This window comes from Parafrankia discariae, assembly GCF_000373365.1.
GTDB lineage: Bacteria > Actinomycetota > Actinomycetes > Frankiales > Frankiaceae > Parafrankia > Parafrankia discariae.
The window spans coordinates 57,672-115,173 of the sequence record NZ_KB891241.1 but is presented as its reverse complement, the minus strand read 5'-3'; the positions used below and the strand labels follow the sequence as shown (position 1 = coordinate 115,173).

Genomic DNA, 57,502 nt, shown 5'->3' with positions numbered 1-57,502 from the left:
GTTCACCGCCGGGTTCGGGCCGATGAAGCCGGCGTCGAGCGCGCCGGAGAGGATCGCCTCCGCCTCCGTCGTACCCGAGTTGAAGGTCGACGGCTCCAGCTTCACGCCGGAACCGAGCTCCTTGGCGAAGATGCCCTTCTCCACGCCGACGAGCGCCGGGGCGTGTGTGAGGTTCGGGAAGTACCCGAGCCGCAGGGTCCCGGTCACCTCCCCGGACGACGACACGGACTCTGTTCCCCCGTCGTCGCCCGAGCAGGCGGTGACCGCCAGCGCCAACGCACCGGCAGCAACCAGTGGCACGAACCGCCGCCACAGCCTCTTGGGCCTCATCACGTTTCCCTTTCCCACACGCACGGCGCCTTGCACAAAGTCGATCGAGCGCATCAAGTCGATTGGACACATCGGGAAAGCAAGGATGCCAGACCGGGGGTCTTCCCGTCACTGGAATTGACCCTCAGAGCACGGCTTCCCACCACGCGTGAACGCCCGGTCGCGCAGGGCGCTCGCGATTGGCGGGCGCCGGACGAAACCGGGCGGAAAAACACGCGGAACGTGGCCGCTGGAGTGCACGTCGGTCAACAGCGCGCCCCGGCCGGAACAGAGCTCTGATCAGAACGGGTCAGAACAGGATCGAGGCGAAGGTTCCCACCGGCTCGAACCCCACGCGCTCGTAGGCGCGCCGGGCGGGATGGTTGAAGTCGTTCACGTACAGGCTGACCACCGGGGCGAACGCCGCCTGGGCGAGGGCCACGACGCTGGCCGTCCCGGCGGCGCCGAGGCCGCGGCCACGCAGCGCCGGATCGACCCAGACGCCCTGGATCTGGCAGACGTCGCCGGCGACCGCGCCGATCTCGGCCTTGAACAGCACCCGGCCGTCCTCGATGTGCGCGAACGAGCGGCGCTGGCCGACGAACTCGGCGACCCGCGAACGGTAGAGCGCCCCGCCGTCCGCGCCGACCGGGGAGACGCCGATCTCCTCGGTGAACATGGCGATGCAGGCGGGGAGCAGCACGTCCAGCTCGTCCGGCCGGACCAGGCGAACCGCCGGGTCCGGGGCGATGAGCGGTGGGGCCTCGATCGCGAGTAACGGCTGGTCGGCGCGGATCTCCCGGGCCGGGCCCCACACCGGTTCCAGGTGCCGCCACATGGCGGTGACGGCCGAGCCGACGCCCACGATCGACGAGCAGCGGCGGCCCTGCCGGCGGGCCCGCTCGGCGAACAGCTTCGCCGAGGCCGGGCCCGCCGCCACGGGCCACAGGTTCGCGCCGGAATAACACACGGCCGTCAGGGTGCCGTCGACCGTGTGGCCCCATACCTCGGCGCCAAGGCGCCAGGGATCCAGACCACACGCCGCCACCCGCGACGCGACGAAGACATCGGCTACCGGGTTGCGGCCCAGCAGCTCGGTGACCGCGGAAAGATCCCGATCGTCGAGCAGCCGGGTCGGAGCGGAGCGAAGCGGCAGACCCATCCAGCCCTTCCAGGTACTAGGCCACGGACACCGACGGCGAGCCGGAGGCCGCGCCGTCGGCCTCCATCTGCTCGGCCAGCCGCATGGCCTCCTCGATGAGAGTTTCCACGATCTGCGCCTCGGGCACCGTCTTGATGACCTTTCCGCGCACGAAGATCTGACCCTTGCCGTTGCCGGAGGCAACGCCGAGGTCGGCTTCGCGGGCCTCACCCGGGCCGTTGACGACGCAGCCCATGACGGCCACCCGCAGCGGCACCTCCATGCCCTCCAGGCCGGCGCTGACCTCGTTGGCCAGGGTGTAGACGTCCACCTGGGCACGACCGCAGGACGGGCAGGAGACGATCTCCAGCTTGCGCTCACGCAGGCCGAGCGACTCCAGGATGGCCGAGGCGACCTTGACCTCCTCGATCGGCGGCGCCGACAGCGAGACCCGGATCGTGTCGCCGATGCCCTCGGACAGCAGCGCCCCGAAGGCCACCGCGGACTTCACGGTGCCCTGGAACGCCGGGCCCGCCTCGGTGACACCGAGGTGCAGCGGGTAGTCACAGGCCTGGGCCAGCAGCCGGTAGGCCTGAATCATGATCACGGGGTCGTTGTGCTTCACCGAGATCTTGATGTCTCGGAAGTCGTGCTCCTCGAACAGCGAGGCCTCCCACAGCGCCGACTCGACCAGCGCCTCCGGAGTGGCCTTCCCGTACTTCTCCAGCAGGCGCTTGTCGAGCGACCCGGCGTTGACCCCGATCCGAATCGGGGTGCCGGCCGCCTTGGCGGCGCGGGCGATCTCGCCGACCTTGTCGTCGAACTGCTTGATGTTGCCCGGGTTCACCCGCACCGCGGCGCAGCCCGCGTCGATCGCGGCGAACACGTACTTCGGCTGGAAGTGGATGTCTGCGATCACCGGGATCGGCGACTTACGGGCGATCGCCGCGAGCGCGTCGGCGTCGTCCTGGCTGGGCACCGCCACCCGCACGATCTGACATCCGGCGGCGGTGAGCTGGGCGATCTGCTGAAGGGTCGCGTTGACGTCCGAGGTCAGCGTGGTGCACATCGACTGGATGGAGACCGGGGCGTCACCTCCGACCGGGACGTTGCCCACGTGGATCTGCCGGCTGAGCCGCCGCGTTCCGACCGGACGAGGCGGAGCGGCGGGCATGCCCAGAGTTACGGTCACGATGTCCTCACTGGCGTGTCGGATGCTTGATCGTCAGATGGCGACCCGGCCAGGCCCGTCACGGACGGGATCGTCCGGGTCAGTCGGCGTTGCCCGGGCCGGTCAGCGTTGCCCGGGTCAGTCGGCGTCGTGCGGGGGCGGCGCACTCACGACGGCCAGACGCGACGCCCGCGCCGGAGTTACCGGCGACCGGAACGTCCGCGGACCACCACCGCGTGCCACCGCGGATACACCGCAGCTCACTGATTGATGCGGATGGGGTTGACGATGTCGGCGGACAGAATGATCAGACTGAACCCGACCAGAACGACGACCGTGGCGTACGTGGCTGGTAACAGCTTGGCGAAGTCCACCGGCTGCACCGGGCCTCGGTAGCCACGCAGCCGACGCAGGCCGTGTCGGGCCTGCTCGAAGCCGAGCACCGCGATGTGCCCACCGTCGAGCGGGAGCAGCGGCAACAGGTTGAAGATCCCGATGGCGAGGTTGATCGCGGCGACGAGGATCAGGAAACCGCGGATCCGGTCGGCCCAGCCGTCGTCCGCGGCGGCCACCTCACCACCGAGGCGGGCCGCGCCGACCACACTGATGAAACCGCTCTCGTCGCGGTTGTCACCGAAGATGCGGCCAATGTCATCGATCCGTTGGGTGAACGTCTCGTACATCCCGGTGAAACCGGAGCCGATGACCTTGAAGGTCTCGGGAACCGCCGAGAGCGGGCCGTAGTCGACGGTCTCCTGACCGGGGCTCACCCCCAGCGCGCCGACCGGGTCCTTGCCGGCCAGGCCGGTCGCGCGGTCGCGCAGCACCTGGACCAGGTCCGGCCGCAGCGTGACGTCCGCGCCGTCGCGGGACACCACGAGCACCGCCGGGCCCGACCCGTGATCGCGCACGAGCCGGGTGAACCTGTCCCAGGTGGTGACGGCCACACCGTCGAAGCTCACCACCCGGTCGCCGACCCGCAGCCCGGCTGCCGCCGCCGGCCCCGGGCCGGTGCAGGCGGACGTCGTCGCCACACAGCTCGTGTGCCCGATCTTCGTCTCGCTCGTCTGGGTGGTGCCGAGAGTGACCAGCACACCGTAGATCAGCACGATCGCGATGACGAAGTGCACGAACGACCCGGCCGACATCACCACCAGCCGGGCGTGCGCCCGCGCCTTGTAGAAGGCACGGGGCTCGTCCGCCGGGTCGATCTCCTCGAGGGAGGTCATTCCCTCGATCTTGACGAACCCACCGGCGGGGATGGCCTTGATGCCGTACTCGGTCTCCCCGCGCTGCTTCGACCACAGGGTGGGGCCGAAGCCGACGAAGAACCGGGACGCCTTCATCCCGAAGTAGCGGGCGGTGACGAAGTGCCCCGCCTCGTGCAGGACGACCGAGACGAACAGGGCCAGGACGAAGGCGACGATGCCCAGAGTTGCCATCAACCATGTCCTCCGGCCGCCACGGGATGCCCACCGGCCCGCTCGATCAGGCGGTTCGCGGCGGCGCGGGCCTCACGCTCGACGGCGAACACCTCGTCCAGCGTCGGACGGGCGATCACCTCGTGTGCCTGCACCACCTCGGCCACCAGGTCGACGATACGGACGAACGGCAGCTGCCCGGCGAGGAAGGCCGCGACGGCCTCCTCGTTCGCCGCGTTGAACACGGCCGGCGCGGTGCCGCCGAGGCGGCCCGCCGTCCGGGCGAGGTCGACCGCGGGGAAGGCGACGGTGTCCAGCGGCTCGAAGGTCAGCGACTGGGGCCGGGTCCAGTCCATCGGCGGCTGGGCCAGCGGCACCCGGTCCGGCCAGCCCAGGGCCAGCGCGATCGGGAGCCGCATGTCCGGCGGCGACACCTGGGCGATGGTCGACCCGTCGTTGAACTCGACCATCGAGTGGACCAGCGACTGCGGATGGACGACGACGTCGATGTCGTCGTACGGCACACCGAAGAACAGGTGGGCCTCGATCAGCTCCAGGCCCTTGTTCATCAGTGTCGCCGAGTTGATCGTGACCAGCGGCCCCATCGCCCAGGTCGGATGGGCCAGTGCCTGCTCCCGGGTGACCCCGGCCAGTTCGTCCCTGCTCCGGCCACGGAAGGGCCCGCCGCTGGCGGTCAGCACCAGCTTGTGGACTTCCTCACGCCGGCCCCCGCGCAGGCACTGCGCGAGCGCCGAGTGCTCGGAATCCACCGGGACGAGCCGGTCCGGGTTGCCGCCGAGCGCGTCGAGCACCAGCGGACCACCCGCGACCAGCGACTCCTTGTTCGCCAGCCCCACCGTCGCGCCGGCCTTGAGAGCCGCCAGCGTCGGCGCGAGCCCGACCGAGCCGGACACCCCGTTGAGGACGATGTCCGCCGGCCAGGACGCGATCTCGACGGCCGCGTCCGGCCCCGCGAGGATCTTCGGGACGGCGAACTCGCCACGGCGGTAGCCGCGCTTGGACGCCTCCGCGAAGAACGCGAGCTGAAGGTCCTGCGCCGACGAGGCCGCGGCCACACCGACCGCCTCGACCCCCAGGTCGAGCGCCTGCGCCGCCAGCAGGTCGACCCGCGACCCGCCTCCCATCAGCGCCACCACCCGGAACCTGTCCGGGTTGCGGCGTACGACATCTATCGCCTGAGTCCCGATCGAGCCGGTGGACCCGAGCAGAACAACCTCACGTTGGACCGAAGCCTCCGCCACGCCGCCTATTCTCGCAGGCCCTTCGGCGCTTCGACCGAGGCCTGTTCGGTTCCTGACAGGTGAGGCCCGAAGGTGCGCAATGGGTGTAGCCGTGCCTACGAATGGTCAACATCCGGAGCACCCCGGTGTGACCTGTCCGTCCCTGTCCGCGCCCATCGCCGGCTACTCGTTCACCGGGTGTGACCTGTGGGTTCATTCCCCGGCCCGGTCTCAGCGGAACCATCACCGGGTGCGATGTGCCCGTCGGTGCCCTCGTCCACCGCCCGCGGAACCATCACCGGGCGTGTCGCGCCCGTCGGTGCCCACGCCCGCCGCCCACGGCGCCAGTGCCGGGGGCGGGGGGCCGCCGGACCCCCGCCCGCTACCCACGGGCGGGGGCTATCCGCCGCCCGCGGGCGCCTCGCCGGTCGGTGTCGCGCTCGCGGTCGGGCCGGGCGGCACCGACGGTGCCGGGGCGGGATCGTCACTCGCCCCGGTCGGCGTGGGCTCGGGCTGGTCACCGGGCGCCGCCGAGGCGGACGGGGTGGCCGAGGGAGCCCCCGCCGGCGGCTGGGTCGTCGCCGTGGCGCCGCCCGCGCCCGCGCCGCCCGCCGCGGGCGCGCCGCCGCCCGAGGTCCCGCCGGTCACCGTCCGGCCGTCCGCCGGGTGGCCGCTGAAGAAGGCCAGTGCCACGACGGTCGCGCTCAGGTTCGTCACCGTGCCGCCCAGCTCGGGTCGCGGCGCCGCGCCCGGCCAGGTGTGCCCGCCGCCCTGCATCGCCAGGGCGCCGACGTCCTTGCCCGCCGGGCAGGTCGTCCAGGCGGTCCGTGCGACATGGGTGAAGTCCTGCGCCGTCGAGTGCTCGCCGCCGCAGCCGAGGGCGCGGGCGTACCGGTCGGTACGGGCCTCCACCGGCTGGGCGACCAGCCCGTCGTAGGGCGCGGTACGGGCCTGGCCCCCACCGTTCCACGGCGCGATCCGGTCCTCGGTGCCGTGCAGCTCCAGCAGGCTGGCCCGCGGCGCGGCACAGCCGTCCGGCAGCCGGCTCGACGCGACCGTGACCACCGCGGCGAAGCGGTCGGGCAGCGCGCAGGCCAGCGCGAGAACCATGTCGGCACCGTCGGAGAAGCCGCTGGCGAAGACCCGTTTCGGGTCCAGGCACATCCGGCCGGTCAGGTCGTTGAGCAGCGCGCCGACGAAGAGGACGTCATCGGGGCCCACCTTCGCCAAGCGGGTGAAGTTCCACCGGTTCGACGCCCCGACCGGGGTGGCGACGGCGTAGCCGGCCCGGGTACCGCTGTCCGCCATCTGGGTGTACTGCTCGAGTTCCTGGGCGGGCTGCCCGTAGCCGTGCAGGTTCAGCACCAGCGGCAGCGCGGCACCCGCCCCGCCGCCCTGCGGCACGGCCAGCAGGAACTGGCGGTCGACGTCGCCGACGTGCACGGTCTCGGTGGTGACGCCCGCTGGCAGGCTGCTGCCGGTCTCGCAGCCGCTGCGCGGAGGCGGCGGGACGGTCGGTGCCGCCACGGCGGCGGGCCCGCCGGAGGCCCCGCCCACTCCGCCCAGCGCGGACGCGACCGGCGACGAGGAGCCGGTCTCCTCCCCGGGATCCTGCGACATCGCGTACCACACTAGGAGCAGGAGCACCCCCGCCGCCGCGGTCAGCGGCAGCCACAGCGTGTTCGCCGGGCGCGACCCGTACCGCAGCGCGCTGGACCGGGCCAGCCCCTGCCGGGCGGTACCGCCCCCGGCCCGCCCGTGGCTGCGCCGGCGCCCGGCGGAGTTCCCCGTCGCCACGACTACCGACCTGCCCGCGAACGCACCGGGGGCTCCGCGGCGAGCTGCCCGCAGGCGGCGGCGATCTCCCGGCCCCGGGTGTCCCGGACGGTGGCCGCCACCCCGCGGGCCCGCAGGCGGTCCACGAAGACGCGCTGGCCGCGCGGGGCGCTCGCCTGCCAGGACGAGCCGCCCGTCGGGTTGAGCGGGATGAGGTTCACGTGCGCGAGCTGGCCGACCAGCAGGGCGGCCAGCGCGTCCGCGCGCTCGGGCGAGTCGTTGACCCCGTCGATCAGGGCGTACTCGATGCTCACCCGCCGGCCCGTCACCCGGGCGTACTCCCAGGCGGCGGCGAGCACCTCGGCCACCGGCCAGCGGGTGTTGATCGGGACGAGCTGGTCGCGCAGCTCGTCGTCCGGCGCGTGCAGGGACACGGCGAGGGTCACCGGCAGCCCCTCACCGGCGAGCCGGCGGATCGCCGGGACCAGGCCCACCGTGCTGACCGTGAGCCCACGGGCGGACAGGCCGAGCCCGTCGGGCGCCGGATCGATGAGACGGTGCAGGGCGGCGAGGAGGGCGGCGTAGTTCGCCAGCGGCTCCCCCATGCCCATGAACACCACGTTCGACAGCCTGCCGGGGCCACCGGGCAGGCCACCCTCGGCCGTCGTGCGGGCCGCCATCGTTCGAGCCGCGTCCACCACCTGTTCGACGATCTCGGCGGTCGAGAGGTTGCGGGTCAGCCCACCCTGGCCCGTCGCGCAGAACGGGCATCCCATGCCGCAGCCCGCCTGGCTCGAGACGCAGACCGTCGCCCGCTGCGGGTAACGCATCAGCACCGACTCGATCTTGGCGCCGTCGACGGTGCGCCAGACGGTCTTGCGGGTCTGGCCGTCGTCGCAGTCGAGGGCGGTGGCCGGCGTGAGCAGCCGCGGCAGCATCGCCTCGACGAGCGCCGGCCGGACCGTGGCCGGCAGGTCCGTCATCAGGTCGGCGTCGTCGGCGCGAAGGTGGCGGGTGAAGTAGTGGCGGGCCAGCTGGTCGGCGCGGAACGCCGGCAGGCCCAGTGACACGGCCACGGCCCGCCGCTCGTCCCGGGAGAGGTCCGCGAGGTGGCGCGGCGGCCTGGACCGCCCTGACACCAGTGGCAGGAGGTTTCCGGATTCGGCGGTCGTGGCTGTCATGGCCAGTCCAGTCTGCCAGGAGCCCCGGGCACGCGACGAACCGGTGATCGGTCAGCCGAGGAACGCGGTGATGAGCAGCCAGGCGACGGGCGCCGTGCACAGCAGTGAATCCAGCCGGTCCATGAGGCCGCCGTGGCCGGGCAGCAGGTTGCCCATGTCCTTGATGCCGATGTCCCGTTTGAGCAACGACTCGCCGAGGTCGCCCACGGTCGCCGTGCAGGCGACGGCGACGCCGAGCAGCGCGCCCTGCCAGATCTCGGCGCCCAGCGGCCAGGCCATCAGCACGCTGGCGACGACGACGCAGCCCACCACCGATCCGGCGAAACCCTCCCAGGACTTCCCGGGCGACACACTGGGCGCGAGCTTGTGCCGGCCGCCCGAGAGCACACCCGCGGTGTAGCCGCCGATGTCGCTGGCCACGACGGTCCCGAGGAACGCGATGGTGCGCCAGTGGCCGTCCGGGGCGGAGGTGAGCAGGGTGGCGAACCCGGCAGGGAAGCCGACGTACGCGGAGGTGAACGCGCAGGCCGCGGCATCTCGCAGCCGTGCCTGACGCCCGCTGCCGGGCCGCCCGCCGCCGGCCGGGTCACGCACCGCGCGGACGGCGAGGGCGGCCAGGGTCGTGCCCGCGAGCGCGAGCACGAGGCCGTTGGTGCCGGCCGTGTACGCGGCCACGGGCATCGCGATCGCCCCGGCGGCCAGCGGGACGAGCGGCACGCTCATCCCCGCGACGTGCAGCGCGCGCACTACCTCGTAGGTGCCGACCGCCACGGCGGCGCTGACCACGGCGACCCAGATCGGATACAGCGTGAACAGCGGGACGAGGATGACCGCGCCCAGCACGACCCCGACGGCGATCGCCGCGGGCAGATCGCGCCCGGCCCGGATCACCCGCCGCCCGTTCCCGGGCGCGCGGCCGGCGGACGGGCCGGGGTCGACCGGTACCGGGTCAGCCGCGGCCGGGTCGACCGGAGTCGAGTCCGTCGGGACCGGGCCGGCCGGGGCCAGGTCGACCGGGGTGGGGTGCACCGGCGGGTCGTCGGCATCTCCCCGCCCGTCGGGTGGGTCCGCGCGGTCAGTCACGGAGCTGTCCTCGGGAGGGACTCCCAGGGCCGAGACGCTCACGGCGCCGTGCGGTCCGCCGTCCACCGACCGTCCGGCGGCTCGCCGACGGGACGGAGACGGAGACGGGGAACCGGGCGCGGGGGCCGGGACAGCGGATGGGCACGGCGTCGCACGCGGACGGGCGCTGGTCGGGAGTCAGACCGACAACAGGTCCGACTCCTTGATGCGGAGCAGCTCGTCAACCTGGTTGACGTAACGGTGGGTGGCCTCATCGAGGTCCTTCTCCCCGCGGCGGCCCTCGTCCTCGCCGGCCTCGCCGTCGCGGACGATCCGGTCGATCGCGTCCTTGGCGTGCCGGCGGACGTTGCGGATACTGACCCGGGCCTCCTCGGCCTTGGTGCGGGCCACCTTCACCAGGTCACGACGGCGCTGCTCGGACAGCTCCGGGAAGACGCACCGGATGATCGTCCCGTCGTTGCTCGGGTTGACCCCGAGGTCCGAGTCACGGACGGCCTTCTCCACCGCACCCAGCGACGACTTGTCGTACGGGGTGATGATGACCATGCGCGGCTCGGGGATGTGGAACGAGGCGAGCTGCTGCACCGGCGTCGGCGCGCCGTAGTAGTCCACCAGGACCTTTCCGAACACCGCCGGCGTGATCCGCCCCGTGCGGATGTTGGCGAAGTCGTCCTTGGCGACCGAGACGGCCTTGTCCATCTTCTCCTCGGCCTCGAGGAGCGTGTCGTCGATCACCGCGTACCTTCCGTTCCGTACGTCTCGACTCCGACCAGCGTGCCGATCTTCTCACCCCGGACGGCGCGGGAGATGTTCCCCTCGGTCAGGAGGTCGAAAACGACAATGGGCAGGTCGTTGTCCATGCACAGGCTGATCGCGGTCGCGTCCATGACCTTCAGGCCGCGCGCGAGGACCTCGCTGTAGCTGAGGCTGTCGAACCGGACGGCGCCGGCGTTCGTCGCCGGGTCGGAGTCGTAGACCCCGTCGACCTTCGTCGCCTTGAGCACCGCCTGCGCCTTGATCTCCAGCGCCCGCTGGGCGGCGGTGGTGTCCGTCGAGAAGAACGGTGCCCCCAGGCCGGCGCCGAAGATGACCACCCGGCCCTTCTCCAGATGCCGGATCGCCCGCAGCGGCAGGTAGGGCTCGGCGACCTGGCCCATGGCGATCGCCGTCTGCACGCGGGTGACGATCCCCTCGCGCTCCAGGACGTCCTGCAGGGCCAGGCAGTTGATGACCGTGCCCAGCATGCCCATGTAGTCGGCGCGGGCCCGGTCCATGCCCCGCTCGGCCAGCGCCTGGCCGCGGAACATGTTGCCGGCCCCCACGACTATGGCGACCTCGATCCCCGAGCGGCTCACCTGGGCGATCTGGCGCGCGATCGTCGCCAGCGTCACCGGGTCGATCCCGAGCGGCTCACCGCCGGCGAAGGCCTCGCCGGAGAGTTTCAGCAGAAGGCGGGTCCACCGCGGCCCGGGCTCGGCGCGGGCGGCGGGATCCACCCTTCCAACGGCACTGTCGGCGTCATCGGTCACGGGCGGCTCCTTCGCCGGCGGCCGGGATCAGCGGCCAAGGATGTTCATGCTGACAGCAGTCTGCCGCACGCCTCCGGCACGGCTGCCCGTGGCCCCGCGTGGCGCGTCGACCAGCTCGAACCGTGGTGCGGCTCGAACCGTGACAGGCCCGGCCGCCGCACCCGGACCGAACGGACCCGCGGCGCCACGGACCGGCGACGCCAGGAACCGACGGTACTAAGAACCGACGGCCGAACGGACCACCGGCCGGACGCCCGCGGAGATTCTCCCCCGCCGGGTGCCCGGCCGTGTCACGTCACCTGACGCCGTGCGCTCGCGCTCAGGCCTGCTTGATGTTGAACCGGGCGAACCGGCCCACTTCGATCTTCTCACCCAGCGCGGACCCGGCCTGCTCCAGCAGCGCGCGGATCGTCAGCTTGCCGTCCTTGACCCAGGGCTGGTCCAGCAGGACGACGCTCTTGACGTACCCGTTGACCCGGCCCTCGACGATCTTCGGGATGGCCTTGTCGTTCTTGCCCTCTTCGCGGGCGGCCGCCTCGTAGATCTTCCGCTCCTGCTCGATCACCTCGTTCGGGATCTGCTCGGCGGTCACGTACAGCGGGTCCGCCGCGGCGATGTGCTGGGCGAGGTCCCGCGCGAGCTGCTTGAAGTCGTCGGTCTTGGCGACGAAGTCGGTCTCGCAGCGCAGCTCGATGAGCACGCCGAGCGTCGGCGGGAGCTGCGGGTCGGTGCGGTGCAGGTACGACTCGACCAGCCCGTTCGCCGTGCTGCGGCCCGCCCGCTTGGCGACCTGCGCGAGGCCCTTCTCGCGCAGCCAGGACTTGGCCTTCTCGAAGTCACCGTCGTGGTCGACGAGCGCCTTCTTGACGTCGCTCATCCCCGCGCCGGTCAGTTCCCGGAGCTTACGGATGTCGGCGGCTGTGATGTCTGCCATGGTGCTCTTCTCGTCAGTTCCGATTGCTGGCGATGGTGGGCGTGCTGCCTCGGCGCCGAAACACACGCGACGCCGCCGCGCGGAAGCGCCCCCGGGACCGCCGTCGCCCGCCCGCGGCGGTCGGCGGCCGTCCTCCGGAGGTCGCCCCCGCCCCGACAGTCACCCGGACGGCCCTGTCGGGGCTGGAACGGGTTCTCCGGGGGGCGTGACAACGCCCCCCGGAGAACCCGTGTGAGACCAGGGTGTGTCAGATCAGACGGCGGTGCCGACCGCGTCCGGCTGGGGCTGCTCCTGGGCGGCCGGCTCGACAGCGGCCGGCTCGACGGCGGCCGGCTCGACAGCGGCCGGCTCGACAGCGGCGACCGCCTCGGTCGGCTCGGCGGTCTCGGTCGGCTCGGCGGTCTCGGTCGCCACCGGGGCGGCGGGCGCCTCGGCCGTGGTGTCCCCGCGCAGCAGGGCCTGCTCCCACTCGGCGAGCGGCTCCTCGCCGGTGGACGGCTCCGGCTTGGCCTCGGCGTTGCTCGACGCGCCGGCCCGCGACATCAGGCCCTCGGCCACCGCGTCGGCGACGACACGGGTCAGCAGCGCGGCGCTGCGGATGGCGTCGTCGTTGCCCGGGATCGGGTAGTCGACCTCGTCGGGGTCGCAGTTGGTGTCGAGGATCGCCACGACCGGGATGCCCAGCTTGCGGGCCTCGCCAACGGCGATGTGCTCCTTCTTCGTGTCCACGACCCACACCGCGCTCGGCACGCGGGCCATGTCGCGGATACCACCGAGGGTGCGCTCGAGCTTCGCCTTCTCCCGGGTCAGGACGAGCTGCTCCTTCTTGGTCCGCACCTCCGTGCCACCGGTCAGCTCGATCTCCTCGAGCTCCTTGAGCCGCTGGAGCCGCTTGTAGACCGTGGAGAAGTTGGTCAGCATCCCGCCGAGCCAACGCTCCTTGACGAAGGGCATGCCGACCCGCTGGGCCTGCTCCTCGATCGCCTCCTGTGCCTGCTTCTTCGTCCCGATGAAGAGGACGGTGCCGCCGTGGGCGACCGTCTCCTTGACGAAGTCGTAGGCGCGGTCGATGTACGACAGCGTCTGCTGGAGGTCGATGATGTAGATGCCATTGCGCTCGGTGAAGATGTAGCGCTTCATCTTCGGGTTCCAGCGCTTGGTCTGGTGCCCGAAGTGCACGCCGCTCTCAAGGAGCTGCTTCATGGTGACGACGGCCATGATCCGTCGCTCCCTTCCCGCCCGGCCCGCCGGCCGGGACGCCTCGGTTGTGACGGCCCCGACGGAAAGCCGGAGCCCCTGACGCCCGGATGGCCATGGCCGCCGCGAGGCGACGGACCGAGGAGGCCCTCCCGGTCAGTGCCGGGAGTGGGCGTGCGAACTGAGCCCGTGAACGGTGAGAGGTCGACCGAACGACCGCCACCCGACCGCCACCGGATACGCACCTGACACCTATGACGCTGAGGCAAACCGCCAAAACCCCACAGCGCCGGGAACGCACCGACCAACGGACTCCGTGACGATGATACCCGGCCGCGGTGGCCACTCCTCGGACCGGCGACGCCGGCCCCCACCCGCCCCTCGGCCCAGCTCAGCGCGGGACGCGCCCGCACGGTGGAGCCCGCCTCCCCGCCTACCGCCCTCGGTGGCCGCGACGCCCGGCCCTGGGTCTCAGGAGACACCCTGAGACACCGTCTTCGGTCTTTCATTTCTGGTTATCCACATTTGCCATTGGCTGGCTGTATTTGCCGCCGCCTGCTCGCATCCTGGAGTTGCTGGCGAACCGAGCCCCCGCGAGCCAGCAGGCGGCGGCCGGACCCACCCCGATCGGGTCCGGCCGCCGTCCTCCGCACCGTCCACGGAGCCCTGCTCCCCCAACCCCGCCCGCGGCGGCACTCAGGGCCGCTCACGGCCACTCATGGCCGCTGTGTCGGGCCGCCCCGCGGTCGGCCGCCGAACCCGGAGGCGAATCGCCGTGCCCCACCCGCCACGCTTCGACCCGCGCTGGCTCGTGATCCCCGCGCTCGCACTGATGATCGCCCTGGGCTGCCCCGGGCGGCTACCGGTCCGCGGGTCGTTCGGCGCGGGCGTGCCGGACATGCTGACCGCTCCGGTGGCGTCGACACCGCCAGCGACGGCCGCGATCCCTGCCCCGCCGACGAGCCCGGTCGCCATGGCCTCGGGATCGTCCGCCGACTCGCCCGCGACGACGGTGGCGATCCCGCGGGCGGCCTCCTCAGCGCCCGCGGCACCCGTAGCACCCGTGGCGGGCGCCGTCTCCCCGAGTGGGCTGACGTTCGCGGCGCCGGCCGCGCCCACCGCCGGCACCCCGGTCCCGGTCCCGGTGCCCGCACCGGACGGCGGGCGGAGTTGGCGCTGGCCGCTGCCGGAGCCGGTCGTGGTGGCCGGGATCTTCCGCGCTCCCGCGCAGCCCTACGGCCCGGGCCACCGGGGGGTGGATCTTCGTTCCGAGCCCGGTGCCGAGGTCCGGGCCGCGCGGTCGGGTGTCGTCGGGTTCGTCGGATGGGTCGGCGACAGATGGGTCGTGACGGTGGTTCACGGAGCGCTGCGGACCACCTACGAGCCGGTACGCCCCCTCGTCCGCGCCGGCCAGCCGGTCAGCGACGGCGATCGGCTCGGGCTCCTCGAAGCCGGCCACCCGGGCTGCCCGGGTGCCGCCTGCCTGCACTGGGGCGTGCTGCGCGGGTCCGAGTACCTCGATCCCCTCTCCTTCTTCCGCCGGGTCCCGCCACGGCTGCTGCCCCTGGGTGACTGACGTCAGGCCCGCGGATGAGCCTGGTCGAAGGCGGCGCGCAGCCGCTCCGGGGTGACGTGGGTGTAGATCTGCGTGGTCGACAGGCTCGCGTGGCCCAGCAGCTCCTGCACGGAGCGCAGGTCCGCGCCGCCTTCGACCATGTGGGTGGCCGCGCCATGGCGCAGACCGTGCGGGGTCAGCCCGGCGGGAACTCCCGCAGCGGCGGCGCGTGCCTGGACGAGCCGGCGCACGGAGCGCGGGTCGAGCCGGCCGCCGCGGGCACCGAGCAGGAGCGCCACCTCGACACGCGTCGCGAGGTAGGGCCGGCCCCTGGTGAGCCAGACGTCGAGTGCGCCCGCCGCGGGCAGGCTGAACGGCACGTTGCGCTGGCGACCGCCCTTGCCGTGCACGCGCAGGAGGCGCCGCTCATGGTCGACGTCACCGATGTCGAGCCGGCACAGCTCGGAGACCCGCACGGCACTGCCGTAAAGGATCTCCAGCACCAGATCGTCACGCAGGTGCAACGCGACCTCGCGCGGCTCCGGTGCGGCGCCGCCCCGTGGCCTTGTCCCAAGAAGACGGTCCGCCTGTGCCGCGGTGATCACCTGGGGGATCCGCCGCGGCACCCGGGGGGTCGCCAGCCGCGCGCCGACGTCGTCGGGAAGGAATCCCCGCCGCGCGGCAAAGGCGGAGAACACCCTCGCGAGGGACGCGCGGCGGGCGATGGTGGCCGGGGCCGCCCCGGCGGAACGCATGCCGGCGAGCCACCCGCGGAGCACGGCGAGATCCAGGTCCGGGAGGTCCGGCCGGCCGGCCGCGGCGGCGTGCGCGCGTAGGCCCGCGAGATCGGCGCGGTAGGCCCGGACGGTCTCCGCCGAGCGGTCCCGCTCAGCGACCAGGTGGCGCACGAAGGCCTCGACGGCACCCGCCCAGGCACCCTCATCGCCACCGCCACCGTCGCCGCGGCTGCCACCGCCGTCACTGCCGCCGCCGTCGCCGCGGCTGCCACCGCCGTCATCGCGGCCACCACGGGCCGTGGCCGCCGCATCGCCACCCGTCCCCATTGCGCGACCTTGGCCGCCGGGATGGCGAGGCGTCAAGGCGAGGTCGGGGCGGATGCCGCCGGTGCCGCTCCCCCGGGCGAGGTCGCCCGGCCCCGGGGCGGGGAGGACGAGGAGCGGCCGAGCGCGGTCAGCCGGTACCCGGCGTGGGTCGCCTCCACCAGGCCCTCGACCGCGAGCGGGCCCAGCAGGGCGAGGATCGCCCCCGGCTGCCTGCCTACACGGCGGGCCAGCTCGGCGACGCCGATCGCGGAGCGGGCCGGCATCACGTCGAGCAGTTCCAGCACGAGATCCGCGAGGCCGTCGCGGGCCCGGGCCGGGCCGCTCGACCGGGGCTCCAGCTCGCCGATCGGCCCGATCTCCTCGCAGATGTCGCCGGCGCCGGTGACCAGCACCGCCTCCTCGCGGTGGTCTCGCAGAAGGCGATGACAGCCGGCGCTCATCGCGCTCGTGACCGGCCCCGGCACCACCATCACGGTGCGGCCGAGCCGCCGGGCGTGGCGGACGGTGTTCAGCGCGCCGCTGCGCAGCCCGGCCTCGACGAGCACCGTCCCCGCGCACAGTGCGGCGATGACCCGGTTTCGGGTGAGGAACCGCCGCCGGTAGGGCGGGCTGCCCGGTGGGGTCTCGCTGAGAACCAGGCCGGAGGCGGCGATCTCGTCGAGCAAATCGGCGTGCGCGGCGGGATAGGGCACGTCCACTCCCCCGGCGAGGACGGCGATCGTCGGCCCCGCGGCGGCGAGGGCACCGCGGTGGGCCGCGGCGTCGATACCGAAGGCCGCGCCGGAAACCACGGTCCAGCCACGCCCGGCGAGCCCGTACCCGAGTTCCTCCGCCTGGTGGACGCCGTACGCGGTGGCCGCGCGGCAGCCGACGACGGCCACGGCCCGCTGGCTGAGGTGATCGAGCCGGCCCGTTCCCCGGGCCCACAGCACGAGTGGGGCGCCGGCCTCCCGGCCCGCGCCGCGGGCCTGGTCGAGGACGTTGACGCGGACGGGCCACTCCGGGTCGCCCGGGCAGATGGGACGCGCGCCGACCTGCGCCGCGATCTCGATGTCCTGGCGTGGGTCGACACCGGGGTGCTGCGGCCGCAGGCGCTCCCACAGCGCCACCTCCCCAAGCCCATGCAGTTGTTCGGGAAGTGAGGAGAGGTCCGGGCCGGCGATGCGGCTCAGCCCGATCCGGGCCAGGCGCCGAGGCTCGTCGCCGCCGGGCGCCGGGACGCCGGCCGGGCGCGGAGCCTCCCCCGCACCGGCGCTCACACGGACCATCCGGGGAGGCGCAGGTCGAGGGCGAGCCCGATCTCGTCGGAGCCCGGCCGGTCCTCCCCTTTGAGGTCCGCCACCGTCCACGCGACGCGCAGCACCCGGTCCAGCCCACGCGCGGTGAGCAGGCCACGTTCGAAGGCACGGTCGGCGAGCCGGGTCGCGTCCGGCCGCAGCGGCCACTGGCGGCGCAGGGACGGGCCGGGCACTTCGGCGTTTCGCCGCCATGGCGTGCCGGCCAGCCTCCGCCGCATCGCGACCCGGGCCGAGGCGACACGCTCGGCGACGACGCTCGACGAGGTTCCAAGCCCCCGATCGGCCCGCAGCTCCGCCCGGCTCGGCGCGGCCAGCGCCACCTGGATGTCGATCCGGTCGAGCAGCGGCCCCGACAGCCTCGCCAGGTAGCGCCGGCGCGCCGTGCTCGGGCAGTCGCACGTGTTGTCCCGGGGGCCGCGGGCCCGTGAGCAGGGGCACGGGTTCGCGGCCAGCACGAGCAGGAAGCGGGCGGGGAACCGGGTGGTGGCCCGGGCCCGCGCCACCTCGATGACGCCGCTCTCAAGTGGCTGGCGCAGCACGTCCAGGCTGGTCCGGCCGAACTCCGGGGCCTCGTCAAGGAAAAGGACGCCGTGGTGTGCCTGGCTGGCCAGCCCCGGGCGGATCACCGTGGAGCCGGAGCCGACAAGCGCCGCCGGCGTGGCGGTGTGATGCGGGCTGCGGAAGGGCGGCCGGGTGACCAGCGGGCGGCCGACGGGGAGGACGCCCGCCACCGAGTGCACCGCCGTGACCTCCAGTGCCGCGGTGGTGTCCAGCGACGGCAGCAGCCCGGGCAGCCGCTCGGCCAGCATGGTCTTGCCCGAGCCGGGCGGGCCCTGCATGAACAGGTGGTGCCCGCCCGCGGCGGCCACCTCCACCGCCAGGCGCCCCCGACTCTGACCGGCGACGTCCGCGAGATCGGGCCCGACCGGCTCCGGCTCCCGACCCGCCGCCGCCAGCGGCGGCGAACCCGGCGACCGTGACGGCGACGACGGCGCCGCTTCCGGCGCCAGCCGGATCCGCGACGGACCGAGCCGCGGGCGGCCGCGCAGCAGGCCGAGCACGCTGGCCAGGTCGGACATGGGCTCGACGACCGCTCCCGGGACCAGTGACGCCTCACCCGCGTTGGACTCGGGCACGACGATGCTCTCCAGGCCGGCCTCAACCGCCGCGAGAACGGCGGGCAGTACTCCGCGCACCGGCCGGAGCCGGCCGTCGAGCGCGAGCTCGCCGATCAGCACCCTGCCGCCGAGGGCGGCAGCGGGAACCACCCCTGCGGCGCCCATGATCGCGACGGCCATCGCCAGGTCGAAGCCACTGCCGGACTTGGGCAGGGTCGCCGGGAACAGGCCGACGGTGATCCGGTGGTCCGGCCAACGCTCCCGTGAGTTGACGACGGCGGCCCGCACCCGGTCCCGGGCCTCGTGCAGTGCCGCGTCCGGGAGGCCGATGAGCGTCAGCCCGGGCAGGCCGCGGGCCAGGTCGGCCTCCACCTCGACAAGGTGGCCCTCGATGCCGACGACGGCGACGGCCAGCGACCGTGCGAGCGCCATCAGAAGGCACCCCGCAGGTGTTCCACCCGGACGGACCCCTGCCGTTCCCGGTAGACCGACAGCACGTCGAAGCGGATGACCGCGGGTGGATGGGGGTGCTCGGCGAGCCACCGCACGGCCAGCCGCCGGATTCTCGCCGCCTTGCGGCCGACCACGGCGTCCGGGCCGCTTCCGTAGTCCGCGCCGCTGCGCGTCTTCACCTCGCAGAAGACGAGCGTGTCGCCGTGGCGGGCGACGATGTCGATCTCGCCGTCCCGACAACGCCAGTTCCGGGCGAGGATCTCCGCGCCGTCGGCGCTCAGGTGGCGCGCCGCGATGTCCTCGCCGAACCTGCCGAGCCGCTGACTGACCCGCATCCGAGGCTCCGTCCCACCGGGGGTCGGTCGCCCACCGGTGAGATCAGGTTCCGCGTACGCGAGCCGCCGATGGCCGCTGAACGGCGCCCTGTGGACAAGGTTTTCCCGTCCACAGGGCGGCCCGCCGCGGTCCGCGCGACGGGCACCACGGGGGGTGATCGTCCGCGACGGCAGGCCGACCGACGGCGCGCGAACCCACGCGGGCCGGCGGCGCGCCGTCACTCAGAGCTCGGCCTTGGTCAACTCCTCGACGTTGATGTCCTTGAAGGTGACGACTCGCACGTTCTTCACGAACCGGGCAGGACGGAACATGTCCCACACCCAGGCGTCCCGCAGGGTCAGCTCGAAGAAGACCTCGCCGTCCGTACTGTTCCGGACCTCGATCTGATAATCGTTCGCGAGATAGAAACGACGCTCCGTCTCGATCACGTACGAGAACAACCCGACCACGTCGCGGTACTCGCGGTAGAGCTGGAGCTCCATCTCGGTCTCGTATTTTTCGAGATCCTCCGCGCTCATGCGGTCTCCGTGACGCCACGCAGGCTGGTCATAGCAACCCTGTCCTCCAGCCGCAACGATCGTGTTTCCCCTGCCGGCGCCGCCAGCGCGGCGACGTTGACATATGACAGTCGGTGCTGCTCGCACGGCCCGTACCGCGTCATCGCGGCGGTGTGCGCCGCGGTGACGTAGCCCTTGTGCTGCGCGAAATCGTACTCGGGATACCGCTCGTGCAAACTACGCATGATCCGGTCCCTGGTCACCTTGGCCACCACCGACGCCGCGGCGATGCACCCGACCATCAGGTCGCCTTTGATCACCGCCAGCGACTCCGCCCCCAGCCCCGCCACCGCGAACCCGTCGGTGAGCACGTACCGCGGCCAGACGTCGAGCCCCGCGACCGCCCGCCGCATCCCCATGATGTTGGCTACGTGCACGCCGGTCTGATCGATCTCGGCGGCGGGGATGACGACGGTCGACACCGCCGCCGCCGCGGCCAGGACGTCCGCGTGGACCTCCTCGCGGACCCGCTCGGTGAGGAGCTTGGAGTCGGTCAGCCGCCTGAGCAGACCCAGCCGACGATGGTCCAGTACGACGGCCGCCACCACCATCGGCCCGGCGCAGGCTCCCCGACCGGCCTCGTCCACACCCGCGACCGGCCCGAGTCCGCGCCGGACGAGCGCCCGTTCGTAACCGAAGAGGCCGGCGTCGGAGCGGATCGCCATACCACGCACATCCGTCGCGATCAGGGTGAACCGCCCATGCCGCGCCGTCTCGCCCACCGCCCGCCCGAGCGCCGCCGGCTCGCCGGAACAGCCAGGGCGAGTGCTCCGACCGGGGCGATCAGCAGGTCCGCGGATTCGGTGCCTCCGGGCGTGCCCAACGCGTGCGGCGGCGAAGTTGGCGCCGGCTCGCCGGACGTCTGACCAGGCGTCCGAGCCGGGGCCGCGGAGGCCGACGGAATGCCGGAGAACGTGCCGGGCACCGTGAGCAGGCCGAAGCGGCCGAGTGGCCACACCCGCACGAACGCCCGGCCGATCACCTTGTCCTGCGGGACCGGGCCGTTCTGGCGGGAGTCCGACGATCGGGAGCGGTGATCACCCATCAGCCAGAGGTCTCCGTCGGGAACCGTGATCGGCCCGAACGACTGGAAGTCGTTCTCGTAGACGTACGGCTCGTCGAGCGCCTTGCCGTTCACCGTCACCCGCCCGGCGGCGTCGCAGCACGCGACGACGTCGCCGCCAACACCGATCACCCGCTTGATGAAGTCCTTCTCGCTCGGCGCGCCCAGGCCCAGCAGCTCCTGCGCGCCACGGACGAACCTGCTCAGGCCGTCGGCCGGCGGGGCCACGATCGATTCCCGCTCGAAACCGGTGCCCTCGCCGTTGAACACGACGATCTCGCCCCGGTGCACGTCCCGGAAATGGTAGATGACCTTGTTCACCAGCACCCGGTCGTCGATGAGCAGCGTCCGCTCCATCGACTCGGACGGGATCCAGAAGGCCTGGACGAACACGGTCTTGATCAGCAGCGCCAGCAGGAACGCGACCAGCACCAGGACGGGCAGCTCGCGCAGGAAGGAACCGCGGCCGCGGTCGCGCCCCGACGGCGGGCGTGAGATACGCCGGCCCGTCGCCGTGGACTCACCGCCCCCGGCCGTGCCCTCGGGCCCGGCGATACCGCTCGGCCCGTCCGGCGGGGGTGCGGCATCGCCCGGCAGAGCGCCGGCCTCCGTCACGTCACCGCGCTCGTCCCGGCCGCGGACGTCCGAGGCCAGCCCGGAATCGGCCAGCCCGGACTCCGCGGGGCGCCGGGAGTCCGAGACGTCGGTGCCCGTGTCCCACGGGAGAGCCGCGTCACCGCGATTCCCGTGACCACCCGCCGCCGCGGCGCCTGAGGCAGGGCCACCGGACGACGAACTGCCCTGCGCCTGACCACCGAACGGCTCGGGTGTGCCCCGGTCCGATCCACTCACTGCGCCACCTCGCGAGGTCGGCCGTCATTCGTCACGGAACGAGTCGACACCCGCCCATGGCCGCGGCCTGACCGGTTCGGCCCACGACCTGACCATCCTGCTGCACCGCTCACGCGGTGGAGTGGTTTGGTGAACGGCCAGTCGCCGGAATCCCCGCGACGAGGTCACCGGGTTGCCGGCCCGCGCGGGATCAGCGGCCGACCGGCTCGCGCTTCTCCTTGATCTTCGCGGCCTTGCCGCGGAGCTGGCGGAGGTAGTAGAGCTTCGCCCGGCGAACGTCACCGCGCGTCACGACCTCGACCCGCGAGACGATCGGGCTGTGGAGGGGGAAGGTCCGCTCCACGCCGACACCGAAGCTCACCTTGCGGACGGTGAAAGTCTCGCGCACGCCGCCGCCCTGGCGGCGGATCACCACGCCCTGGAAGACCTGGATGCGCTGGCGGTTACCTTCGACCACACGCACGTGGACCTTGAGCGTGTCGCCCGACCAGAACTCCGGCACGTCGGTCCTGCGCGACTCGGCGTCGAGGCTGTCCAGGGTGTGCATGGCAGTCGCTTCCTCAAAGGTTGTCACAGTCGAATGCTTGAACGCCGGAACCCTGCCCGGCGGGCCGCACCGACCGGCCCGCCACGCGGCGCGGGACGCCGCGCCGACCCAGGGCCGGGCGAGCACCCGCCGGGACGACGGAAACCGGAACAGCGGCTATGCCGGGTCGGCGAACCGACCGGGTCGCGCCGGATCGGCGAGCCGACAGCGCCGCTCACGATAGCGCGTGCCGCGACGACGCCGCTCACGACAACTCCGATCGCGGCAGGGCCGGTCACAGCTATGTCGATCATCAAAGCATCGGTCACGACCGCATCAGTCACGACAACGTCGGCCAGAGAACCGGCGGACACCGCATCCTACTGTGCCACACGATCGCGGCGCCCGGTCACCAACCCCCGCCCGGTACCACGCGCGGCACGGCCGACCAGGCCACCTCGGCCCGGCTCACGCCCTGCCACGCCGCACGACCCGGCTGGCCGGTGGCTCGACCAGGCCCCGCCCGACCGGGCCGTTCGACGCCGGCATCCAGGCCCGGCGGCAGCCTCCCGGCCCGGCGGCAGCGGAGGACAGCGCGGAGGAAAGCAGCCGACGGCGGAGTAGTCAGGCTACGGAGGGCTCAGGAACAGTGGCTCGACACACAACCCGACGGAGCCGGTTCATCACCGATCGTGCCGCCCCCGGCAATCGCCACCGCGCCCTCGACAGGCGGCACGGTGGGCTCGCCGGCGCTCGCCACCACCGCACGGTCGGCGTCCGACAGCTCGATCCGGTCGAGCAGCTCGGGGCGCCTGCGGCGGGTCCGGCGCAGCGCCTGCTCCCGCCGCCAGCGGGCGATCGCCGCGTGGTCGCCGGAGCGGAGGATCTCGGGCACCGGGCGGCCCTCCCACACGGGGGGCCTGGTGTAGACCGGGCCCTCGAGCAGCCCATGGGCGAAGGAGTCGTCACTGATCGACTCCGCGTTGCCGACGACACCGGGCAGCAGCCGGGTCACGGCCTCGACCATGACAAGCGTCGCGACCTCACCCCCGGCGAGCACATAGTCGCCGATCGAGATCTCGTCGTCGGCCCAGGCGTCCACCACCCGGCTGTCGATGCCCTCGTAGCGCCCGCAGCAAAAGATCAGCCAGTCCTGTTCCGCCAGCTCGGCGGCGTAGCTCTGGGTGAACGGAACACCGGCCGGGGTGGGGACCACGACCCGGGGACGGCGCGACGGATCACGGGCCACGATGTCGCGCAGCGCCGCGTCCCACGGCTCCGGGCGCATGACCATGCCCGGCCCCCCGCCGTACGGGGAGTCGTCCACGGTGCGGTGGACGTCGTGCGTCCACCCGCGCAGGTCGTGGGTCTGGATGTCGACGAGGTCCCGGGACGCGGCGCGGCCCACCAGGGCAAGCTCCAACGGGCGCAGATAGTCCGGGAAGATCGTCACGACGTCGATGCGCATCCGCTGCCTTCGTCAGAGGGAGGTGTGCCGCACCCGGTGGGCGGCGCCTCGGAGCGGGGCGGTGGTGGTGGCGGGGCGCGGTCGCGAGGTGGGGTGGTGACGGAGCCGGGCGCGACCGGCCAGGCGGAAGCGCCGGATCAGTCGAGGTCGAGCAGGCCGGGAGGCGGATCCACCACGATGTGCCCCGCCGCCGGGTCAACCGTGGGCACGATCTCCCGGACGAACGGCACCAGATACTCCCCGCCCTCGGGACGGCCGATCGCGAGAACATCCCCGCCCGGGGAGTGGATGACGTCGACGATCTCACCGAGGACGTCCCCGGCGGGCGTGCGCGCACGCAGGCCGACCAGGTCACGATCCCACCACAGCTCGCCGTCGTCGTCCTCGTCGTCGGGGTCGGCCGCCGGGCCGCACTCGTCGGAGTCGATGGTGAGGAAGCTGCCCCGCAGCGTCTCGGCGGCGCCACGGTCGGTGACCCCGTCGAAGCGGACCAGCAGACGGCCCGAATGCCACCGGGACGCCACAACGGACAGCACCGTCGGGCCCGGCGGCCCGGCGGCGGCCCGGGCGGCGCCGGAATCGCCCGTCGAGGCGGGACCGGCCACCGGGGCAGGACCAGCCGCCGCGCCGACGGCATCGGCCGGACCGGCGGCGACCGCGGCCGGCCGCGGAGCCGGGCCGTCGGCCACCTGGCGAACCAGGCGGGCTCCCGGCGCGAAACGACGCTCCGGCAGGTCGGTGCGGACGTCGACGGTCACGTCGCCGCGAACACCGTGCGGACGGCCGATCCGCCCGACGACGACAGGCTCACCCATGGGACGCGGCCGCGTGCCCGTGGAGGCGATGAGCATGGAGGCGATGAGCGCACACGGCTACCGGTCCACGTCGACGACGTCGATCCGCAGACCGCGACCGCCCACACCGCCCATCACGGTGCGCAACGCCCGAGCCGTCCGGCCGCGCCGGCCGATGACCTTGCCGAGGTCGTCGGGGTGCACCCGGACCTCCAGCGTCCGGCCGCGCCGGTTGCTCGACAGATCCACCCGGACATCGTCGGGATAGTCGACGATGCCACGGACGAGGTGCTCGAGGGCCGCTTCCAGCACTTACTGCCCCGCGGCGGACTCGGCGGGCGCCGACTCGGCACCGTCGGCAGCGGCCGACTTCTTCGCCTTCTTCGGAGTGGTGGCGGGCTTGTCGTCCGCCGCGGCCGCGGCGCGGGCCGCCTCCGCGAAGATCTCCCGCTTGTCGGGCTTGGGAGCCGCGACCTTCATCGGCGGGGGAGCGGGCAGGCCCTTGAACTTCTGCCAGTCGCCGGTCACCTTGAGGATCGCGAGCACCGGCTCGGTCGGCTGGGCGCCGACGGAGAGCCAGTGACCGACGCGGTCCGGGTCGACCTTGATGATGCTCGGGTCGGACTTCGGGTGGTACTGCCCGATGGCCTCGATGACCCGGCCGTCCCGCTTGGTGCGGGCGTCGGCGACGACGATGCGGTAGTGCGGCTCGCGCATCTTGCCGAGGCGCTGAAGTTTGATCTTTGTTGCCACGGTGGTCGTACGGCTCCAGACATATCGATGACCACCGGAACACACGGACTAGCCGTGACGCCCCGATGGCGGGAGAACACCGCCGACGACCAGCCACCACGGAGGTCCCGAAGGGAACTCACCTGAGAGCGGCCACGCCGACGCCGGCAGGCAGGGCCTGTATGACCTTACAGTCTGCCAGATCACCTGCCGACGCAACGCCCGGGGCACCCGGGTCTTCGCCGGGGCCCCGGCGTGTGGGTGGGTTCCCGCGGGTCAGCGGCCTGGACGAGGGTTCCGCGGCGGGGTGCCGCCGCCACCGAAGCCGCCCTGCTGGATCAGCGAGGACAGGTCCGGCATGCCCTCCAGGCCGTTGCCACCGGGACCGAGCGCCGGCGGGCCGCCCTGGGGGGCGTCGCGGCGCTCCTGCGCCTGCGCGGCGCGCGCCGCGGGGTTTCCGCTGCGCCGCGCGCCCTTGCCCTTCTTGGCCGCCTTGCGGGCCTGGGCCGCCTTCGCCCGCGCCATTCCCGCCGGCAGGCCGGCGCCACCGGCCATCTGCCGCATCATCTTGCGCGCCTCACCGAAGCGGTCCAACAGCTGGTTGACCTCGGTGACGGTCACGCCGGACCCGCGCGCCACCCGGGCCTTGCGGGAGGCCTGGAGGATCTTCGGGTCCTGGCGCTCGGCCGGCGTCATGGACCGGATGATGGCGACGACCCGGTCGAGGTCTCGGTCGTCGACCTGGGCGAGCTGGTCCTTGATCTGGCCCATGCCGGGCAGCATCCCGAGCAGGTTGCCGATCGGGCCCATCTTGCGGACGGTGAGCATCTGCTCGAGGAAGTCCTCGAGCGTGAACTCCGAGTTGGCCATCTTGACGGCCATCGCCTCGGCCTGCTCGACCTCGAAGGCCTTCTCGGCCTGCTCGATGAGCGTGAGCATGTCGCCCATGCCGAGGATGCGCGAGGCCATCCGCTCGGGATGGAAGACGTCGAAGTCGTCGAGGGCCTCACCGGTGGAGGCGAACATGATCGGCGCGCCGGTCACCCGGGCGACCGAGAGCGCGGCACCACCGCGCGCGTCACCGTCGAGCTTGGTCAGCACGACGCCGGTGAAGCCGACCCCGTCGGCGAAGGCCTGGGCCGTGGAGACCGCGTCCTGACCGATCATCGCGTCGAGGACGAAGAGGATCTCGTTCGGCGAGACGGCGTCGCGGATGTCGGCGGCCTGGCGCATCAACTCCTCGTCGACGCCGAGGCGGCCGGCCGTGTCGACGACCACCACGTCGAAGACGTGCCGCCGGGCGTGGGCCAGCGCGTCACGGGCGACCCGCACCGGGTCACCGACGCCGTTGCCCGGCTCCGGGGCGAAGACCTCGACCCCGGCCCGCTGGCCGACGACCTGGAGCTGGTTCACCGCGTTCGGGCGCTGCAGGTCGGCCGCGACGAGCAGCGGGGTGTGGCCCTGGGCCTTGAGCCAGTGCCCGAGCTTGCCCGCGAGAGTCGTCTTGCCGGTTCCCTGCAGGCCGGCGAGCAGGATCACGGTCGGCGGGTTCTTGGCGAAGCGCAGCGTCGTCGTGCCGCCGCCGAGGATGCCGACGAGCTCCTCGTTGACGATCTTTATGACCTGCTGTGCCGGGTTGAGCGAGGCGCTCACCTCGGCCCCGCGGGCCCGCTCCCGGATGGCGGCGACAAAACCACGCACGACCGGCAGGGCGACGTCGGCCTCGAGCAACGCCACCCTGATCTCGCGGGCGGTGGCGTCGATGTCGGCGTCGGTCAGCCGCCCCCTGCCACGCAGCGACGTGAAGACCTTGTCGAGGCGGCTGGAAAGGGTGTCGAACACGCGCACACACTCCGAGATCGCAGACGGACCGCAGGCACCAGCGTACGCACCCCGCGCCGATCCGAAACCGGGACCCGGGACGACGTGGGGCCCACGGTGGACGGGACGCCCGGCCCGGCGAGGCGTGCCCGCACGGATCCCGGCACTACGCCGGCCGGCTCCGCCCTCTGCGCTGAGGAGGGCGAGACACCTCGCCGGAGGCTCACATGCCCGACCGGTCGAGACCCGGTCGCGGCCTGGGGCGCGGCTGTCCGCGGATCCCGATGGATCCGCACAGGCGGAAAGACTAGATCAGCCGGGGTCCGTGTGGAAGTGGCTCGAGCGGCCGGAGCCGTGGTCCTCCGGTGCCCTCTTGCGGCGAGCAGGCAGGCCGCGGCGGCGGCACCGGCGGGCTGTCAGGCCGGCTCGCCCAGCAGCGCGTCGACGAACGCCTCCGGCTCGAAGGGCGCCAGGTCGTCCGGGCCCTCACCGAGGCCGATCAGCTTGACCGGGACGCCGAGCTCCCGCTGCACGGCGATGACGATCCCGCCCTTGGCCGTGCCGTCCAGCTTGGTCAGGACGACGCCGGTGATGTCCACCGCCTCGGTGAACACCCGGGCCTGCACCAGGGCGTTCTGGCCCGTGGTGGAGTCCAGGACCAGGAGTACCTCGTCCACCGGGCTCTGCTTGCCGACGACCCGCTTGATCTTCGTCAGCTCGTCCATCAGGCCGACCTTCGTGTGCAGCCGCCCGGCCGTGTCGACGAGCACGGTGTCGGCACCGTCGTCGATCCCGCGCTTGACAGCCTCGAAGGCGACCGACGCCGGGTCCGCCCCCTCCGCGCCGCGCACGGTCGTCGCCCCGACCCGGCCGCCCCAGGTCTCCAGCTGGTCGGCGGCGGCCGCGCGGAAGGTGTCCGCCGCGCCCAGCACGACCGAACGGCCGTCCGCGACGAGCAGGCGGGCGATCTTGCCGCAGGTGGTGGTCTTTCCGGTGCCGTTCACGCCGACGACGAGGACCACGGCGGGCCGGTCGGCGGCGGACGTCCGCAGCGACCGGTCGGTGGTCGTGCCGACCTGGGCGAGCAGCTCGTCGCGCAGCATCGTCCGGGCGTCGGCCGCCGTGCGGGCACCCAGCACCTTGGTGCGCTCGCGCAGCGCCTCGACCATCTCGGCCGTGGCGGTGACACCGACGTCGGCGACGAGCAGCGTCGCCTCGACGTCCTCCCACGCCTCCTCGTCCAGGTTGTCCCCGGACAGTAGGGTCAGCAGCCCGCGACCGAGCGCGTTCTGCGAACGGGCGAGCCGGGCACGCAGCCGTACCATCCGGCCCGCCGCGGGCGCGGGCACGTCGACCGGGATCCGCGGGGCGACGATCTCGGGCCCGGTGACCGGCGCGCCGTCCGCGCCCACCGGGGCCTGAGCGGGCGGCCCGGCCAGGCCGGCCGCCGACTCCACCGTCTCGCCGGGCCGGCCCGGCGAGACGGGTGGGGCCGCGCCGGTCTGCGGGGAGTTCGGTGGGATCGTCGGGGTGGCGACGCCCGACCGCGCGGACGGCCCACCCCCCGCGTCCGGCCGGTCCGCGCCCCGCGAACCGCCCCGGCGGGGGCGTGAGCGCAGGGCGGCGCCGGCCACGAGGCCGACCATGCCGACCAGGACCACGGCGATCACGACGATGAGGATGACCAGCTCCACGACACGATCCTTACAGATCGCCGGGCAACCATCGCTCGTCCACCCCGTGACCACCGCGAGCGGGGCGGCCCGGAGGAGTGGTCACGCCCCCTCGTTACCCGCCCGGGGGACGCTCCGACCGCCCACCGGCGGCCGGACCGGCGGTTCGCCCGCGCTCAGGCGGAGGCGCGCTGACGGAGCCGTTGACTGATCACCGTGGTGACGCCGTCACCGCGCATCGACACGCCGTAGAGGGCGTCGGCGATCTCCATCGTGCGCTTCTGGTGCGTGATTATGATCAACTGCGACTTCTGTCGCAGCCCCTCCACTGCGTTGAGCAGCCGGCCCAGGTTCCGGTCGTCCAGCGCCGCCTCGACCTCGTCCAGGACGTAGAACGGCGAGGGCCGGGCCCGGAAGATCGCGAGCAGCAGCGCGAGGGCGGTGAGCGAGCGCTCCCCGCCGGAGAGCAGCGACAGCCGCTTGACCTTCTTGCCCGGCGGGCGCGCCTCGACCTCGATCCCGGTGGTCAGCATGTCGTCCGGATCGGTAAGGACGAGGCGCCCCTCACCGCCCGGGAAGAGCGTGGCGAAGACCACCTCGAACTCGCGCGCGGTGTCGGCGAACGCCGTCTCGAACACCTCCCGCACCCGTGCGTCGACCTCGTCGACCACCAGCAGGAGATCGCGTCGGGTGCTCTTCAGGTCGTCCAGCTGGGTGGAGAGGAAGGCGGCCCGCTCCTGGAGCGCGGCGAACTCCTCCAGGGCCAGCGGGTTGATCCTGCCGAGCCGGGCGAGCTGCTTCTCCGCGTGGGCCGCCCGGGCCACCTGCTCGGCCCGGTCGAACGGCGTCGGCACGCCGTCCGGCTCGTCGGGCGGCACCGGGACACCCGGGCCGAACTCGGCGATCAGGTCGTCCGCCGCGACGCCGTGCTCCTCGAGGGTCTTCGCCTCCAGGGTCTCGACCCGCAGGCGCTTCTCCGCCCGTGCCAGCTCGTCGCGGTGCGCCGCGTCGCGCAGCGCGGCCAGCTCGGTCGCCTGGCCCCGCGTCTGCTCGCGCACCGTGCCGAGCTCGGCCTCGGTCTCGCGCCGGACCGCCTCGGCCGTCTCCCGCTCGGTCGTGGCGGCGGCGAGCGACCCCTCCAGCGCGTCCAGCGCGACGCCGGCGGCGTCGGCCAGCGCGGCCGCGATCGCGGACTGGCGCTCGCGGACCTCCCGGCGCCGGGCCGCCGCGGCCCGGGCGGCCCGCTCGTTGGCCGCCGCGCGCATGAGCGCGTCGGCCCGGCCGTGCAGGCCGCGGGCACGCTCCTCGCTGGTACGCACCGACAGCCTGGCCTCGACCTCCGCCGCGCGGACCGCGGAGGTCGCCGCGACCAGCCGGTCGCGCTCCGCCGGCGGTCGCTCGCCCACGTCCGGTTCGGACGAGCTCGCCGCCAGCTGCGACTCCAGCTCGGTGAGCGCTCCGTACGCCTGGTCGCGGGCCGTCTCCGCGGCGAGCCTGGACCGCTCGAGCCGGCTGATCTCGCCGGCGGCGGAGCCCCTGGTCCGCTCGATCTGGACCAGGTGCTCGGACAGAGCCCGGTGCCGCGCGTCGGCGGCATGGCGCTCGGCGAGCGCGGCGTCGATGGCGCCGCGGGCCCGCTCGACCTCGGCCCGTGCGGGGCCCATCTCCTCGCGGGCCGCCTCCCGGCGGGCGGACGCCTCGGTCGCGCCGCGGTCGGCCTCGTCCGCGGCGGTCTGAATCTCCAGCACCGACGGCGGCGTGGCGCTGCCACCGACCGCCGACCGGGGCCCGACGACGTCCCCGTCCCGGGTGACGACCCGGGCCCGGGAGTTGGCCGCGATCACCTGCCCGGCGACGTCGAGATCGTCGGCGACGACCGTGTCGGCGAGCAGTTCCCGCACCGCGGGCGCGTACCGGGCGTCGACCACCCTGACCAGGTCCAGCGCGGGCACGGCGCCGGCAGGCAGATCCGGGTCGCGGTCCACGGGCAGCCCCCGCGGGGTACCACCGCCCCCGTCAGCCCGGTCCGTCCCGTCAGCCCGGTCCAGCTGGCCAGCCCGCTCCAGCTGGTTCGCCTGGTCGGCCGGGACGAGGGCGGCCCGGCCGGCGTCGGCGGTGCGCAGCCAGCGCAGGGCGGCCAGCGCGTCGGCCGGAGTGCCGACGAGCAGCGCGTCGGCGGCGGGACCCAGGGCCGCGGCGATCGCCGCCTGTGCCCCCGGGGCGACGGTGACGAAGCTGGCGAGCCGGCCGATGATCTGAACCGCGGGCTCGAGCGGCGGAAGCTGGGCCGGGGCGGCCTGCCGTGGGTCGTTCCGGCCGCCGCGGCCCGGACGGCGCTTGCGGCTACCGGCCCCACCGCCACCCCCAGCCCCTGCGCCCGCGCCGTCGCCCCCGTCGCCGTGTTCGGCGCCTCCGGTGGCTCCCGTACCGGCGTCGGTTGGTGTCGTCTCCCCCGCCGCCGCGCGCAGCAGGGCGCTCGCACCGTCCGCCGGTTCGAGGGAGAGCTCCAGCGCGTCGCGGCGGGCCTGCCAGGAGGCACGGTCACGCTCCGCCGCCCGCTCGGCGTCCCGCAGGGCCTCAAGGCGCTCGCTCGCCGCCTCGTGGACGGCGACGGCCTCGCTGTGCCGCTGCGCGACCTCGTCGCGGGCGGTCTCGATCCGCGCGAGCTCGGTGTCGAGCGCGGAGCGGGACCCGGCCGTCTCGGCGTCCCGGGCCCGGGCGGCCTCCAGCGCCTCGGTCATCCGCACGATGTCCGCCTCGGCGGCCCCCGCGCGGGACCTCGCGGCCTCCACCCGCCCGCCGAGCCGCGCGATTCCCTCCCGACGGTCCGAAGCCGCCTTCGCGGCGGCGAGAAGCGCCCTCTCTTCCCCCGCGAGCTCCTCCTCCAGCGAGCTCCGGCGGGCGACGACCTCCTCCAGGGTCTCCCGGTCCAGCTCGAGACGTTCGGTGAGCGCGAGCTCCTGCTCCCGGACGGCCGTCGCCTCCTGCTCCAGCTCCTCCGGGTCTCGGCCGCCACGGTGCTCCTCCGCCGAGCCCAACAGGCGGGAGCGCTCGGCGGCGAGCGACCTGCTTCCGCGCAGGCGTTCCCGGATCGAGGCCAGGCCGTACCAGGTCTCGGCCGCCGCCGCCGCCCGCGGGACGACCACGGCCAGCCGCGCCTCCAGGTCTGCCTCCCGGCGCTGCCCGTCGGCGAGCGCCTTCTCCGTCTGGGCGACTCGCAGCCGCAGTGCGTCCTCGTCCGCCGCGTCGGAGGCGATCGCCGAACGGGCGGTGGCCAGATCGTCCGCGAGCAGCCGGAGGCGGGCATCACGCAGCGCCGCCTGGATCACACCGGCCTTGCGCGCGATCTCCGCCTGGCGGCCGAGCGGCCCGAGCTGACGCCGCAGCTCAGCGGACAGGTCGGTGAGGCGGGTGAGGTTCGCGGCCATCGCCTCGAGCTTGCGGAGGGCTTTTTCCTTGCGCTTGCGATGTTTCAGGACACCGGCCGCCTCCTCGATGAAGGCGCGGCGGTCCTCCGGCCGGGCATGCAGGACCGCGTCGAGCTGCCCCTGGCCGACGATCACGTGAAGCTCGCGGCCGATGCCGGAATCGCTCATCAACTCCTGGATGTCCAGGAGTCGGCAGGTGGTGCCATTGATGGTGTATTCGCTCTCACCACTGCGGAACATCAACCGGCCGACGGTGACCTCGGAGTACTCGATCGGCAGCGCGCCGTCGGCATTGTCGATCGTCAGCAGCACCTCGGCGCGGCCGAGCGCGGGACGGGACGGCGTGCCGGCGAAGATGACGTCCGACATGGTGCCGCCGCGCAGGGCTTTGGCACCCTGCTCGCCCAGCACCCAGGCGATCGCGTCGACGACGTTGCTCTTGCCCGAGCCGTTGGGACCCACGACACAGGTGATGCCGGGCTCGAGATGCAAGGTGGTCGAGCTCGCGAACGACTTGAAACCCCGCAGGGTGAGGCTCTTGAGATGCACCGGGCTCCGGGCGGCGGAGGGGACGCGAACCCCGTTACCGGGCCGGTGATCGCCGGCCCGGACGAAGATCGACCGAACATTCGTCCCGCTCATGGTACCGAGGGACGCCTGACGGCCCGGCGAGCGCCGCCCCGCCCCGCACGTCGCCGCAGGACAGAACGGCATCACGCGGGGACGCGACGGCCGGAGGCCGGCCCCGTACCCACGACACCCACGACCGCTGCCGGGCACGCGCGGACGGCGTGCCGGGCCCGTGTCAGCCCGACCCGGCCCGCGACGGCGGAGCCAATAGTCGACCTCTACCCGGGCGCGGTAAAAATACTCAGAGCTACAAGAGGCTCACCCTGAGCAATGAATGTCGGGCATAGCTCACCACATGCACACCCAGGTGTGCCCATAAGACGCCAGGGCACACCCGAATGGGACGCACGCGGGCACGACGGAACTTGCCCGACCGACGGACCAGGGGGGTCCACGCCGTGCTGGACACTGCATATGGGGCACACGGAGTGGCCCGGATGTCGGGGCTCGGTGGCTCAGGTGAGCGCGGGCTCCACGTCGAGCGCGCGCACATCGGCAGGGACGTCGACACCGTCCACGAGTGCCTCGTTCACCGCCCGGACGCGCGCAAGCTCGGACTCGAGCTCAGCTACTCGGGCGCGAAGACGGCGTACCTCGTACGAGAGACGCATGTCGCTGCCGGAACCGACGTGGCCGAAAAGGGCCTTCGCCATGGTGATGGTCCTCCACGATGAGTGACCTAGCGGGATGTTGGGCGCGACGGGACCAGAAAGATCGGAGCGCGGCCCAGAGAATGACCTAAGAATCCCACGTCAGGCGACCGAAAGTCAAGAGCATGCCACAAGGCCCCTGCCTGGTCCGCCGAACATCGGAAAATCCTCGCCGGCGTACACCCGGTGGGACACATGACCCGGGACCAGATGCGACACGTTCACCGCCGCCCGGCCATGTGGCGAGTTCGACAGGTGGCTTGTTCCTCATCCGCTTCCTTCCACGTTCGGGCCCGCCACCAGCCACGATCATGCGATGCCGCAAGGGAAGCAGTGCGGCGCGAAGTGACAGCGGACAGCATTGATCAACAATCCCCGCAGCGACGGCGTGGTCCCGCCGGGCAAAAACGCACTCAGCCCGCCGAAGGCTTCTCCGCGAAGTTCGACGCCGTTCGTACACGCGTCGCCGCAGATTGCGCGCCTGTTCAATCGACGCGTTCGCGCGCTTCGTACGCGCTTCAGCGCCGCACGAAGCCCGCCAATCCGCCTCGCGGCTCGCCCCAGACATGATCGACCCGCTCGGTGTGCCCCGGCGTGTGGCCGGTCACCAGCAACTCGAGCAGCGCCTCGCAGGCGTCCCGCTCACCCTCCGCGATCACTGCCACGGCACCGTCGGGCAGATTGGTGGCAGAGCCGGCAAGCCCGAGACGACGGCCCCTGGTGCGCACGTAGTCACGGAACCCGACTCCCTGGACAAGACCTTCGACCCGGGCGGTGAGGCGGACCACGTCCCCGCCGGAGGCGCCCTTCGTCGCGCGAACCTCGTTCATCGGGGCGGTAGGGTACTAGCCATTGTGGACACCATGTGCATCGAGAGCGCGCAGCTCAACAGGGACGCCCAGGCCAACGTTCAGGCCGGGCCGCGACGTGGGACGCCGTCGAGCGAGACCACCGTTGGTGACCGCGTGCACACGCCGAGGCGATCCGCCATTCGGCGATCTCTCGCGTGTGCGGCCGCCGCGGGCTCGATAGGTGCCGCGCTCCTCCTCTCCGGTTGTGGTCAGGACTTCCATCAGGACGGTGGGGTGACCCCGGTGCCGCACGCCAGCACCGAGGGCGTCCGCACCGTGACACCGGCTCCGGCCCCCTCCGAGGAGGTGATCGGGCCGGGCTACGCACCGCCGCGCGGCGAGCGGCCGACCCAGACCGCGGTGCCGAACCTGCCCGGCGGGGGGCTGTAGGCAACTGGCGAGTCGGTGCGGCCAGGTCCTGGTCGCACCGACTCCTGGCGCCGAACCGACTCCAGGTCAGCCCCGGGCGGATCGGCGCACGGCCCTGTCATCCGGTCAACTGATCTGCCGCCGCGCCCGCCGCTGCGACGGAACCCGCCTGCCCTCCCCGAGGTCTGCCCGCTGGCCGGCCTGATAGCCGTCCCGACCGCCGGATCCTGAGAGCTGCCTCGTCCGGGTCGTGCGCAAACGCGGATAGACGCGGGCCAGATGCGCCTCGACCAGGCCCTCCCGGCCGGCGAGCACGACCGCGACCGAACGCCGGGCGGCCGCTCCGGCCGCCGCTGGAGCGGTCGCCCGACTCTCCTCCGCCCTTCGACGCGCCGCCTCCTCGGCCTGGGCCAGCCGGTCGCGGACGGCGACGGCGAAGCCCGCCATCCAGGACCGGCGGAAGGCTCGCGGATCCTCCCAGGCCGGCGGACGGGCCGCCGAGAGGCCGTGCGCCTGCTGGACGAGCAGCGAGGTGTAGAGCATCTGCACCCGCTCGATGTCGACCGCCATGCCGAACAGGTGCGCGGAGTGCGTGGTCGCCCCGCCGCTGCCCACCGGGGACGGCACCGTGCGGTGCACGAGCCGGCAGCCGAGGGGGTCGGCGACGCTCGCGAGCAGGGAGATCTTGTCCCGCGCGTACGGCGCGTCGATACCCATCACGACGTCGCCGGCGGCGGGGCCGGTGGGCGAGCCGTCCTCGATCAGCGCCCGGTCGATGCCGTACTGGGCGATGAGCTCCGCCGCCTTGGCGTTGTAGCTCTCACGGGCCGCGTGGGGCAGACCCTCAGCCTCCGCCATCGCCAGCAGCTTGCGCACGCGGCCGAGCAGAGCGTCGGGGTTCATGGCGCCTCCGTCCACGGTCCTCCTCCGGAGTGGATACCAGAAGGGGACACAGTCTGTGAGGCCCCGCCGGACCGGGCACGGCTGTCATCGCCAGCGCCCCCGGTCACGGCCACCGACGGGGCTGATCCAAACGATGCTGATTCGAACGATGCTCATTCGAACAATCGAACAATGCAGATTCGAACGTGCGTTCGAAGCTTATCACCGGACCCGGTGGGGCAGAGGCTGGCACGCCGGGCAGCTGAAACTGGAGCGGTTCATGAACGCGTCCCGACGGATGGTCGAGGAACAGCGGGAGCACGCCTGGCCGCCGCGGCCGTAGACCTCCAACGAGCGCTCGAACAACCCGCTGACGCCCTCGGTCGAGACATAGAGGCGGTCGAAGGAGGTACCGCCGGCTGCCAGCGCCGCCGTCATCACGGTGCGGACCGCGTCGAGCAGCCGCAGCGCCTCGGCGCGGGTGACCGTCTCGGTCGGGCGGGCGTAGTGCAGGCGCGCGGCCCACAGGGCCTCGTCCGCGTAGATGTTGCCCACGCCGCTGATCAACGTCTGGTCGAGCAGGGCGCGCTTGAGGCCGGTGCGCCGGCGGCGCAGCGCGTCGGCGAAGCGCTCCGGATCGAAGTCTGCGGAGAGCGGGTCCGGCGCGATGTGGGCGATCGGGGCCGGCAGCTCCGCCCCACCTGAGACCACAGCAAGACCACCGAAGGTCCGTTGGTCCACGAAGCGCAGCTCGCGGCCCTCGTCGGTGAACCGGAAACGGACCCGCAGGTGCACCTGGTCCGGGCTGTCCGCCGGAACCACGAGGAGCTGGCCGCTCATCCCGAGATGACCGAGCAGCGCGTCACCGGCCACCGACCCCCGCGGTTCCGGCGGCCCGATCAGTTCAGCCGACCCGGCCGGTTCAGCCGACCCGGCCGGTTCGGGCGGCGCCAGGCCGAGCCACAGGTACTTGCCGCGCCGACGTGCCGTGGCCACCGTCCGCCCGACGAGCGAGGCGGCGAAGTGGTCAGCCCCGGCGAGATGGCGGCGGACCGCCCGCGGGTGACGGACCTCCACCCCGGCGACGGTGCGGCCGACCACACCGCGTTCGAGGCCCCGGCGGACGACCTCGACCTCGGGCAGCTCAGGCATCACCGACAGCGGGGCTCATCGGGAGTCCCACCACGGAGGCGGCGCCGTTGCCCGAGGCGGCGGCGGCCTCGCCCGGCCCGCCGGCCGCGGCACCGACCGCGCCAGCAGCGCCGACCCTGTCGGGGGTAGCGCCGACCCTGTCGGTGGTAGCGCCGGCCGTGCCGGTGGCGTCAGCCGTCAGCTCGTCCTGGGCGTTCACCGCCGAGCGCTTCTCGAGCACCGCGAAGGCCGCGGCCGCGGCCCGCTGCTCGGCCTCCTTCTTGCTGCCGCCCTCACCCTCGCCGAGCACCTCGCCGGCGACCCGCGCGAACGCGGTGAACCGCTTCGCGTGATCGGGACCGGCCTCGGTGACGGCGTAGTCGGGCGGGCCGAGGCCCAGCAGGGCCGTCTGCTCCTGCAGCGAGGTCTTCCAGTCCAGCCCGGCGCCGCGGCCGGCCGCCTCGTCGAGGAGCGGGTCGAAGAGCCGGTGGACGAACCCGGAGGCCACGTCGAGGCTGTTCGAGAGGTAGACCGCCCCGATAACCGCCTCCAGTGTGTCGGCCAGGATGCTGGGTTTGTCCCGCCCGCCGGTCGCCTCCTCACCACGGCCGAGGAGCAGGTACGGCCCGATGCCCGCCGAGCCGATCCGCCGGGCGACGTCGGCCAGTGCCCGCATGTTCACCACCGAGGCGCGCTGCTTGGCGAGCTGCCCCTCGGGAAGGTCGGGATGGCGACGGAACAGCGCGGCCGTGACGATCAGGCCGAGCACCGCGTCACCGAGGAACTCCAGCCGCTCGTTCGTCGGCAGCCCGCCGTTCTCGTACGCGTACGAACGGTGGGTCAGCGCACGGTCGAGCAGTTCGGGGTCGATGTGGACGTCGAGCGCCTCCACCAACCCGTCCCGAGGCGGGGTGACCGACTGTGACCGGCTCATCGGGACAGCCCCGCCAGTTCCCGGCGGCGGTCGACGAGCGTCGACATGGCCTGCCGCACCGCCCCGGAAAGCCCGGAACGCACGGCGCCCACGGCGGCGCGGACAGCTTCCGGCAGGGCTCCCGGCCCCACCGGGGCCGTCGCCGCCGGCCCACCCGCTCGGATGGCCGTCCCGTCCACTCCCAGCACGATGATTCCCCCCTGAAGGTCCGAACTGTTCGCCTGCCAGCAGGCCGGATCCGTCTCGTGCCGTGCTCGGTGCGCGCCGGAGTACAGCGCGGAGAGCACCACGTCGCCGGTGAATCCGTCGGTGACGACGACGTCGACGCCGGTTCCGGTCCGGAGCCGGTCGGCGGTGACCGGACCGACGAAGTCGAGGCCCAGCGACGCGAGCAGGTCACCGGCCGAGCGGCGCAGCGGGTCCGGCAGGGCCAACCGCGCCGAGAGCAGCCCGACCGCCGGAACGCCGACACCGTGCCGCACCCGGGCCAACCGCGCGCCCGCGAGCGCGAACTGGGCCAGCTCGTCGGCGGTGACGTCGACCGAGCCGCCCGCGTCACAGAGGATCACCGGGGACTCTGCCGGCCCGACGACCGTGGCCGCGGCGGCCCGGGTCGCGCCGGGCACCAGCCCGAACGTGAACCCGGCCGCCGCGATGACCGCCTCGAGCGGAGCCACGGAGACCATCGCGTCGGCGTGCCCGTCCCGGACGAGGCGGGCCGCGACGCGGACCCCGGCATCCCGGCGCGCGCGAACCTCACGCAGCGCCTCGGGGCCCGACGCCACGCCGCGTGAAACGTTCACCAGCCGGACGCGGCCGCTCTCAAGCACACCGTGCTCGGCGAGCGCGGGAGCGACCGTGTCCGTGGGCGCCACCACGGTCAGGGTCACCCGCGGATCGGCACCGAGGATCGCGGTGAGCTCGCCGAGCAGGTCGCCCGGCGGGGAGCCCGCTCCGATCAGGTCGACAGCGACACGTGCCACACCGTGGTCAGACGTCGAGCACCTGGCGATCGTTGTAACGGCCGCAGGTCGGGCACGCGGTGTGCGGCCGGACAGTGTGCCCGCGCGAGCACTTGGCCAGCGTCGGCGCCTTCGCCTTCCACTGCGCCCGACGGGACCGGGTGTTGCTGCGCGAGGTGCGCCGCTTCGGGACTGCCACTAGTCCTTCTCCTTGTTATCGGTGGTGGCAGGGGCCTCGGCAAGGCCGGACAAAGCCGCCCACCTCGGGTCCTGCTGGATGTGGGAATGGTCCGGCCCGAGATCGTCGAGCCGCCCCCCGCAGTCGACACACAGGCCGGCGCAGTCGGGACGGCAGACCGGCGACAGCGGGAGGTCGAGCACGACCGCGTCACGCGCCACCGGCTCGAGGTCGACGTGGTCGTCCACGAGGACGCTGGTGTCGTCCTCGTCGTCGGTCTCGACGGCCCGCTCCGGGTAGTAGAACAGCTCGAGGATGTCCACGGACATCGAGTCGGAGATCTCGTCGAGACAGCGACCGCACTCTCCGGCGAGGGGGACGGTGACCACCCCGCTCACGAGGACGCCCTCCATGACCGACTCGAGCCGCAGGTCGAGCCGCACGGTGGCACCGGTGGGCACGCGCACCAGCTCGGTGCCGAAGTCCGATGGCTGGACGATCGTCGTCTCGACACGGCGCAGCGAGCCCGGCCGGCGGCCGAGCTCTCGGGTGTCGAGGACGTAGGGCCCCCGGGGGGTGCGCCGACGGGCTCGTTGTGTGGTCATGGCTGTCACAGCAGATGTTCTCACGTCGCGGTCGGTGTCGGAGTGACCTGGGGACGGGCACCGGTCGTGTGGACCCGGGATGGACCCGCCCCGTGCCTCCCGAACTGCCGCCACCTGGCCGGTCGTGAGTCGATCGGCGTGGATGCCGGCCGACCCGGCCCGAAGGCCGAACGACCCGGGTGACGACCTGGGTGTGCCGGGAGGACGTGCCCACGTCACCGGGCACGGACCACCAGACTATCCGATCGGTGCTCCCACGCCGGAGGTCAGCCGGACATGGCCCGTCATGCCACCGCGGGCGGCGGGTACGCCGGTCCACCGCTCGCCGTCCTCCGGACGGTCGGGGTCCGCCCGCTGCCCGGGCGCGGCCGCGGCGTTCAGCGGCCCGGCGCCACCGGCCGCGTCGTCACCGGTGACACCGCCACCAGCCGCGTTGCCGCCAGCCGGGTCCATCCCGGCGCCGCCGTGCATTCCGTCGCCGCGCAGGCCACCACCGGACGTCCTGTCGCCGTACATCGCGCCGCCGTACCACCCGCCGCCGTGCACCGGGTCGCCGTGCGGCCCACCGCCGCCGGGGACGCCCGTGTCCGGGCCGGCCGGGCCTGCGCCGGAGACCGCCGGGTGGAGATCCGCTCCGCCGGCACCGACCACCGCGGACCGCGCGCCCATCGGCGCGGCCGCAGCCGGCCCCACTCCCCCGAACTGGTGCGGGCCGGCGGGCCCGCCGGCCCCGCCGTGGGCACCCGCCGCACCCGCCACCGCGCCCCGGGAGGCCAGCCGCTCGCGGCCCCGGGCCACCGAGGCGAGCGTGCGGTCGAGGACCTCCTCGAACCCGGCCAACTTGCCGTCGACGTAGGAGTCGATCTGGCTGCGCATGTCGTCCGACGCCTGGCGGGCGGCTGCCATGATCGCCGCGGCGTCGGTCTCCGCCTGGGCGACCACCGCGCTGCCCGAGGCCAGCCGGACGCCCTCGCGCCGACCGTCGGCCACGATCGCGGCGGCCCGCCGGTGCGCGTCGTCGATGATCGCCTCACTGTCCGCCAACACCCGGTCGGCGTCGGCCAGCCGCTCGGGCAGCCGCGCCCGCAGGTCCTCCAGCGCCTCGAGCATCTCGGCGCGGTTGAGTACGCAGGACGTCGTCAGCGGCATCGCCCGCGCCCCCTCGACCACAGCGATGATCAGGTCGAGGCGCTCAGCGAGATCATCCATGACCGGTAGGTTACGACCGGCCGACGGAGCACCTGGTAGCGACACTCCGCTAACCGACACGGACCCGCCGCGAAGGCCCGGAAGCCCGATATCGACGTGGCGCGACGACACGACCCCGCCACGCACACGCCATCACGACGGAGAGACAACAAACGCCGCCCGCGGGTGGTTCGCGGCTGGTGGTCGGCGGCGGGCAGCCGGCGACGAACGTCCGCCGGCGGCGCCACGGGGGGCCGCCGGCGGGGGATCGCCCGCACCCGGGCGGCTAGGGCGCGGAGCGGTCCCGCAGGCCCTTGAGGACCACGTCCGGCACCAGCCCGGAGACGTCGCCGCCGTAGCGGGCGACCTCCTTGACGAGGCTCGAGGAAAGGAACGCGTACTGCGGGTTCGTGCTCATGAACAGGGTCTCCACCCCGGCCAGCGAGTGGTTCATCTGCGCCATCTGCAGCTCGTAGTCGAAATCACTGACGGCGCGCAGGCCCTTCACGATCGACTGGATGCCACGCACCCGGCAGAAGTCGACCAGCAGGCCGTGCGACGAGTCGACGACGACGTTGGTGGGTGCGTCGGGATGGCTGCGAACCGCATCCCGGATGAGGTCGATCCGTTCGTCGATCGTGAACAGATGGGCCTTGGATTTATTGATCAGAACGGCGACGACGACCTCGTCGAAGAGCTTGCTCGCTCTCACGATGATGTCGAGGTGACCGTTGGTGATGGGGTCGAACGATCCGGGACAGACTGCCCTCCTCATGATCGATTACCGTACCAGAGGACCCCCTCTCCGTACCTGCGCTCACGCAGTGCTATGAGACCGTCCGGCCAGGTCACGGGACCGCTCCGGTACGCACGCTCCACCACACAGACCGCGCCCGGGGCCAGCCAGCCGCCGCCCACCAGCCGCCCGAGCACGCCGTCCAGCTCGGCGCCGGGCAGCGCGTAGGGAGGATCGAGGAAGACCACGTCATAGGCCTCGGCCGGAGGCGCGGACAGGACCCGTTCCACCGCCGAGCGCACCACCTCGGCACCCGCCAGGCCGAGGGCGTCCGCGTTGCGGCGCAGGGTGCGGACCGCCGTCGCGTCCCGGTCGACGAGCAGGGCGTGCGCCGCCCCGCGCGACAGTGCCTCGAGGCCGACCGCGCCGGAGCCCGCGTAGAGGTCCGCGACCCTGGCTCCGGCGAGATCCACCAGCGTCGCGAGCGTGTTGAACAGGCCCTCTCTCGTCCGTTCGGAGGTGGGCCTGGTGGCGCCGCCCGGCGGCACCAGCAGCCGTCGCCCCCCGGCGTGCCCGCCGACGATCCGCGTCATCGCCAGGTCAGCCCTTCTCCAGGAAGGCCGCGCTGGCCTCGTCCAGGGCGGCCGTGAGCCGACGCAGCAGGGCCGGCTGGCCCACGAGCTCGGGGTCCGCCGCCACGAGCGCCCCGGCCTCCTCGCGGGCGGCGCGGATGAGGTCCTCGTCCCGCAGCAGCTCGAGCAGGCGCAGCGAGCGGCGCCCGCCGGACTGGGCCGCGCCGAGGACGTCGCCCTCGCGGCGCTGCGCAAGGTCGAGCCGGGCCAGCTCGGCGCCGTCCGACGTGGCGGCGACGGCCAGCAGACGCTCGGCGGCCGGCGCGGCGCCGTCGACGGAGGTGTGCAGCAGGCACACCCCGGGCGCGCTGCCCCGCCCCACCCGGCCGCGCAGCTGGTGCAGCTGGGACACCCCGAACCAGTCGGCATCCAGAACGATCATGGCGGTCGCGTTCGGGACGTCCACCCCGACCTCGATCACCGTGGTGGCGACCAGGACGTCCACCTCCCCGGTGGCGAACCGGTTCATGATCTCATCCCGCACCGGGGAGGGCAGCCGCCCGTGCAGGCCCTCGACGCGCAGGCCGGCGAGCTCGCCCGCGGCCAGCCGGGGCAGCACCTCGGTGACCGTCGCGCCGACCCGCTCGCCCTCCCGCGGGCCGGCAGAACCCACAGGCCCCCCGGACGGCTCCTCGCCGCCGTCGCCGCCCTCGCCGTCACCGACCCGGGGGCACACCACGTACGCCTGGTGTCCGGCGGCGACCTCGTCGCGCACCCGGCCCCACATGCGGTCCATGAAGGGCCTGTTCAGCGAGGGGACGACGAAGGTCGAGATCGGTGAGCGCCCGGCGGGCAGCTGGTTCAGCGTCGAGACCTCGAGATCACCGAACACGGTCATGGCCACGGTGCGGGGGATGGGCGTCGCGGTCATGACGAGCAGATGGGGTGGGCGCCGGCCCCGCGAACGCAGCTCGTCGCGCTGCTCCACCCCGAACCGGTGCTGCTCGTCGACCACGACCAGCGCCAGGTCGGCGAAGGTGACGTCCGCGCCGAGCAGCGCGTGGGTGCCGACGACGAGGCCGACGGTGCCGTCGGCGACGGCGGCCAGCACCTCGCGGCGGGCCCGGGCCGGCATCGAGCCGGTCAGCAGCGCCACCCTGGTCGCGGGGCCGTCCACGCCGAGCTCGCCGGCCCGGGCCTGGTCGCCGAGCAGTTTGAGCAGGCTCCGGTGGTGCTGGGCCGCCAGGGTCTCGGTGGGCGCCAGCATGGCGGCCTGACCACCCGAGTCGACGGCGGTGAGCATGGCCCGCACGGCCACCACCGTCTTGCCGGACCCGACCTCGCCCTGCAGCAGCCGGTGCATCGGGAACGCCCTGGCCATCTCGGCCGCGACGGTCTCCCCCACCTCGCGCTGGCCGTCGGTCAGCGCGAACGGCAGCGCGGAGTCGAACGCGTCGAGCAGGCCGCCGGCCCGCCCCGGCCGGGCCACCGTGGCGGCCAGCTCGGCGCGTCGGCGCCGCTGGGCGAGGGCGACCTGCACGACGAGTGCCTCGTCCCACTTCAGCCGGGTGCGGGCGACGGCGATGTCGGCCCGGGAGGCCGGCCGGTGGGCCAGTTCATAGGCTCTGCGCAGGCCGGCGAGACGATGCCGGGACCGCAGCGCCGCCGGCAGCGGATCGGTCAACTCGCCGAGCGAGTCGAGCACCAGCCGCAGGCAGCGCGCCAGCGTCCAGCTCGTGACCTTCGCCGTGGCCGGGTAGATCGGGACGAGGGAGCCGGCGAAGCCGGCGACCACCGGTGCCGGCCCTCCCGCGGCACCCGCGGCACCGTTCCCGGCGCCGTCGGGTCCGTCGGAACCGGTGGCTTCGTCGAAAAAGCCGGCTCCGTCGACACCGGCCGCCCCGGTCGCGTCGTCGGCGGCGCCTTCGGGGTCGGGCGCGTCGAGGAGATGGACCTCGGGATGGATGAGCTGGCGCCGGCCGCGGAACTCGGCCACCTTGCCGGCGAACAGCGCGGTCGTGCCGGGGACGAGCTCCTTGGCCCGCCACTGCTGGTTGAAGAAGACCAACGAGAGCTCACCGCGACCGTCGGTGACCGTGATCTCCGTGCGACCTCCGCCGCCACCGCCACGCCGCCGCGGCCCGCCGCCCGACCCGGGCCGGCCCTGGTGCCGGACGACCTTCGTCACCCGGGCCTGGACGGTGGCGATCTCGCCGACGACGAGCTCGTCGAGATCGGTCAGCTCGCCGCGCTCGTGGTAGCGCCGCGGGAGGTGGTCGAGGAGATCTCCGACGGTCTCGAGTTCCAGGCCGTCGGCGAGCAGCGCGGCGGTGCGCGCTCCCAGTGGGCCCTTCAGCGGGGTGTCAAGGTCGAGCACCCCTCGATACTGCACCGGACCACCGACACTCTCGGTGGCCGGCCACTTCCACCAGCCAGCTCGCTCCTGCGGCGGGACGCTCCCGGCGGTGCGCGAACTCAGGACAGCCGCGGCGACCTCGATCGCCGCGGCTGGGGTAGCCTCGCAGTCGACTACAGGCTAGAGCGGCCGGCAGTTCCCGGCCATCGCGATTGACGGAGTGTTCTCGTGTCTTCGGTGTGTGACGTCTGCGGCAAGGGGCCGGGCTTCGGCATGTCGGTCTCCCACTCCCACCGGCGCACCCGCCGTCGCTGGAACCCCAACATCCAGACCGTCCGGGCGGTGGTCGGTCGTACGCCCAAGCGACTCAACGTCTGCACCTCGTGCCTGAAGGCGGGCAAGGTCACCCGCGGCTGACCCGGCCGACGCCCACGACCCCCCGCTGCCGCTCGACCGACGGCATCGCCGCGGCCTCGATCAGGCACCATCTCGGCCTCGATCGACGGGCCGCGGCAGCCTTGACGGGCGCGCCGCGGCGGCTCGCGAGGACGCCCGGAAGGCCCCCCGGAGGGCTACGGCCCGGGCTCCGGTGGCATCGGCTACTGTCCCGGCATGGGAGCCTCCAGGCGCAGGGTTCGGCTCGTCCTTCTGTTCGGCGGCCGTAGCACGGAGCATTCGATCTCGTGCGTGTCCGCCGGCGGGGTGCTGCGGGCACTCGACCGGTCCCGTTACGACGTGATCCCGGTCGGCATCGACACCGAGGGCCGCTGGGCGGTACTGCCCGACGACAGTCCGGCGCTCGCGCCGGTGGGCACGGATCTCCCTGTGGTCGACACGTCGGCCGGCCTGGCGGTCGCGCTGCCCCCGAGCCCGTCCGCGACACCTGTGGTGGCGCGCGACCCGTCCGCGGCGCCGCGTGATCTGGGCCCCGTCGACGTGGTCTTCCCGTTGCTGCACGGGCCGTTCGGTGAGGACGGCACGATCCAGGGCCTGCTTGAGATGGCCGGGCTGCCCTACGTGGGCTCCGGAGTGTTCGCCAGCGCCGCGGCCATGGACAAGCAGCACATGAAGAGCATGCTCGCCGCCGCCGGGCTGCCCGTCGGCCCGTACGCCGTCCTGCGGCCCGGCCAGACGCTGTCGGAGCAGGACCGCGAGCGGCTCGGGCTGCCCGTCTTCGTCAAGCCCGCCCGCGGCGGCTCCAGCATCGGCATCAGCCGGGTGGACGCCTGGGCCGACCTCGACACGGCACTGAAGACGGCCCGGGCCAGCGACCCGAAGACACTCGTGGAGGCGGCGGTCGTCGGCCGCGAGATCGAGTGCGGCGTGCTCGACAGCCTCGACGGCTCCGGCCCCCGGGCGAGCGTGCCGGCCGAGGTCACCATCACCTCGTCGGCCGGCTTCTACGACTTCGAGGCGAAGTACCTCTCGAACGGGGCCGTCTTCGACGTGCCCGCGCGCCTGCCGGACGCACTGACCGAGCGGGTCCGCGCGACCGCGGTCGCCGCGTTCGAGGCGTTGGACTGCGCCGGACTGGCACGGGTCGACATGTTCGTCACGCCGTCAGGCGAGATCGTCCTCAACGAGGTCAACACGATGCCCGGGTTCACCCCGATGTCGATGTACCCGCGGATGTGGGCGGCCTCCGGGCTCGACTACGCGGCCCTGGTGGACCAGCTCGTCCAGCTCGCCCTGCGCGACGGCGCGGGCCTTCGCTGACGCCCGACCCCGACGAAGAACACCGACCCCGGCGGACACCGGCTCCGGGGCCGGGCGTCAGGCAGTCGTGGATCTGGTGTGCTCGCGAACCGCCGGGGCCAGCGCGACCAGTACCTCGAAGGCCTGCCGGTCCGCCGGCAGGGTGAGAACGACCTGGGGGGTCCTGGTCGGGGTGGAGTAGCGGACCTGGGAACCGACGTCCTCGGTGAACCAGGCGACCTCGTCGACCTCGGAGAGGATCGAGTCGGGTCGGTAGGTCGCCGCGACGCCGGAGGCGCCACAGGTGAGAACGACCGGATCGGAGCCGAAGGCCGCCGCGGTGGGAGCCGGGGGCTCCACCTTACGGCGGTCGAGGCCGTCACCCAGCGAGTCGGGCAGGGCGGCGGTCAGCGCCTCGCAGGACGTCCGGTCCGCACCGGCCGGGGTGGGCGCGCCGGTGATCGCCACCGGCCCGGGCCCACCACACGCGGTGAGCGGCCCGGCCGCCAGACCCGCCAGGCCGGCGAGGCAGAACGGGAGAAGCCGGACCCGCCGCGCGGCCCGCGCCCTGGGGCACGAGCCGGCGGACGGGGCCCACCGAGTCAGAAGTGGACGACGGGGCATGTCAGGGTACGAGTGATGCCGTCGACCGACTGGACCCGTGACATCACGAGTTTTCCCAGGTCATCGACGCTGGCCGCCTGCGCGCGCACAATGACGTCATAGGGACCGGTCACATCCTCGGCCTGGGTGACCCCCGGGATCTGCTCGATCTCCTTGGCCACCGATGCCGACTTGCCGACCTCGGTCTGGATAAGGATATAGGCGTGGACCACAGACGCTCCCTCGTCGGACGTCGACAGCCCGTCGAGCAGACACGGGCTGACAGAAGGTAACAGGCAAACGGGCCGGATGAGAGGGTCCGCGGCGAGGAATTTGCTCTGATCGCCCGACTGGCACGGAGGAACCTCGCCCCGCCGCCGGTGAACTCGGCCGTTTTAGGCCCGCCAGGCCCGCTCCAGACCTCACTGTGAGGATCCACACGCCATGACGCCAGCGATACCAAAGAACCCGGCCCCGCCCCGGGTGCTGACCATCGCCGGATCGGACTCCGGCGGCGGCGCCGGCATCCAGGCGGACCTCAAGACGATGCTGGCGCTCGGTGTCCACGGGATGAGCGCGATCACCTCGGTGACGGCGCAGAACTCGCTCGGCGTGCAGGGCGTGTGGGACCTCCCGCCGGAGGCGGTACGGGCGCAGATCCGCGCCGTCGCCGACGACATCGGCGTGGACGCGGTGAAGACCGGGATGCTCTCCTCCGCGACCCTCGTCGGGGTGGTGGCCCGGGAGCTCGCCGGGCTGGGGGCACCGTGCGTGGTCGACCCGGTGGGCGTCTCCAAGCACGGCGACCCGCTGCTGGCCGCCGACGCGGTGGACGTGCTGCGCACCGAGCTCCTCCCCCGCGCGACCGTCGTCACCCCGAACCTGGACGAGGTGCGGCTGCTGACCGGCGTCGAGGTCACCGACGAGACCGGCCTGCACCGGGCCGCGGCGGCCCTGCTCGCGCTGGGCCCGACGTGGGTGCTGGTCAAGGGCGGCCATCTGCCGGGCGACGCCGTCGATCTGCTGACCGACGGGTCGACCGACGTCCTGCTGCGCGCCGGGCGGCTGCCGCGCGAGCACACCCACGGGACGGGCTGCACCCTCGCCTCGGCGATCGCCGCGCACCTGGCGCGGGGCGACGACGTCCCGACCGCGGTACGGGCGGCCAAGACCTATGTGACCGGGGCGCTCGCCGCCGGCTTCCCGCTCGGCGCCGGGATCGGGCCCGTCGACCACGGCCACCTGACCCGGGCCGGCGGCGGTTCGGCCCGGTGACGCGGCCGGACGCGCCCCGTGGCGCCGATCACCCGGTCTGATTGAATCTCCCCGGTTTCAGCCAGCGGCCGACACACCGAAAACCCTGGCGCATCCGACTCGTCAAACCCTGGCGCATCCGACTCATCGCCGTGGAGGCAGCCCGTGAGGGAACCCAGTTCCGGTACGACCACACCCGCGGGTTCGGACCGCCACTGGTACAGGATCGTCGGCGGTGCGCCGCTCACCGGGTCCGTCGAGGTCTCCGGCGCCAAGAACTCGGTCACCAAACTGCTCGTCGCCACCCTGCTGACCCCCGAGCCCTGCACGCTGAGCCGGGTGCCGCGCATCGTCGAGGTGGACGTCGTCCTCGGCATGCTCGCCGAGCTGGGAACCCAGGTCGAGTGGCTCGACTCGCACACGGTGCGGGTCACGACCCCGCGCATCGTCGACGCCTCGCTCGCCGAGGCCTACTCCGGGGTCAACCGCATCCCCATCCTGATGATGGGCCCGCTGCTGCACCGGGTGGGCGAGGCCGTCGTCCCGCTGCCCGGCGGCTGCCGGATCGGCAAGCGGCCGGTCGACTTCCATCTGCGCGGGCTGCGCGCGATGGGCGCGGAGATCACCGAGCAGCTCCGCTCGGTCGAGGTCAAGACCCTCGGCCTGCACGGGGCGCACGTGACGCTGCCGTTCCCGAGCGTCGGGGCCACCGAGAACCTGCTGCTGGCCGCCGTGCGGGCCAAGGGCACCACGGTGATCTCGAACGCGGCGGTGGAGCCCGAGATCATCGACCTGATCCTCTTCCTGCAGCAGATGGGCGCGCTGGTCGACGTCGAGGTCGACCGCACGATCGTCGTGCAGGGCGTCGAGGCGCTGCGCGGGGCGACGCACGAGGCGATCCCCGACCGGATCGAGGTCGCCTCGTTCGCCGCGGCGGCCGTCGCGACCAACGGCCGGGTGGACGTCGTCGGGGCCCGTCAGGAGCACGTGGCGACCTTCCTGAACCATCTGCGCCGGCTCGGCGGGGAGTTCCAGGTCAGCCCGCACGGGCTCACCTTCCACCGGGCCCGCGAGCTCACCGCGACGCACGTGCAGACCGACGTCCACCCCGGGTACATGACCGACTGGCAGCAGCCGCTGGCCGTGCTGCTGACCCAGGCCAAGGGCGCCTCGGTGATCCACGAGACGATCTACGAGGACCGGTTCGGCTACACCAGCCAGCTCAACGAGATGGGCGCGGACATCGCCCTGTCGACGTTCTGCCTGGGCGGGAAGGCCTGCCGGTTCGCGTCCCGGGACTTCGAGCACTCCGCGGTCGTCAGCGGCCCCACCCGGCTGCGCGGCACCGATCTGGAGATCCCCGACCTGCGCGCCGGGTTCGCCTACGTGATGGCGGCCCTGGTCGCCGACGGGTCCAGCCTGATCAGTGGCACCCGGTTCCTGGAGCGCGGCTACGAGGACCCGGTGGGCAAGCTCCGCTCGATCGGCGCGCTGATCGAGACCGTGCCCGCGGACGTCCCGCCCACGGGGAGCCGCGCCACCGCCTGAGCCTGGTAGGCCCGGCTGGCTGACCGCGCCTACCGGGCCTACCGGGCCGGCGGCCGGGTCACGGCAGGGACCACAACCGGACGGTCTGGTCCTTGCCCGTGCTGACCAGGATCCGGCCCCGCGGGGCGAACCGAACCGACATCACCCAGTCAGCGTGGCCGACCAGCGGCCGGCCACGCTGCCGCGGGCGGGTCCGGTCGGCTGTGTCCCACAACCGCACCAGGTTGTCGAAGCCGCCGCTGGCCAGGGTGCGGCCGTCGGGGGCGAAAGCGAGCGACCAGACCCGGTTCTCGTGCCCCGTCAGCGGACGGCCCAGCATGGTCGGGCGGTCCGGGACGGTGACGTCCCACAGCCGGATCACACCGTCGACACCGCCGGTCGCGAGGGTCCGCCCGTCCGGCGCGAAGGCGGCCACGAGCGCGGACGTGGGCCCCGCGACGGTACGCGCCAGCCGGCGCGGCGCACGCCGGTTCGTGACGTCCCAGAGCAGCACCTGCCGGTCGTAGCCGGCGGCGACCAGCAGGTGGTCATCCGGGGCGAAGGCCACCGAGGTCACGAACGAGGTCGCACCGGTCACCGGCCCACCGAGCGGGCGGGGCGCGCCGCGCTCGGTCATGTCCCACAGCCGGACCGACCGGTCGTCGCTTCCGGTGGCGAGCATCCGGCCGTCGGTGGCGAACGCCGCCGAACGCGCGGGCCCCGCGTGAGCCGGCAGCGGCGCGCCCAGCAGCTGGGCGGCGTCGGGCCGGGTGACGTCCCACAGCCGCAGCGATCCGTCCCAGCTGGTGCCGGCGAGGGTACGTCCGTCGGGCGAGAACACGACCGACGTCACCCCGTCGTCCGGGCCGTCCGGCAGACGCCCGATCGACCGGGGAGCGGCCGGCTCGGTGAGGTCCCACAGCAGCACCGCGCCGTCCCTGGCGCTGGTGGCCATGATCGTCCCGTCCGGGGAGAAGTCCGCCGACAGGACCCAGCCGTCGTGGCCCACCAGCGGCGGCCCGGCCGGGCGCGGCGCCGCCCGCCAGCCGAGGCCGAAACGGCCTCCCGGACGCCCGCCCGAGCCCCGCGCGGTCGGGTTACCGACCACCGGGGCCGGGGCCGCCGGGCTCAGGGTCGGCGCGGCGGCCACGGCCGGGGCCGCGCCCGCGACGGGTGTCGGGGCGGGTGCCGGTACCGGCGCGTGGGTCTGTAAGGAGGCGTGGGCCGGTGCCGGCCGTACCGGGGCCGGGGGCCAGGGCCGTGGCCCGGCACCGGTCGGCGCCCGGCGGGTGGCCTCGGCGCGGACGTCCGCGTCGAGGTGCAGCGGCAGGCCGCAGCGGTCCAGCCAGTCCGGTCCGTACGCGGTCGCGGCGGCCCGGGCCAGGGCGAACGCGAACGCCTTCGCCGATTCCGGGCGCGCCTGCGGGTCACGGGCCAGCGTGCTCGCGACGACCGCCGCGACCGGGCCGGCGATGTCCGCCACCGGCGTCGCGACCTGCCGTGGGCCGAACCCGCCGACCGGCCGGCCGAACGTCGGCGGGTCTAACGTCGGCGGGCCGAACGCCTCCGCGCCGGACAGCAGCTCGTAGAGCACGACTCCCAGGGAGTAGAGGTCGCTGGCGGGCAGCAGCCGACCGCCCGCGAGCTGCTCGGGCGCCATGTAGCGGGGGGTTCCGATCACCGTGCTCGCGCCCGGGTTCCCCTGTCGACGATCTTCGCGATCCCGAAGTCGGCCACCTTGAGCTGCCCGGAGGCGTCGAACAGGATGTTGTCGGGCTTGATGTCGCGGTGCAGCACGCCGCGGTCGTGCACGTAGGCCAGCGCCGAGGCCACCGCGAGACCGGCCGCGCAGGCCGCCGGCGGGCTCATCCCGGCGCGGCGCCGGGTCAGCGTGCCGCCGGCGAGCATCTCCATGACCAGGACGCGCAGCCCGTCCCGCTCGACGTAGTCGTAGACGCGGATGACGTGCGGGTGGTCGAAGCCGGCGACGATGCGCGCCTCGGCGGCGAACCCGTCATCCGCCCGGCCGTAGCCGCGCGTCATCACCTTGACCGCGACGTCCCGCTGCATGTCGCGGTGCCACCCGGCCAGCACCAGGCCGGACGCCCCCTCCCCCACCGGATCACCGAGCGAGTAGCCCGGCAGGACGGCGGCAAGGCGCGCCCGGTCGGCCTCGGTCATCGACCCACCGCCCGGGGCACCGGCGAACCAGACAAGCCTCGAACCAGGGACGTAAGCCCCAGCAGCCCAGCCACGAGCCGTGATCCTACGGGCGGGCCACACCGGCCCGGCTGGCGGGAGTCGCATCCGTGCGGTGACCACCCGACCACCGGAACGGCGACCAACCCGACAACCCGGCCGACGGGCCGGTCGGCCCGGACCGTCCGGCCCGTCGACAACCCGGCTGACCGGGCCGGGCCGGGCCGGTCAGCCGGTGGGCACGCCGATCCCGGACCGGGCGAGCACCCCGGTGTAGGTCCGCGTGGTCACCTTCCAGTCACCGGCGACGAGCACCGCGGCGCCGACGGCGACCCCGCCCAGCGAGGCCGTCGGCACCAGGACCTCGAACAGCACCCGGGCGTGCCCGGGATCGGTGAAGACGGGCTCGCCGACCAGCACCCGGGCGCCCGCGATCTGCCGCGGGAACCGCTCCCGCACCCGGTCCAGGATCTCCCTCAGCCCCGCTCCGCCCTCGACGGCGCCCAGGGCGTGGCCGTCGCCCTGCCCGCCGGTGAAGGCGCGCCGGAAGGCCGCCCGTACCCGCTCGGCCTCGGCCGGGACATCCGCCGGGACGCCCGCCGCCGGCGTGTCGGGCGCGTCGAGCCCGTCCCCCGCGGGCCACAGCGGCACGGCCCGCCCGGCCGCCGCGCGCAGCGCGGAGCCGTCCACGGTGACGCTCGACTCGGCCAGTCCGCGCGCGGGGAAGTCGACGACCAGCGTGAGCGGCCCGACCGGCGGCAGCGGCCACAGCCAGTACCGCAACCGGTGCACGGCCGGCGCCTGACGCTCGCCGACGAACTGGGCCGTGAGCGTTCGGTACGCGGCGCCGGGCCCGTATCCGAACTCCGGTGGTTGCGGGGAAGGGAACGGCTGGAAGGGAACGGGGACCGCCCAGCCCTCTCCCGAGCCCGCGGAGTCCACGACGGTCAGCAGCGGGCCGTCCGACGGGTCGGCGGTGCCCAGGGCGGCCTCGAGACGGGCCGTGAGCGGCACGGACGGATCGGCCGCGACCGCCCGGGCCCCGCCGGGGAGCACGACGCCGAACCGGACCATCCGGTGCGCCTCCCGCGCCCAGGCGACGGACAGCCGCGGGTCGACGCCGCCGGCCGTCCCCGGCCGCAGCCGGACCTCCAGCGTGATCTCCACACCGCTCGGGTAGGCGACGACGCCACCGAGGGAGACAGCGGTGTCCCCGGTCGCCCCGATCGACGGCGGCACCGGGACGACCCCGCCGAGCTGATGATCCGGCGGGGCCAGCCACGGAGCGCGCACGGGCCCCGGGGGCGGCGGCGGCACGGGTGTTGGGACGTCCTCGAAAATCCCCATAATGTGTCGCATCGTGACAGCGTGATGACGTGACGTCCACCGGATTTCCGCCGCCGGCGCCAGTACCGGCTCTCACACCGGCGCGGGCGCCGTTGCGGACGGCGCCGCGTCAGAGGTGGTACTCCGGGCCGGGCTCGCGGCTCATCAGGTCCTTGACCGCCTCCAGCGGCGGCAGCCCCTCGTACAGCACCCGCTCCACCTGGCGGGTGATCGGCATGGAGACCCCGAGCCCGTCGGCCAGCGCCAGCAGCGGCCGGCAGGAGCGCACCCCCTCGGCCACCTGGCGCTGCTCGGCGAGCACCTGGTCGAGGGTCATGCCGCGGCCGAGCTTCTCGCCGAAGCTCCGGTTCCGCGACAGCGGTGATCCGCAGGTGGCCACCAGATCCCCGAGGCCGGCCAGCCCGGCGAACGTCATCGGGTCGGCGCCGAGCGCCGTGCCGAGCCGCGCGGTCTCGGCCAGGCCGCGGGTGATCAGCGAGGCGAGGCTGTTGGTGCCGAAGCCCATGCCCTCCAGCATCCCGGCGGCGAGCGCGATCACGTTCTTCACCGCCCCGCCGAGCTCACAGCCCAGGACGTCCGCGTTCGTGTAGGGCCGCAGGTAGGGCGTCCAGCAGGCGGCCTGGACGGCGTTCGCCGTGGCCGCGCAGTCGCTGGCGACGACGGTGGCCGCGGGATGCTCGACGGCGATCTCGCGGGCCAGGTTCGGGCCGCTGACCACCGCGATGCGCTCCGGGCCGACCCCGGCGGCCTGCGCGATCACCTCGCTCATCCGCCGGCTGCTGCCGGCCTCCATGCCCTTCATCAGGCTCACGTACACGGCGCCCGGCCGCACCAGCGGCGCCCATTCGACGAGGCAGGAGCGCAGTGCCTGCGACGGGACGGCGAGCACCACCAGGTCGGCCTCGCGCAGCGCCCGCCGCGGGCTCGAGGTGGCGCGCACCAGGTCCGGCAGGCGGACGTCCGCCAGGTAGCGCGGGTTGACGTGCCGGCCGTTGATCGCGTCCGCGATGGCCTGGTCGCGGGCGAGCAGCGTGACGTGCGCGCCCGCGTCGGCCAGCACCTTGGCGAAGACCGTCCCCCAGGAGCCGGCGGTGAGCACCGCCGCGTGCCTCACCGCGCGCTCCCGGCCCGCGGCGCGTCCGGGTCGACGGGCGCGTCCGGGTCGACGGACGGGCTCGCCGCGGGCGACGCCGCCGCCGGCTGATCGGGAATCCCCGGAACCGGTTGCGCGGAACCGCCCGGCGCCCGCGGTGGCGCCGGCTCGCCCCGGACCAGCTCCACCAGCGCGGTGAGTTCGGCCATCACCGCGTCGGTCACCTCGCGCAGCAGCCGCGCGTCGGACGGGTCGGCGGTGCCGGCCACACCGGGCCGGACGGCGAAGCGGCTCAGGTCGACGGGCCGGCCCGCGCGGACGTGGATCTCCGGGCGGGTGAGCAGGTGCGGGCGCCGGTCGCGCCCCCATACGCGCTGCGCGCCCCACTGGGCGACCGGGATCACCGGCGCGCCCGTCGCCAGCGCCAGCCGGGCCACGCCCGTGCGGGCGCGCGCCGGCCAGTAGTCGGGATCGGTGGTGATGCCGCCCTCCGGGTAGATGACCAGTGCGCGCCCCGCGCGCAGCGCCGCGACCGCGTCCCGCAGCGCGCCACCCGCGCTGGGATCCCGGCGGTGGACCGGGATCTGCCCGGCGCCCGCCAGCACACGCCGCAGGATCGGAACCTGCCACAGATCGCTCGTCGCCATGAACCGGGGATTGCGCCCGGCGGCGTACACATAGTGCGCGAGCAGGGGCGGGTCCACCGTCGAGAGGTGGTTGGCGACCAGGATGACGCCCCCCGCGGCGGGGATGTTCCCCTGCCCCGACCAGCGCCGACGGGTCAGCAGGAAGGACAGCGGACGGATGACGGCCGCGGCGAGCGCGATCCAGAACCCGCCCCGCCATGGTCGTCCCATAGCGTCGAAGTCTTGCTCAGCCTCGGGAAGACTGTCGAGTTCGTGCCCTGACGGGCGGATCGGGGCACCTCCGGCGGGTCCGGCGCCCGGTGCCCCGCCGGCGGGTCCCGGACGCCGCGCGGGCCGCCCGCGACGGGTCCGATGTCCTATCGTCGGCGCTGTGCCGACCACCGAGACCGCCCCGTCCTGGGTCGTCCTGGTACCGCTGAAACCGCTGACCGTCGCGAAGTCGCGGCTCGACCGCCCCGACCGCGGTGCGCTCGCGCTGGCCATGGCGCTGGACACCGCCGGGGCCGTGCTCGACGTAGGCGGGGGCGTGGTGCGCCTCGTCGTCGTCACCGACGACCACCGCGCGCGCCGTGCCCTCACCGAGCTCGCGCAGTCCCGTTCGGCGGTCCTCGCCGGCGCGGCCGTCGTCGGGCAGTCGGGCCGGCTGCTGGTGGCCGCCGACGAGCCGGGCCGCGGGCTCAACCCGGCGCTCGCGCACGGCGCCGCGCTCGCCCGCCGGATCCACCCGGGGTGCGCCGTCGCCGCGGTGTCCGCCGACCTGCCCGCGCTGCGCCCGGCCGAGCTGCGCCAGGCGCTGGCGGCCGCGCCGCCGTCCGGGCGGGGGGTGCTGGCGGACGCGGTGGGCACCGGCACGGTGCTGCTCAGCGCCGCCCCCGGGTCCCCGCTGTGCCCCTCGTTCGGTCCCGGCAGCTTCCAGGCGCACCTGGACTCGGGGGCCGTCGACCTCACCGCCCGGCTCGCCGACACGGTCCCCGGGCTGCGCCGGGACGTCGACACCGTCGCCGATCTCACCGCGGCCCGCGCCCTCGGGCTGGGCCCGGCCACCGCCCGGGCGCTCGCGGCCGATCCGTCCCCGCGCAGCGCGGCGTGAGCGGGCGCGGGCGCGGGCGCGGATGAGCCGCCCCCACCGCCCCCGCTGGGCCCGCACGACCCGCGCCGGCGCCCGCGCCGGCCATGCGGGCGGGGCGCGGGACGGCGGCCTCGGTGCGGTGACCGTCGTCAGCCTGGCGCACGTGCACGACCCGGCGACGACGCCGGTGTTCCCCGGCGACCCCGAGTTCACTTTGACCACCGCGGCGACCATCGAGCGGGACGGCTACTACCTCCAGCTGGTGTGCCGCGGCGAGCACACCGGCACCCACTGGGGCGCGCCCGGCCACTTCGACCCCGCGGGCGCGCTGGCCGACGAGCTGCGCCCGGCGGACCTGTTCCTGCCCGCGGTGCGGATCGACGTCCGCGCCGCGGCGGCCGAGAATCCCGACTACCAGGTCAGCCTGGCCGACCTGGCCGCGTTCGAGCGCCGGCACGGGCGCATCCCCGCCGGCGCCGCCGTGATCGCGTGGACGGGGTGGGACCACCGCTGGGGCACGCCCGCCTACCCGAACCTGGACCGGCACGGCGGCATCCACCAGCCCGGCTTCGGGCTGGCCGCCGTGCGCTGGCTGATCGGGACCGGCCGGCTCGGGCGGCGGGGTGCCCTGGGGTCGGACACCTTCGGCCCCGACCCCGGCTCGGACGACACGTTCGCGGTCTCCCGAGCGCTCTACCGAGAGCACCGCGTCTCCCTGGAGAACCTGGCGAACCTGGAGGCTCTCCCGCCCACCGGGGCCTGGGTGCTGGCGGGTGGCGCCGTCAACCGCGCCGGCTCCGGCTCGGCGGCCACCGTGTTCGGGCTCATCCCGCCCCGCCGCCGGAGCTCCGGGCACCGCGGGGCCGCGCCTCACCACTGCTGGCCCCCGCCTTCCCCCCTGCCGTAGCCGTAGCCGTCCTCGCCGCCCGCGGAACCACCACGGAGACCACCGAGACGACTGCCGGGACCACGGCCGATGGGCGGCAGGCCGGCCAGCGGTCCGGGACGCGCGAAGAGGAACCCCTGGCCGAGCTCGCAGCCGAGGCGGTCCAGCTCCTCCAGCTGCGACTCCCGCTCGATGCCCTCGGCGACAACGACCGCCCCTAGCGCGTGGGCGACGTCGATCATCGATCGACGCAGGTTCGAGACCCGGCTGCCGTCCATCGGGAACTCGATGAGCGTGCGGTCCAGCTTGACGACGTCCACCGGCAGTCGGTGCAGGACGGCCAGGCTCGTGTTGCCGGCGCCGACGTCGTCCAGCGCGATCGCCACCCCCAGGTCCCGCACTCCCGAGAGCACGTCGGCCGCGGCGGTGAGGTCCGCGATCCGGCTGGTCTCGGTGACCTCCACGACGAGCCGGCGGGGATCGAGCCGGCTCGCGGCGAGCACCCGGGCGACGCTGTCGCGCAGCCTGGTGTCGGTGATCCGGCTGGCCGAGACGTTCACGTGCAGCCGCAGCCGCGAGCCGGCCGGATAGGCCAGCGCGACCTCGGTGCACGCCCGGGTCAGCACCAGGTCGTCGAGCAGGCCGACCATCCCCCCGTTCTCGGCGGCGGCGACGAACATGCCGGGCGGGACGGGCCCGCGCCCGGGGTCGGTCCAGCGCGCGAGGGCCTCCAGCGCGACCGGGAGCCCGTCGCGCAGCCGCACGATCGGCTGGTAGTGGACGTCGAAGCCCGCCGAGCGCCCGCCGCGGCGCAGCGCGGTGGCCAGGGCGTCGGCCAGGTGCGCGCCGGCCTCCGGCGAGGCCATCCCGGGCCGGTAGGTCACCAGCCGGTTCTTGCCCGAGCGCTTGGCCACGTGGACGGCCGTCTCGGCGTGCCGCAGCAGCGACTCCCCGGTCTCGTGGGTGCGGCGGGCGACGGCCAGCCCGACACTGGCCCGGATGGAGCGCGGCCGCCCGCCGACCGCCATCGGGTGGCGCAGCGCCGCCAGCACCCGCTCGCCGACCACCTCGGGCGACTCGTCACCGCCGGCCAGCAGCACCGCGAACTCGTCCGCGCCGACCCGGGCGACCAGGTCGGTGGTGCGCACGCAGTGCCGCAGCCGCTGGGCGACGGTGCGCAGCAGATGGTCACCGGCCGCCGGGCCGAGGCTGTCGTTGAGCACACTGAAGTCGTCAAGATCGCAGTACAGGATGGCGATGTCGTCGACGGGCCGGTCGTCGCCGGAACGCCACCGGTCGGTCAGGGCACCGCGCAGCCGGTGCTGGAACAGCGCCCGGTTCGCCAGCTCGGTGAGCGGATCGTGGAAGACCCGGTGATGGATCTCCCGTTCGGCGGCATGGACCCGCTGGGCGAGCC

55 protein-coding genes (2 of these 55 only partly in view) are annotated in these 57,502 nt (G+C 73.8%); 8 read left to right on the top strand and 47 right to left on the bottom strand.

Annotation, left to right across the window (positions count from 1 at the left end):
- The 12 genes from B056_RS0124945 to rpsB form a co-directional block, all read right to left on the bottom strand.
- Positions 1-330: the 5' portion of an ABC transporter substrate-binding protein gene (locus B056_RS0124945; RefSeq protein WP_026240115.1), read on the bottom strand. Its footprint begins 744 nt before the window's first position; the window shows 330 of its 1,074 coding nt (coding positions 1-330); its start codon is at positions 328-330; the stop codon falls past the left edge of the window.
- 289 nt (positions 331-619) lie between these two features.
- On the bottom strand, positions 620-1,471 hold the full coding sequence (locus B056_RS0124940) for a GNAT family N-acetyltransferase (protein ID WP_018504577.1): 852 nt from the start codon (positions 1,469-1,471) through the stop codon (positions 620-622).
- A gap of 16 nt (positions 1,472-1,487) precedes the next feature.
- Complete coding sequence (gene ispG / locus B056_RS0124935; RefSeq protein WP_026240114.1) at positions 1,488-2,642, bottom strand: flavodoxin-dependent (E)-4-hydroxy-3-methylbut-2-enyl-diphosphate synthase; 1,155 nt, start codon at positions 2,640-2,642, stop codon at positions 1,488-1,490.
- Between the two features lie 239 nt (positions 2,643-2,881).
- A complete protein-coding gene (locus B056_RS0124930; RefSeq protein WP_018504575.1) occupies positions 2,882-4,063 on the bottom strand; it encodes a M50 family metallopeptidase in 1,182 nt (393 codons plus the stop codon).
- Positions 4,063-5,313 carry a 1-deoxy-D-xylulose-5-phosphate reductoisomerase gene (gene dxr / locus B056_RS0124925; RefSeq protein WP_026240113.1) on the bottom strand — a complete coding sequence of 417 codons (1,251 nt, stop codon included), beginning with the start codon at positions 5,311-5,313 and terminating at the stop codon, positions 4,063-4,065. Before dxr ends, B056_RS0124930 begins: the two co-directional genes overlap by 1 nt.
- Positions 5,314-5,682: 369 nt before the next feature.
- Positions 5,683-7,080 (bottom strand): alpha/beta hydrolase family esterase, encoded by a 1,398-nt coding sequence (locus B056_RS0124920; RefSeq protein ID WP_018504573.1) that lies wholly within the window; start codon positions 7,078-7,080, stop codon positions 5,683-5,685.
- Between the two features lie 2 nt (positions 7,081-7,082).
- A complete protein-coding gene (gene rlmN, locus B056_RS0124915; protein ID WP_018504572.1) occupies positions 7,083-8,240 on the bottom strand; it encodes a 23S rRNA (adenine(2503)-C(2))-methyltransferase RlmN in 1,158 nt (385 codons plus the stop codon).
- Between the two features lie 51 nt (positions 8,241-8,291).
- Positions 8,292-9,323, bottom strand: a complete 1,032-nt coding sequence (locus B056_RS0124910; protein ID WP_154677229.1) for a phosphatidate cytidylyltransferase — start codon at positions 9,321-9,323, stop codon at positions 8,292-8,294.
- Between the two features lie 177 nt (positions 9,324-9,500).
- Positions 9,501-10,058: a ribosome recycling factor gene (frr, locus tag B056_RS0124905; protein WP_018504570.1), complete on the bottom strand. Its 558-nt coding sequence runs from the start codon at positions 10,056-10,058 to the stop codon at positions 9,501-9,503.
- Positions 10,055-10,852 (bottom strand): UMP kinase, encoded by a 798-nt coding sequence (pyrH, locus tag B056_RS0124900; RefSeq protein ID WP_035752689.1) that lies wholly within the window; start codon positions 10,850-10,852, stop codon positions 10,055-10,057. The genes frr and pyrH overlap by 4 nt, the downstream gene beginning before the upstream one ends.
- 319 nt (positions 10,853-11,171) lie before the next feature.
- Positions 11,172-11,786 carry a translation elongation factor Ts gene (locus B056_RS0124895; RefSeq protein WP_018504568.1) on the bottom strand — a complete coding sequence of 205 codons (615 nt, stop codon included), beginning with the start codon at positions 11,784-11,786 and terminating at the stop codon, positions 11,172-11,174.
- A 252-nt stretch (positions 11,787-12,038) separates the two neighbouring features.
- On the bottom strand, positions 12,039-13,004 hold the full coding sequence (gene rpsB / locus B056_RS0124890) for a 30S ribosomal protein S2 (protein ID WP_018504567.1): 966 nt from the start codon (positions 13,002-13,004) through the stop codon (positions 12,039-12,041).
- A 754-nt stretch (positions 13,005-13,758) separates the two neighbouring features.
- Here rpsB and B056_RS37870 point away from each other — a divergent pair.
- Positions 13,759-14,559 carry a peptidoglycan DD-metalloendopeptidase family protein gene (locus B056_RS37870; protein WP_018504566.1) on the top strand — a complete coding sequence of 267 codons (801 nt, stop codon included), beginning with the start codon at positions 13,759-13,761 and terminating at the stop codon, positions 14,557-14,559.
- A gap of 2 nt (positions 14,560-14,561) precedes the next feature.
- Here B056_RS37870 and B056_RS0124880 read toward each other — a convergent pair whose 3' ends face one another.
- From B056_RS0124880 to B056_RS0124800, 17 genes are all read right to left on the bottom strand, one after another.
- Positions 14,562-15,602, bottom strand: coding sequence for a tyrosine recombinase XerC (locus tag B056_RS0124880; protein WP_018504565.1), 1,041 nt, complete (start codon positions 15,600-15,602; stop codon positions 14,562-14,564).
- A gap of 32 nt (positions 15,603-15,634) precedes the next feature.
- Positions 15,635-16,861, bottom strand: a complete 1,227-nt coding sequence (dprA, locus tag B056_RS0124875; protein ID WP_020572692.1) for a DNA-processing protein DprA — start codon at positions 16,859-16,861, stop codon at positions 15,635-15,637.
- Positions 16,858-18,450 carry a YifB family Mg chelatase-like AAA ATPase gene (locus tag B056_RS0124870; protein WP_018504563.1) on the bottom strand — a complete coding sequence of 531 codons (1,593 nt, stop codon included), beginning with the start codon at positions 18,448-18,450 and terminating at the stop codon, positions 16,858-16,860. The genes dprA and B056_RS0124870 overlap by 4 nt, the downstream gene beginning before the upstream one ends.
- Positions 18,450-18,806, bottom strand: a complete 357-nt coding sequence (locus B056_RS0124865; RefSeq protein ID WP_018504562.1) for a YraN family protein — start codon at positions 18,804-18,806, stop codon at positions 18,450-18,452. The genes B056_RS0124870 and B056_RS0124865 overlap by 1 nt, the downstream gene beginning before the upstream one ends.
- A gap of 222 nt (positions 18,807-19,028) precedes the next feature.
- Positions 19,029-19,325 (bottom strand): DUF2469 domain-containing protein, encoded by a 297-nt coding sequence (locus B056_RS0124860; protein WP_011606858.1) that lies wholly within the window; start codon positions 19,323-19,325, stop codon positions 19,029-19,031.
- Entirely contained in the window at positions 19,322-20,029 is a 708-nt protein-coding gene (locus tag B056_RS0124855; RefSeq protein WP_035752731.1) for a ribonuclease HII, read from the bottom strand. Before B056_RS0124855 ends, B056_RS0124860 begins: the two co-directional genes overlap by 4 nt.
- 20 nt (positions 20,030-20,049) lie before the next feature.
- Complete coding sequence (lepB, locus tag B056_RS0124850) at positions 20,050-21,279, bottom strand: signal peptidase I (RefSeq protein ID WP_018504560.1); 1,230 nt, start codon at positions 21,277-21,279, stop codon at positions 20,050-20,052.
- Positions 21,280-21,469: 190 nt separating this feature from the next.
- On the bottom strand, positions 21,470-21,826 hold the full coding sequence (gene rplS / locus B056_RS0124845; RefSeq protein WP_018504559.1) for a 50S ribosomal protein L19: 357 nt from the start codon (positions 21,824-21,826) through the stop codon (positions 21,470-21,472).
- Positions 21,827-22,445: 619 nt separating this feature from the next.
- Entirely contained in the window at positions 22,446-23,273 is an 828-nt protein-coding gene (gene trmD, locus B056_RS0124840) for a tRNA (guanosine(37)-N1)-methyltransferase TrmD (protein WP_018504558.1), read from the bottom strand.
- Positions 23,274-23,410: 137 nt separating this feature from the next.
- Positions 23,411-24,088: a ribosome maturation factor RimM gene (gene rimM, locus B056_RS0124835; RefSeq protein WP_026240111.1), complete on the bottom strand. Its 678-nt coding sequence runs from the start codon at positions 24,086-24,088 to the stop codon at positions 23,411-23,413.
- Positions 24,089-24,145: 57 nt separating this feature from the next.
- Complete coding sequence (locus tag B056_RS0124830) at positions 24,146-24,379, bottom strand: RNA-binding protein (protein ID WP_006544182.1); 234 nt, start codon at positions 24,377-24,379, stop codon at positions 24,146-24,148.
- The gene (rpsP, locus tag B056_RS0124825) at positions 24,380-24,820 is read right to left on the bottom strand and encodes a 30S ribosomal protein S16 (protein WP_026240110.1); all 441 of its coding nucleotides are present in this window, start codon (positions 24,818-24,820) and stop codon (positions 24,380-24,382) included.
- Positions 24,821-25,075: 255 nt separating this feature from the next.
- On the bottom strand, positions 25,076-26,641 hold the full coding sequence (ffh, locus tag B056_RS0124820) for a signal recognition particle protein (RefSeq protein ID WP_018504555.1): 1,566 nt from the start codon (positions 26,639-26,641) through the stop codon (positions 25,076-25,078).
- Between the two features lie 395 nt (positions 26,642-27,036).
- Positions 27,037-28,314, bottom strand: coding sequence for a signal recognition particle-docking protein FtsY (gene ftsY / locus B056_RS0124815; RefSeq protein ID WP_018504554.1), 1,278 nt, complete (start codon positions 28,312-28,314; stop codon positions 27,037-27,039).
- Positions 28,315-28,469: 155 nt separating this feature from the next.
- Positions 28,470-32,270 (bottom strand): AAA family ATPase, encoded by a 3,801-nt coding sequence (locus B056_RS0124810; RefSeq protein WP_018504553.1) that lies wholly within the window; start codon positions 32,268-32,270, stop codon positions 28,470-28,472.
- Between the two features lie 536 nt (positions 32,271-32,806).
- Complete coding sequence (locus tag B056_RS0124805) at positions 32,807-33,004, bottom strand: hypothetical protein (RefSeq protein ID WP_018504552.1); 198 nt, start codon at positions 33,002-33,004, stop codon at positions 32,807-32,809.
- Between the two features lie 515 nt (positions 33,005-33,519).
- Positions 33,520-33,831 carry an acylphosphatase gene (locus B056_RS0124800; protein WP_018504551.1) on the bottom strand — a complete coding sequence of 104 codons (312 nt, stop codon included), beginning with the start codon at positions 33,829-33,831 and terminating at the stop codon, positions 33,520-33,522.
- A gap of 255 nt (positions 33,832-34,086) precedes the next feature.
- Here B056_RS0124800 and B056_RS44740 point away from each other — a divergent pair, with 255 nt between their 5' ends.
- Entirely contained in the window at positions 34,087-34,242 is a 156-nt protein-coding gene (locus B056_RS44740; RefSeq protein ID WP_018504550.1) for a hypothetical protein, read from the top strand.
- A gap of 105 nt (positions 34,243-34,347) precedes the next feature.
- Here the strand turns inward: B056_RS44740 and B056_RS0124790 are convergent, their stop codons facing one another.
- From B056_RS0124790 to B056_RS0124745, 10 genes are all read right to left on the bottom strand, one after another.
- Entirely contained in the window at positions 34,348-35,124 is a 777-nt protein-coding gene (locus B056_RS0124790; RefSeq protein WP_018504549.1) for a DUF2786 domain-containing protein, read from the bottom strand.
- A gap of 201 nt (positions 35,125-35,325) precedes the next feature.
- On the bottom strand, positions 35,326-36,255 hold the full coding sequence (gene mutM / locus B056_RS0124785) for a bifunctional DNA-formamidopyrimidine glycosylase/DNA-(apurinic or apyrimidinic site) lyase (RefSeq protein WP_018504548.1): 930 nt from the start codon (positions 36,253-36,255) through the stop codon (positions 35,326-35,328).
- Complete coding sequence (rnc, locus tag B056_RS37865; RefSeq protein WP_018504547.1) at positions 36,248-37,168, bottom strand: ribonuclease III; 921 nt, start codon at positions 37,166-37,168, stop codon at positions 36,248-36,250. Before rnc ends, mutM begins: the two co-directional genes overlap by 8 nt.
- Positions 37,165-38,151, bottom strand: a complete 987-nt coding sequence (locus B056_RS0124775; protein WP_018504546.1) for a phosphate starvation protein PhoH — start codon at positions 38,149-38,151, stop codon at positions 37,165-37,167. The genes rnc and B056_RS0124775 overlap by 4 nt, the downstream gene beginning before the upstream one ends.
- A gap of 7 nt (positions 38,152-38,158) precedes the next feature.
- Positions 38,159-38,329 (bottom strand): 50S ribosomal protein L32, encoded by a 171-nt coding sequence (gene rpmF, locus B056_RS0124770; protein WP_018504545.1) that lies wholly within the window; start codon positions 38,327-38,329, stop codon positions 38,159-38,161.
- Positions 38,329-38,913: a YceD family protein gene (locus tag B056_RS0124765; RefSeq protein ID WP_018504544.1), complete on the bottom strand. Its 585-nt coding sequence runs from the start codon at positions 38,911-38,913 to the stop codon at positions 38,329-38,331. Before B056_RS0124765 ends, rpmF begins: the two co-directional genes overlap by 1 nt.
- 237 nt (positions 38,914-39,150) lie before the next feature.
- Complete coding sequence (locus B056_RS0124760; RefSeq protein ID WP_018504543.1) at positions 39,151-40,122, bottom strand: ATP synthase subunit B family protein; 972 nt, start codon at positions 40,120-40,122, stop codon at positions 39,151-39,153.
- 265 nt (positions 40,123-40,387) lie between these two features.
- Positions 40,388-40,876: a pantetheine-phosphate adenylyltransferase gene (coaD, locus tag B056_RS0124755; protein ID WP_018504542.1), complete on the bottom strand. Its 489-nt coding sequence runs from the start codon at positions 40,874-40,876 to the stop codon at positions 40,388-40,390.
- Positions 40,873-41,430 carry a 16S rRNA (guanine(966)-N(2))-methyltransferase RsmD gene (gene rsmD, locus B056_RS0124750; protein ID WP_018504541.1) on the bottom strand — a complete coding sequence of 186 codons (558 nt, stop codon included), beginning with the start codon at positions 41,428-41,430 and terminating at the stop codon, positions 40,873-40,875. The genes coaD and rsmD overlap by 4 nt, the downstream gene beginning before the upstream one ends.
- Before the next feature lie 7 nt (positions 41,431-41,437).
- Entirely contained in the window at positions 41,438-43,786 is a 2,349-nt protein-coding gene (locus tag B056_RS0124745) for an ATP-dependent DNA helicase RecG (RefSeq protein WP_018504540.1), read from the bottom strand.
- 207 nt (positions 43,787-43,993) lie between these two features.
- On the opposite strand from B056_RS0124745, the gene rpmB reads away from it, so the two are divergent.
- Positions 43,994-44,182 carry a 50S ribosomal protein L28 gene (gene rpmB, locus B056_RS0124740; protein WP_026240108.1) on the top strand — a complete coding sequence of 63 codons (189 nt, stop codon included), beginning with the start codon at positions 43,994-43,996 and terminating at the stop codon, positions 44,180-44,182.
- Between the two features lie 195 nt (positions 44,183-44,377).
- Positions 44,378-45,481, top strand: a complete 1,104-nt coding sequence (locus B056_RS0124735; protein ID WP_026240107.1) for a D-alanine--D-alanine ligase family protein — start codon at positions 44,378-44,380, stop codon at positions 45,479-45,481.
- A gap of 57 nt (positions 45,482-45,538) precedes the next feature.
- Here B056_RS0124735 and B056_RS0124730 read toward each other — a convergent pair whose 3' ends face one another.
- Together B056_RS0124730 and B056_RS0124725 are read right to left on the bottom strand one after the other, a co-directional pair.
- The gene (locus tag B056_RS0124730; protein WP_018504537.1) at positions 45,539-45,928 is read right to left on the bottom strand and encodes a DUF3515 family protein; all 390 of its coding nucleotides are present in this window, start codon (positions 45,926-45,928) and stop codon (positions 45,539-45,541) included.
- 134 nt (positions 45,929-46,062) lie between these two features.
- On the bottom strand, positions 46,063-46,296 hold the full coding sequence (locus tag B056_RS0124725; RefSeq protein WP_018504536.1) for an Lrp/AsnC family transcriptional regulator: 234 nt from the start codon (positions 46,294-46,296) through the stop codon (positions 46,063-46,065).
- 211 nt (positions 46,297-46,507) lie between these two features.
- Between B056_RS0124725 and thiD the strand changes: the two genes are divergently transcribed.
- On the top strand, positions 46,508-47,338 hold the full coding sequence (thiD, locus tag B056_RS0124720; RefSeq protein ID WP_084647240.1) for a bifunctional hydroxymethylpyrimidine kinase/phosphomethylpyrimidine kinase: 831 nt from the start codon (positions 46,508-46,510) through the stop codon (positions 47,336-47,338).
- A 144-nt stretch (positions 47,339-47,482) separates the two neighbouring features.
- Positions 47,483-48,865, top strand: a complete 1,383-nt coding sequence (gene murA, locus B056_RS0124715; protein WP_018504534.1) for a UDP-N-acetylglucosamine 1-carboxyvinyltransferase — start codon at positions 47,483-47,485, stop codon at positions 48,863-48,865.
- A 58-nt stretch (positions 48,866-48,923) separates the two neighbouring features.
- On the opposite strand, the gene B056_RS37860 is transcribed toward murA, so the two are convergent.
- From B056_RS37860 to B056_RS0124695, 5 genes are all read right to left on the bottom strand, one after another.
- A complete protein-coding gene (locus B056_RS37860; protein WP_268258392.1) occupies positions 48,924-50,525 on the bottom strand; it encodes a protein kinase family protein in 1,602 nt (533 codons plus the stop codon).
- Positions 50,522-51,025, bottom strand: a complete 504-nt coding sequence (locus B056_RS45495) for a serine/threonine-protein kinase (RefSeq protein ID WP_268258391.1) — start codon at positions 51,023-51,025, stop codon at positions 50,522-50,524. Before B056_RS45495 ends, B056_RS37860 begins: the two co-directional genes overlap by 4 nt.
- Positions 51,026-51,271: 246 nt before the next feature.
- On the bottom strand, positions 51,272-52,402 hold the full coding sequence (locus B056_RS0124705; protein WP_154677226.1) for a hypothetical protein: 1,131 nt from the start codon (positions 52,400-52,402) through the stop codon (positions 51,272-51,274).
- A 97-nt stretch (positions 52,403-52,499) separates the two neighbouring features.
- Positions 52,500-53,504, bottom strand: a complete 1,005-nt coding sequence (locus tag B056_RS0124700; protein ID WP_018504532.1) for an NAD(P)H-dependent glycerol-3-phosphate dehydrogenase — start codon at positions 53,502-53,504, stop codon at positions 52,500-52,502.
- On the bottom strand, positions 53,501-54,340 hold the full coding sequence (locus tag B056_RS0124695) for a lysophospholipid acyltransferase family protein (RefSeq protein ID WP_018504531.1): 840 nt from the start codon (positions 54,338-54,340) through the stop codon (positions 53,501-53,503). Before B056_RS0124695 ends, B056_RS0124700 begins: the two co-directional genes overlap by 4 nt.
- A 160-nt stretch (positions 54,341-54,500) precedes the next feature.
- On the opposite strand from B056_RS0124695, the gene cofC reads away from it, so the two are divergent.
- Together cofC and B056_RS0124685 are read left to right on the top strand one after the other, a co-directional pair.
- Entirely contained in the window at positions 54,501-55,220 is a 720-nt protein-coding gene (gene cofC, locus B056_RS0124690; RefSeq protein ID WP_018504530.1) for a 2-phospho-L-lactate guanylyltransferase, read from the top strand.
- Positions 55,221-55,242: 22 nt separating this feature from the next.
- Entirely contained in the window at positions 55,243-56,106 is an 864-nt protein-coding gene (locus B056_RS0124685; RefSeq protein ID WP_018504529.1) for a cyclase family protein, read from the top strand.
- On the opposite strand, the gene B056_RS0124680 is transcribed toward B056_RS0124685, so the two are convergent.
- A protein-coding gene (locus B056_RS0124680; protein WP_018504528.1) for a putative bifunctional diguanylate cyclase/phosphodiesterase crosses the window boundary here: on the bottom strand, positions 56,070-57,502 show its 3' portion. It continues 1,213 nt past the right edge of the window; the window shows 1,433 of its 2,646 coding nt (coding positions 1,214-2,646); the start codon falls outside the window, past its right edge; the stop codon is at positions 56,070-56,072. The genes B056_RS0124685 and B056_RS0124680 overlap by 37 nt on opposite strands.

Excerpts from the sequence above, each read along its gene's own strand:
- B056_RS0124940 (WP_018504577.1), bottom strand. The coding sequence starts at position 1,471 with ATGGGTCTGCCGCTTCGCTCCGCTCCGACCCGGCTGCTCGACGATCGG.
- B056_RS0124930 (WP_018504575.1), bottom strand. The coding sequence starts at position 4,063 with ATGGCAACTCTGGGCATCGTCGCCTTCGTCCTGGCCCTGTTCGTCTCG.
- rlmN (WP_018504572.1), bottom strand. The coding sequence starts at position 8,240 with ATGACAGCCACGACCGCCGAATCCGGAAACCTCCTGCCACTGGTGTCA.
- B056_RS0124895 (WP_018504568.1), bottom strand. The coding sequence starts at position 11,786 with ATGGCAGACATCACAGCCGCCGACATCCGTAAGCTCCGGGAACTGACC.
- rpsB (WP_018504567.1), bottom strand. The coding sequence starts at position 13,004 with ATGGCCGTCGTCACCATGAAGCAGCTCCTTGAGAGCGGCGTGCACTTC.
- B056_RS0124880 (WP_018504565.1), bottom strand. The coding sequence starts at position 15,602 with ATGGGGACGGGTGGCGATGCGGCGGCCACGGCCCGTGGTGGCCGCGAT.
- B056_RS0124870 (WP_018504563.1), bottom strand. The coding sequence starts at position 18,450 with ATGGCGCTCGCACGGTCGCTGGCCGTCGCCGTCGTCGGCATCGAGGGC.
- B056_RS0124865 (WP_018504562.1), bottom strand. The coding sequence starts at position 18,806 with ATGCGGGTCAGTCAGCGGCTCGGCAGGTTCGGCGAGGACATCGCGGCG.
- B056_RS0124860 (WP_011606858.1), bottom strand. The coding sequence starts at position 19,325 with ATGAGCGCGGAGGATCTCGAAAAATACGAGACCGAGATGGAGCTCCAG.
- B056_RS0124855 (WP_035752731.1), bottom strand. The coding sequence starts at position 20,029 with ATGGCGATCCGCTCCGACGCCGGCCTCTTCGGTTACGAACGGGCGCTC.
- rplS (WP_018504559.1), bottom strand. The coding sequence starts at position 21,826 with ATGCACACCCTGGACAGCCTCGACGCCGAGTCGCGCAGGACCGACGTG.
- trmD (WP_018504558.1), bottom strand. The coding sequence starts at position 23,273 with ATGCGCATCGACGTCGTGACGATCTTCCCGGACTATCTGCGCCCGTTG.
- rimM (WP_026240111.1), bottom strand. The coding sequence starts at position 24,088 with ATGGGTGAGCCTGTCGTCGTCGGGCGGATCGGCCGTCCGCACGGTGTT.
- B056_RS0124805 (WP_018504552.1), bottom strand. The coding sequence starts at position 33,004 with ATGGCGAAGGCCCTTTTCGGCCACGTCGGTTCCGGCAGCGACATGCGT.
- B056_RS0124800 (WP_018504551.1), bottom strand. The coding sequence starts at position 33,831 with ATGAACGAGGTTCGCGCGACGAAGGGCGCCTCCGGCGGGGACGTGGTC.
- B056_RS0124790 (WP_018504549.1), bottom strand. The coding sequence starts at position 35,124 with ATGAACCCCGACGCTCTGCTCGGCCGCGTGCGCAAGCTGCTGGCGATG.
- mutM (WP_018504548.1), bottom strand. The coding sequence starts at position 36,255 with ATGCCTGAGCTGCCCGAGGTCGAGGTCGTCCGCCGGGGCCTCGAACGC.
- rnc (WP_018504547.1), bottom strand. The coding sequence starts at position 37,168 with ATGAGCCGGTCACAGTCGGTCACCCCGCCTCGGGACGGGTTGGTGGAG.
- B056_RS0124765 (WP_018504544.1), bottom strand. The coding sequence starts at position 38,913 with ATGACCACACAACGAGCCCGTCGGCGCACCCCCCGGGGGCCCTACGTC.
- B056_RS0124760 (WP_018504543.1), bottom strand. The coding sequence starts at position 40,122 with ATGGATGATCTCGCTGAGCGCCTCGACCTGATCATCGCTGTGGTCGAG.
- coaD (WP_018504542.1), bottom strand. The coding sequence starts at position 40,876 with ATGAGGAGGGCAGTCTGTCCCGGATCGTTCGACCCCATCACCAACGGT.
- rsmD (WP_018504541.1), bottom strand. The coding sequence starts at position 41,430 with ATGACGCGGATCGTCGGCGGGCACGCCGGGGGGCGACGGCTGCTGGTG.
- B056_RS0124735 (WP_026240107.1), top strand. The coding sequence starts at position 44,378 with ATGGGAGCCTCCAGGCGCAGGGTTCGGCTCGTCCTTCTGTTCGGCGGC.
- thiD (WP_084647240.1), top strand. The coding sequence starts at position 46,508 with ATGACGCCAGCGATACCAAAGAACCCGGCCCCGCCCCGGGTGCTGACC.
- B056_RS45495 (WP_268258391.1), bottom strand. The coding sequence starts at position 51,025 with ATGACCGAGGCCGACCGGGCGCGCCTTGCCGCCGTCCTGCCGGGCTAC.
- B056_RS0124705 (WP_154677226.1), bottom strand. The coding sequence starts at position 52,402 with ATGCGACACATTATGGGGATTTTCGAGGACGTCCCAACACCCGTGCCG.
- B056_RS0124695 (WP_018504531.1), bottom strand. The coding sequence starts at position 54,340 with ATGGGACGACCATGGCGGGGCGGGTTCTGGATCGCGCTCGCCGCGGCC.
- B056_RS0124685 (WP_018504529.1), top strand. The coding sequence starts at position 55,243 with ATGAGCCGCCCCCACCGCCCCCGCTGGGCCCGCACGACCCGCGCCGGC.